Below are 57,671 nucleotides of genomic sequence, written 5' to 3'. Positions count from 1 at the left end.
GTCCATACGTGATGTTGTTTGACTTGTCTGCGGTAGATGAACGTTTACGTACACACCGCGACGGTTTGCCTGCGTCTGACTTTACTGTGTTCTATCACTTATTATCGCTTGAGCGTAATAGTGATATTCGTATCAAAGTTGCATTGAGTGAAAATGATGTAAATCTTCCAACTGCAACCAACATTTGGCCAAATGCCAACTGGTACGAACGTGAAGCTTACGATATGTTCGGGATCAATTTCGAAGGGCATCCAATGCTCCGTCGTATTTTGTTGCCAACCTATTGGGAAGGTCACCCTCTTCGTAAAGAATACTCTGCACGTGCCACTGAATATACACCGTATATGCAGAACCAAGCGAAGCAGGATTACGAACAGGAACACCTACGTTTCGTACCTGAAGATTGGGGTATGAAGCGCGGAAATGACGACGAAGACTTCATGTTCTTGAACTTAGGTCCGAACCACCCATCTGCGCACGGTGCTTTCCGTATCATTTTGCAGTTGGACGGTGAAGAAGTGAAAGACTGTGTGCCTGATATCGGCTATCACCACCGTGGTGTGGAAAAGATGGCTGAGCGTCAAACTTGGCATTCATTCATTCCTTATACCGACCGTGTCGACTACTTAGGTGGTTGTGCGCAAAACATGCCTTATGTGATGGGTGTGGAGCAAATGGCGGGTATTACTGTACCTGACCGTGCACAATGTATCCGTGTCATGATGTCTGAATTGTTCCGTATCAATAACCACTTATTGTATATCGGTACTGCGATTCAAGATGCCGGCGGTATGACACCAGTCTTCTACATGTTTGCGGATCGTCAAAAAATCTATGACGCGATTGAAGCAATCACCGGTTACCGTATGCATCCAGCATGGTTCCGTATCGGTGGTACAGCGCATGACTTACCAAACAACTGGCAGCATCTGATTCGTGAAATCCTAGATTGGATGCCGAAGCGTATGAATGAATACTACACAGCAGCGCTTAAAAACTCTGTGTTTGTAGGTCGTACGCGTAACGTGGCTCAATATGATGCAAAATCTGCGTTGGCTTGGGGCGTGACTGGTACAGGTCTGCGTGCAACAGGTATTGATTTCGACGTTCGTAAATATCGCCCGTACAGTGGCTATGAAAACTACGACTTCGACATCCCACTTGAGTACGAAGGCGATGCATATGCACGTGTGATGGTTCACTTCCGTGAAATTGAAGAATCACTCAAAATCGTAAAGCAATGTTTAGACAACATGCCTTCAGGTGCGTACAAAGCAGATCACCCATTGGCTGTTCCACCACCAAAAGACAAGACTTTACAAGACATTGAAACCTTGATTACGCACTTCTTAAGCGTATCTTGGGGTCCAGTAATGCCTGCAGGTGAAGCATCTGTGATGGCGGAAGTGGTAAAAGGTGCGTCGAACTACTACTTGACTTCAGACAAGTCAACCATGAGTTACCGTACCCGTATTCGTACACCGACCTTCACGCATTTACAGCAAATGCCTTCTGTGATTAACGGCAGCTTAATGTCTGACTTGATCATTTATTTAGCGACTATTGATGTCGTTATGGCTGACGTGGATCGCTAAGGGGTAAACGCATTATGATGATTTTGACTGATAAAAAGCCACGCGTGAATGTTGAAGGGATTTTGACTGCGGACGAAATCCACGAAATTGAACATCACATTGGTCACTATCCGTACCCACGTGCAGCATCTTTGGATGCTTTGAAGTGTGTACAACGCCGTAATGGCTGGGTAGATGACGCGCAGCTAAACGCCATTGCTCAGTTATTGACAATCAGTGTTGCTGATTTGGAAGGGGTTGCAACTTTCTACAACCGTATTTACCGTCAACCCGTGGGTCGTAACGTCATTTTACTTTGTGACTCGATCGCATGCTTCTTGATGGGTGCGGAAACTTTAGCAGAAGCTTTTCAGCGCGAGTTAGGCATTCAGTTTGGTCAAACGACTGCTGATGGTCGTTTTACTTTGCTGCCGATTTGCTGCTTAGGTAACTGTGACAAAGGCCCAACCTTAATGGTGAATGAAGACACTCACGGTTTGGTTGAAGTTTCTTCAGTGAAACAGTTATTGGAGAAGTATGTATGAATACCGAACCAAAACCAATTTATGGCGAAGGTAACCCAGAAACGCATCCATTAACTTGGCGTTTGAGTAAGCAAGAGCACGTTCGTAATGCAGATGATTATGAAGCGCTTGAAGGTTACGCGGGTCTAAAAAAAGCAATCACCATGCCGCCGAAAGATGTGCTTGAAGTGATTAAAGCTGCGACCGTAAAAGGTCGTGGTGGTGCAGGCTTCCCAGCAGGGATCAAATGGTCTTTGATGGCGCCAAATGACAACTCAGGTCCACGTTACCTGATTTGTAATGCCGATGAGATGGAACCAGGGACCTTTAAAGACCGGTTGTTGATGGAAAAACTTCCTCACCAATTGATCGAAGGGATGTTGATTGCAGCGTATACGCTAGAAGCAACGCATGGTTATATCTTTATTCGTGGCGAGTACATTGAAGCAGCTGCGTACTTAAATGAAGCGCTTGAGCAAGTTCGTGCCAAAGGTTACTTGGGTGATAACATCCTTGGAACTGGCTGGAACTTCGAGTTGCATGTGCACACGGGTGCGGGTCGTTATATCTGTGGTGAAGAAACTGCATTAATCAACTCGCTTGAAGGTCGCCGTGCAAATCCACGTACGAAACCACCATTCCCACAAGTTGCAGGTGCTTGGGGTCGTCCTACCATTGTTAACAACGTAGAGACCTACAATAACTTACCGGCAATCATGTTGCGTGGTCCTGAATGGTATATCGGCTTATCTGCGGGTAAGTCGAAAGATCCAGGCACAAAAATTTATGGTGCATCTGGCAAGGTGAAATTCCCTGGTCTTTGGGAGCTTCCATTTGGTACAACTGCGCGTGAAGTCATTGAAGACTATGCGGGCGGTATGCGTGATGGCTTAAAGCTTAAAGCATGGTTACCGGGTGGTGCGTCTACAGACTTCTTGGCTGCTGAACACATTGATCTACCGATGGATGCTGAGAGCATCATGAAAGCAGGTTCACGTTTAGGTACGTGTTTGCTGATGGTGGTGGATGAAACGCAATGTATGGTTTCAGCGACACGTAACTTAGAAGAATTCTTTGCACGTGAGTCATGTGGTTTCTGTACGCCTTGTCGTGATGGTTTACCGTGGGCGGTGAAAGCACTGAAAGCATTGGAAGATGGCACAGGTAAGAAAGAAGATATCGATCACTTACAAGAACTTACTCGTAAGCTTTGGATTGGTAAGACTTTCTGTGCGCATGCTCCAGGTGCAATGGAACCGTTGATGGGTGCACTCAAATATTTCCGTGGCGAGTTTGAAGCAAAAGTAGTGAATGCTGCTGCGCAAACTAGCAACGTAGAACAAGCTTAAGGAATTCGACTATGGCTACAATTCATGTCGATGGCAAATCGTACGAAGTCAATGGCTCAGAGAACTTGCTGCAAGCATGTTTGTCTTTGGGTATTGATATCCCGTACTTTTGTTGGCATCCATCCTTAGGTTCTGTCGGTTCTTGCCGTCAATGTGCCGTGACTCAATACGCGAATCCTGAAGATACGCGTGGCCGTTTAGTCATGTCATGTATGACGCCTGCATCTGACAATACCTACATCTCGATTGAAGACAAAGAAGCGAAAGACTTTCGTGCCTCTATTGTTGAGTTCTTGATGACTAACCACCCACACGACTGTCCAGTCTGTGAAGAAGGTGGTCACTGTCATTTACAAGATATGACTGTGATGACTCAACACGACCGTCGTCGTTACCGTTTCACTAAACGTACGCACTATAACCAAGAACTAGGTTCATTCATTTCACACGAAATGAACCGTTGTATTGCATGTTACCGTTGTGTTCGTTACTACAACGACTATGCGGGTGGTACAGACTTTGGTGTGTATGCAAGTGCGTCACGTGTTTACTTTGGTCGTCCTGAGTCAGGCACTTTAGAATCTGAATTCTCGGGTAACTTGACTGAAGTCTGTCCTACAGGTGTATTCACTGACAAAACTCACTCAGAACGCTATAACCGTAAGTGGGACATGCAGTATGCGCCAAGCGTATGCCAAGGCTGTTCTTCGGGTTGTAACATTTCTCCGGGTGAGCGTTATGGCGAACTTCGTCGTGTCGAAAACCGTTTCAACGGTGAAGTGAACCAATACTTCTTGTGTGACAAAGGTCGTTTTGGTACAGGTTATGTGAACCGTGCAGATCGTCCACGTCAACCGCAGTTCCGTGATGGTGCTGAAGCAACTACAGTTTCTGTAGATCAGGCATTAGATACGGTGATCGCAAATATCCAAGGCAAAAAAGTTTTGGGTATTGGTTCTCCACGTGCATCACTTGAGTCGAACTTCGCGCTTCGCGAATTAGTTGGTCAAGAGAACTATTCAACAGGTATGTCTCAAAAAGAGCAAAACTTGGTTGAATTGGCTGCATCGATTATGCAAACCGAAGGTGTATATAACCCAGGTATGCGTGAAATCGAAAGCTACGATGCTGTGCTTATTTTGGGTGAAGACTTAACGCAAACAGCGCCACGTATGGCATTGTCTGTTCGTCAAGCGGCGAAAAATAAAGCCAAAGAAATGGCTGCGGAACGTCGTACTCAAGACTGGTTAGCAGAGCCGCTACAACGTATTGCTCAAGATGCGAAATCACCGATTTTCATCCTCGCTGCAACGCAAACACGTTTAGCGGATGTCGCGGCAGGTGAAGTGGTTGCTTCTCCAAACGATATCGCTCGTTTAGGTTTTGCCGTTGCTGCTGCTGTGAAGGGTGATGCAATTCTTGGTCTAGCAGATGATGCGAAAGCATTTGCTCAGAACATTGCAGATACATTGAAAGCGGCGAAGAAACCACTGATCATTTCAGGTACAAGTTTACAAGATGCATCCATCATGGAAGCAGCTGCACAAGTTGCGCAAAACCTTGGTGGAAATGCTGGCTTAACCTTGACGGTTCCTGAAGTGAACTCTATGGGCTTAGCAATCTTCGGTGGACAAAGCTTAGAACAAGCGTTTGCACAAGACTATGACACGGTTGTGATCGTTGAAAATGATCTATTCCGTCGTTTGCCAGCGGTACAAGTTGAAGCAGCACTTTCTGGTAAAGACGTGATTGTTTTAGATCACTCTGAAACTGAAACTGTGAAGAAAGCGGATATCGTACTTTCTGCTGCGTCATTTGCTGAAGGCGATGGTACGGTTGTCTCTCAAGAAGGCCGTGCACAACGTTTCTACCAAGTGTATGACCCAAGCTACTACAAACCTGAACTGGCGATCAAAGAATCTTGGCGCTGGTTACATGCCATTGAAACCGGTGTGAAGGGTAAAGCGATTTCTTGGACCTTGCTTGACGATGTCATCGAGTCAGTTGCGAAAAACGTACCTGCACTTGCTGCGATTCAAGATGTGGCTCCAGATGCGGGCTTCCGTGTCCATGGTTTGAAAGTTGCGCGTGAACCGCGTCGTTACTCTGGTCGTACCTCTATGCGTGCACCATTGAACGTGCATGAACCGAAACAACCGACAGATATCGACTCTGCATTAACATTCTCTATGGAAGGTTATGTTGGGAACCAGACTCCGTCTCCACTGGTACCATTTGCATGGTCAGCAGGTTGGAACTCACCGCAAGCTTGGAATAAATTCCAAGATAACGTGGGTGGTCACTTAAAAGGTGGTGATTCGGGTGTGCGTTTATTCGATCGTTTAGCGAAGCGTCCAGCACGTACTTTCGTTGCTCCAGCGGTTGTTGTTGCAAACCCTGAAAGCTTCCGTTTAGTGCCGATGCATCACATTTTTGCTTCTGGTGAATTTACTGTGAAAACACCTGCGATGGAATCGCGTATTCCTGAAGCAGTCTTTGCAGTGGGTGAGCAAGATGCAACTCGTTTGAATGTTCAAGATGGTCAAAAAATCACTGTGAAAGCAGGCGAGACTTCGATCGTACTTCCAGTTCAAGTGATTGATTATTTACCTACAGGTTATATTGGTTATCCAGTTGGTCTTGCACCTACGGTTTCACTTGCTGAGCCTGTATCAGTCGCGGTAGGAGCGTAATTCATGCAACAAGAATTAATCCGTCAAACGCCGCTTTGGGCTGAGAACTGGCCAATTGCCTACTCAGTCATTCAAGCGATTGTGATTTTACTCGTTGTAGTACTCATCGCTGCGTTGATGTCTTTTATTGAGCGTCGTTTACTGGGCTTATGGCAAGACCGTTATGGTCCGAACCGTGTAGGTCCTGGGGGGATGTTCCAGATCGTTGCCGACATGTTGAAAATCATGTTCAAAGAAGACTGGACACCAAAGTTTGCTGACAAATTGACTTTCCGTTTAGCTCCTGCTGTTGCCATGGCAACAGCGGTGATGTCGTTCATGGTTATTCCTGTATCACCATACTTAGGTGTTGCAGACATGAGCATCGGTCTATTGTTCTTTATGGCAATGGCAGGTATTGCCGTCTATGCCGTATTGTTTGGTGGTTGGTCATCAAACAATAAATATGCATTGCTTGGCGGTCTACGTTCTGCAGCTCAAACCATTTCGTATGAAGTGTTCTTGGGTATTTCATTGATGGGGGTGGTTGCGATTGCAGGCTCATTCAACATGCGTGAAATTGTAGAAGCACAAAAAGATGTATGGTTTGTAATTCCACAGTTCTTAGGTTTCTTAATCTTCGTGGTTGCAGGTGTTGCGGTAACTCACCGTCACCCATTTGACCAACCAGAAGCAGAACAAGAATTGGCGGAAGGTTACCACGTCGAGTACGGCGGTATGAAATGGGGGATGTTCTTCGTTGCGGAATATGTCAACGTAGTTCTAATCTCTGCATTGATCGTAACGCTATTCTTCGGTGGTTGGTTAGCGCCATTTAACATCGATATTCCGTTCATTCCACCAGTATTCTGGTTCATTATCAAAACAGCATTCTTTGTGATGATGTTTGTCTTGGCTCGTGGTTCACTTATGCGTCCGCGTTATGACCAAGTGATGAACTTTGGTTGGAAGATTTGCTTACCATTAGCGTTAGTTAACTTATTAGTTACTGGCGCAGTGATTCTGTGGTAAGGGCAGGGAGAATAAAATGTATAAAATTCTAGCTGGGTTTGGGTCAATCGTACGTTCACTGTGGATGGTTTTCTCACACGTGACACGTAAACGTGACACCATTCTTTACCCAGAAGTGCCAGCCGAACAAATTGTTCCACCACGTTTCCGTGGTCGTATCGTGTTAACACGTGACCCAGATGGTGAAGAACGTTGTGTTGCGTGTAACTTATGTGCAGTTGCATGTCCTGTTGGCTGTATTTCACTACAAAAAGCAGAAAAAGAAGATGGTCGTTGGTATCCGGAGTTTTTCCGTATCAACTTCTCACGCTGTATTTTCTGCGGTATGTGTGAAGAAGCATGTCCGACGACTGCAATTCAAATGACTCCAGATTTCGAGTTGGGTGAATACGTTCGTCAAGACTTGGTATATGAGAAAGAAAACTTACTCATTTCAGGTCCTGGTAAATACCCAGACTACAACTTCTACCGTGTAACAGGTATGGCTGTAACTGGAAAAGACAAAGGTCAAGCGCAGCGTGAAAGCGCACCAGTTGATGTACGGAGCTTATTACCATGATGTGGCCATTTTATTTGATGGCACTTGTGGCCATCGTTTCTACGATTCGTGTTGTGACCAACGCGAATCCTGTACACGCTTTATTAAGCTTGATCGTGTCACTTCTTGCAGTTGCAGGCATGTTTATGATCGTGGGTGCGCCATTTGCTGGCGCGCTTGAGATCATCGTCTATGCAGGCGCGATCATGGTGTTATTCGTATTCGTAGTGATGATGTTAAACCTTGGTCAACACACCGTTGAACAAGAGCGTAAATGGTTAACATCGTCTGCTTGGGCCTATCCAGCACTCATGAGCTTCTTAATGGGCTTGGTGTTGGTGTGGATGCTCGGCTCTGACTACACAGCGGCTGGCCCTGTTATGGGTACTGAAGTTGTGGGTCCAAAAGTCGTTGGCCAAGCACTCTTTACTCACTATTTATTATTGGTTGAAGTTGCTGCCATGTTATTGCTTGCTGCGTTGGTTGCAGCATTCCATCTTGGCAAACGTGAACCAGGTGCAGAAGAGGACAAACAATAATGGGCAACATCCCTTTAGAACATGGTTTGATTGTTGCAACCATTCTTTTTGCACTGGGTTTTTACGGTGTGATGGTGCGACGCAATCTATTATTTATGTTAATGAGCCTTGAAATCATGATGAACGCAGCTGCGCTTGCGTTTGTTTTGGCTGGTAGTACATGGGTACAACCAGACGGACAAATCATGTTTATTCTGATCTTAACGCTTGCTGCGGCAGAGGCTTGTATTGGTCTTGCGATCGTCCTTCAGTTCTACCATCGCTTCCATCACTTGGATGTGGATGCTGCTAGTGAGATGCGCGGATGAGTTTTTTATATTTAACAGTATTATTCCCGCTCATTGGTTTTGTCCTTTTAGCGGCAGGTCGCAACAAGCTTCCTGAAAATGTCGCTGCCATTATTGGTGTGGGAGCGGTTGGCCTTTCTGCATTGGTTGCTTTGATCGCTGGTCTAGACTTTGTTAATAATGGCAAAGTGACTTATGTTCAACATCTTTGGACATGGTTCAATGTTGGCAACCTAAGCCCAGGCATTAGCTTACATCTTGACGGTTTATCACTGCTCATGATGGGTATGGTGACAGGTGTGGGTTTCCTTATTCACATCTTTGCATCATGGTATATGCGTGGTGAAGAAGACTTCGCGCGTTTCTTCTCTTATTTCAACTTGTTCGTTGCCAGCATGTTGCTGCTCGTATTAGGCGATAACTTAGCGTTATTGTTCTTAGGTTGGGAAGGCGTAGGTCTATGCTCTTACTTGCTGATTGGTTACTACTACCAAAATCCTGCAAATGGTTTTGCAGCAATTAAAGCATTCACCGTAACACGTGTCGGTGACGTTTTCTTACTGATCGCTTTGTTCTTAATTTACCAACAGTTCGGTACTTTAAACATTGCAGAAGTGGTTGCAGCTGCACCAACAGTGATGACACAAAGTTCATCTTTAACCATTTGGACAGCACTGATGTTGTTCTTGGGTGCTGCAGGTAAATCTGCACAGATCCCATTACAAACATGGTTGGCCGATGCAATGGCAGGTCCTACTCCTGTATCTGCATTGATCCACGCTGCAACGATGGTAACTGCAGGTGTTTACCTGTGCTGCCGTATGTACACCGTGTTTGAAATGGCCCCTGAAGTGATGATGTTTATCTCAATCACTGGTGCGGTAACGTTGTTGGTGGCTGGTTTTGCTGCATTGGTTCAAACCGATATCAAACGTATTTTGGCTTACTCAACGATGAGTCAGCTGGGTTATATGTTTATGGCTGTGGGTGCTGAAGCTTACCAAGCAGGCCTGTTCCACATGCTGACTCACGCATTCTTCAAGGCATTATTGTTCTTGTCTTCAGGTGCAGTGATTTTGGCTTACCACCACGAACAAAACATCTTCAAGATGGGCGGTTTGTTCTACAAGAACAAATTCCTATTTGCTTGTTTCGCCATTGGTGGCGGTGCATTGGCCGCGATTCCATACTTCACCGTGGGCTTCTTCTCGAAAGACGCGATCTTGGGCGCAGTTTGGGTACAAGGCGAATCAATCGCAGTGTATAACTCATTGTACTGGGTGGGTGTAGCTGGTGCTTTCTTAACGTCGATTTACACATTCCGCCTCATTTGGGTTGTGTTCTTTGGTAAAGAAAATACGCCGTATCATGCGATTAAAGGCATTACCTTCTGGGGGCCTTTGGCAATTCTTGCTGTACTTTCAACTTTCGTCGGTGCGGCACTTAAAGCACCTGTGGAAAGCATTTTAAATGCAGCAAAAATTCCAGCATTTGTGATTCCTGAAGCTTTAGAACATGGCATGCATAGCGCTGAATGGACTGCTGTGGGTATTGCGTCGGTTGGTTTAGTGATTGGTGTGGTCTTGTTTGCGTTTGCTTATAGCGCAGTGAAAGGCTTTGCAAAAACGTCATTGGGTGCAGGTCTTGCAAACATTTGTCGTAATGCACTGGGCTTCGATGCGCTTTATGAAATCGTTTTTGTGAAACCATATTTGCTTATTGCGAAGATTTTAGGTCGTGATCCAATTGATCGCTTGTGGTTAGTCTTGCCTGCACTTGTAAAAGGCGGTCACAGCTTCACAAGTTCACGTCAAACGGGTTCATTGCGTGATTACGCATCAAGCATGGCATTAGGTATCTTTGTATTACTAATGGTCTTGATCGTCACTCAGATCGTGGGGAAATAAGATGGAAATCACAAACAACTGGATTCTACCCGCGCTGATCTTAGTTCCGTTCATTGCTGGTTTTATTTGTTGGTTAGTCGACAAACTCGACGACAAACTGCCGCGTTATATCGCGTTAGTGGGTATGCTCATTACTTTGGGCTTAACTGTTGCCCTATGGCAGACAGGTACATTTAACTACGAACTTGGCGCGAAAGTGCCATCGTGGTCTGCTGAATTCATGTTGCCATGGATTCAGACTTTAGGCATTAACATCCACTTAGCTGTGGATGGTCTATCTCTATTAATGGTGGGCTTAACGGCACTTTTAGGTGTGTTGGCTGTCGGCTGTTCTTGGGGTGAAATTCAAAAGAATGTTGGTTTCTTCCACTTAAACCTTTTATGGTCTTTGGGTGGTGTGATCGGTGTATTCTTAGCGATTGACATGTTCTTGTTCTTCTTCTTCTGGGAGATGATGCTTGTACCTATCTACTTCTTGATCGCACTTTGGGGTCATAAAGGGGCAGAAGGTAAGTCACGTGTTTATGCTGCAACCAAATTCTTCCTCTACACGCAAGTAGCGGGTCTTATCATGCTCATCGGTATCCTAGGCCTTGTGGTTTACGGTTACATGATGACGGGTATGATCGGTTTTGATTACAACTATTTATTAGCTGTAGCCAATACTTTAGACAAAGAATTACCCGCTGTTGCTTTTGCATTCATGCTGTGTTTATTCGTCGGTTTTGCGGTAAAACTTCCAGTTTTCCCATTACATGGCTGGTTACCAGATGCGCATGCGCAAGCCCCTACAGCAGGTTCGGTTGACCTTGCAGGTATCTTAATTAAGACGGCTGCATATGGTTTACTACGTTTTGTGATTCCATTCTTCCCAGCGGCTTCTGCACAGTTTGCAGACATCGCGATCATTTTCGGTTTAATCGGTATCTTCTACGGTGCTTGGTGTGCTTTCCAGCAAACCGATATGAAACGTTTACTTGCGTATACGTCAATTTCACACATGGGCTTTGTTTTACTTGCGATTTACGCAGGTAACATCTTAACCTTCCAAGGTTTGATGATCATGATGTTGGCACATGGCTTGTCATCTGCTGCATTGTTCATTATGTGTGGTCAAGTGTACGAGCGTGTTCATACCCGTGATATGCGTTTGATGGGCGGTATGCGTGGTCAGTTCCCATATCTTGCATTCTTCCTCATGTTCTTCGTGGCGGCGCTTGTAGGTATTCCAGGTCTAGGTAACTTCATTGGTGAGTTCCTGATCTTGATGGGTTCTTATGCAAAATTCCCAGTGTTTACTATTCTTGCGGCAGTAAGCTTAGTATTTGCAGGTCTTTATGGCTTGATTCTGATCCACAAAGCGTTGTTTGGTACGCCAAACGAAGAACAACAGCAGCACTACAACAACCCATTGAAAGACTTAAATGCGCGTGAAGTAGTGATCTTGTTAATCTGTGCTTTCGGTCTGTTATGGCTTGGTTTGTACCCACAAAGCTTCCTTGATATTTCAAACTCAAGCATGGCGTGGTTAGCGAACAGCTACATTCCTGTACAAGAAGTAGTTGATGTTGCGAGTCAAGCAACTGTTCAACTCGAAAATGTGGAGATGCAATAAGTCATGAACTTCACAATGTCATTTTCTGAGCTTATGCCTTTAGCTCCTGTGATGATCGTTGCTTTAACAACGATCGTCGTGATGATTCTTACTGCAATTAAGCGTAACCATAACTTAATTGCGACAGCATCAGTGGTGGGCTTAAACCTTGCAGCAGCATATGTACTATTCACAATGTTCGGTGGTGCTTTTGCACCTGCGAACGTGATGGGTATGTTCATGGTGGATGCGTTCACCTTGCTGTACCAAGTGATTATTCTAATTGCGGCTTTGGCATGCTGTACTTTGTCGCATGCCTATATTGAAAGCTATAAAGATAACCGTGAAGAACTGTATATCTTAATGTTGTCATCAGTGACTGGTGCAATGTTAATGGTAGCAAGCTCTCACTATGCATCGTTCTTCATTAGCCTTGAGTTGATGTCGATTCCTGTATATGGCTTATTGGCCTATACACACCAGCGCTCTAAGTCTTTAGAAGCAGGGGTGAAGTACTTGGTGCTTTCAGCAACAGCTTCGGCAATGTTGTTGATGGGTATGGCGTATATTTACGCGTACACAGGTTCAATGTCGTTCTATGACAATGTTCAAGCGTTAATGCAAAACATCCAACAGCCAATGGTACTTTTAGGTTTAGGTCTGATTGTTTTTGCTGTGGCATTCAAACTGTCTTTAGCGCCATTCCATAAATGGACACCAGACGTTTATGCAGGTGCACCAACTCCGATTGCAACATTCCTTGCTACAGCTGCAAAAGTTGCGACAATTGGTCTGTTTGTACGTTACATTCTAACGTCAGGTGCGATCCTTGTTGACTCAATCGTGACGATCTTAACCGTGATTGCGGTATTATCGATCTTGGTGGGTAACTTCCTTGCAGTGAAACAAGTGAACTTGAAACGTATCTTGGCATACTCTTCAATTGCGCACTTTGGTTACTTGTTGATTGGTTTAATCAGCATGACTTATGCAAGCCTTGGCAACGTATCGGTCTATGTGATCACTTATGTGTTAACTACGATTGGTGCATTCGGTGCGGTTGCATTGATGTCTAGCCCATACAACAACGTAGACGAAGCAGAAAGCTTAGCGGACTACCGTGGTCTATTCTGGCGTCGTCCAGTGTTGACTGCCGTATTAACGGTGATGATGCTATCGCTTGCGGGTATTCCTTTGACAGCGGGCTTCATTGGTAAGTTCCTTGTGGTCATGGCTGCGGTAACGACTCAACATTGGTTCTTAGCTGCGATGATCATCGTTGGTTCTGGTATTGGTCTGTACTACTACCTCCGTGTGATGGTTGTTATGTACATGACACCACCAGATGCACCTCGTGTAGACGCTGTGGATCATTGGGGGCAAAAAGTGGGTGGTATTATGGTGCTTTTAGCTGCGGCAGCAGTGCTTGTGATTGGTATCTATCCAGATCCAATTATCAAGTTAGCACTTCAGTCAGAGATTCTATCTCCAATCCACTTTATGCTTTCTCAACAGCACTAATTTTTAAAAACGTTTCGTTTTAACAAAAAAGCCTCCATCAATTGGGGGCTTTTTTGTTTTTATCGCACGATAAAAAGCTTTATAATGTAAGGAATTTTATTTTACCTTTTAGGTGCTCTCCCGTGGCTATCCATGAAATTCGTCATCCACTGATTCGTCATAAGCTTGGTCTTCTTCGTCGTGCTGATATCAGCACCAAAAACTTCCGTGAGCTGGCTCAAGAAGTGACTATGCTGTTGACCTATGAAGCGACCAAAGATTTACCTGTTTGCGATCATGAAATTGATGGTTGGAATGGTAAAGTAACAGTAGACCGCATTGTGGGTAAAAAAATCACGGTTGTGCCAATTTTACGTGCGGGTATTGGCATGTTAGATGGTTTCTTAAACTTGATTCCAAGTGCTAAAGTGTCTGTACTAGGGTTAGAGCGTGATGAAGAAACGCTTGAAGCACGTACTTATTACAAAAAATTAGTTCCAGATGTACAGAACCGTTTAGCGATGATCATCGATCCGATGCTTGCCACAGGTTCTTCATTGGTTGCTGCGATTGATGTATTGAAAGCAAGTGGCTGTAAAGACATTCGTGTGATGGTGTTGGTTGCGGCGCCTGAAGGCATTAAACGTGTTTTGGATACGCACCCAGACGTCACTATTTTCACGGCTTCAATTGACCAAGGCTTAAATGCCAATGGTTATATCGTGCCGGGTCTAGGTGATGCGGGCGACAAAATCTTTGGTTCAGTTCAAAAAGATTAAGATTGAGCCCCAGCAAAAAGAGGCTTTTATAGCCTCTTTTTTATATACTACAACAAAGCGTGTACATATTAGGATCTGTTTATGAAGGCCGAGCAATATCAAGGAAAAGTTAAGCAATATAACGCTGACAAAGGTTTTGGCTTTATTTCCTCACCTGAAGGCGACGTATTTTTTCATATCTCGGATTTCCCTGCAGACTCAGGTGAGCCGAAACGCAATGAACGCGTGAAGTTTAATGTGGTTGAAAATGGCGATCGCAATAAAGCGATTAAAATTGAGCGAGTTGAAGACAACTCTGCTAAAGCCAAGAAGTCGAAAGTCTCAAGCCATAATAAATCGATTACTACAGATTTATTGTCTAATTTTCGACGCTAAGTCAGCGTTGATTCAGCGTTCAATCGTACAAAGATTAATCTTTGTATTTTGAAGCAAAGAGGCTTTTTAGCCTCTTTTTTATTGATTACAATACGAAAAATACAGTTAAATAGAGCAGATTATGTTTCTGAAAGGAAAAATCAAAAGCTTTAGTACCCCACGTGGTTTTGGTTTCATTGAAGTGGAAGGGGATATTGATGATGTGTTTTTTCATATCAAAGATTTGCCACAGCACAACATTGAACCCAAGATTGGCGAAGCACTTCAGTTTATGATTGTAGAAGACCAAGGCAAGTTTAAGGCTGGCAATATCCAGCGGCTCGGTCTGTCCTCAGAAAGCAAAGCAACGACACCATCAAATAAGAAAAAAGCACATACCCAAGCCTCACCACGTTACCATGAGGCAGGGCATAAAAGTACTATCATCACCGTGATTGGCATCATTATCGTCGCGGTATTGGGCTTTTTGACCTATGGGAAATATCAAAGTTATAGTGCAGAAAAGCAGCGTAAAGCTGAGCAGTTGATGCTCGAGCAGCAACAGATTGTAGAAGAACAGCGTAAAGCTTTAGGAAAGTTGCCCGATCAAATCTTATCTGAGCAAGGGAAGCGTAATTTAGATGCAGGTCTGCATCAGACCAATCAACCACGCTCTGAATGCGTGACGGAAAGTATTGATAAACAAAATGGTCGCTTACCTGTCAGCACAGGGCAGTTTAAATGCGATGGACGAACCCATTGCTCCCAAATGCGTTCTTATGAAGAAGCGGTTTATTTCTTAAGAAACTGTCCAAATACCCAAATGGATGGGAACAATGATGGTGAGCCTTGTGAGCGCCAATTTGGGAAATAAAAAAAGCACCCTCGGGTGCTTTTTGCTTACTTATTTTTCGCAGAATTTCATAAAGGCTTTGAGTCCTGGCCCTTGGTACTTCTGACGATGTACCAACATGAACAATGGACGGGTTAGAGACCAAAATGGAGTATCAAGCACCACCAGCTGACCTTTTTCACGCAAAGGTTCAGTGGCCAGCTTTGAAATACATGACATCCCTAAACCACCCGCCACGATTTTTAAAATCGCTTCATTATGACCCAAGGTCAGACGGATATTGGCATCAGGTAAGTCTTTTAAAATAGCGTTATCAAACACTTCGCGCGTACCTGAACCTTCTTCACGCAAGATCCACTCGACCGATTTAAAGTCTTCAGGCGTTAATGTACGATTTAACTGTGCCAAAGGATGTTCTGGTGCACAGCAGACCGCTAATTCATCGTCACGCCAGTGGATACATTGGAGCTGTGGCAAGTGACAAGAGCCTTCAATCAAGGCCAAATCTAGTTGGAACTGATTCACCGCCTCAATCATTTGACGGGTATTACCAACTTGCAGCTGTAAATGGGCTTGAGGTTGAATTTGTAAGAAGTCAGCCATCAGGTCAGGCATGAGGTAGTCACTGATGGTCAGGGTTGCACCCAAACGTAAATCAATGCTTTGTAACTCACCTTTAGCAGCTTGCTCGAAAGCATCACAGCGACCCAAAATTTCTAAAGCCTGTGGCAGCAGGAAACGACCCAAATCATTGAGTTGAAGACGCTTACCTAGACGGTCAAACAGTGGAGCCCCCAAACCATCTTCTAGATCTGCTAAAGCCATACTCGCAGCACTCTGGGTGAGTCGAACCGCATCACTGGCTTTGGTTACTGTGCCTTCTTGAGCAACTGCTACAAAAACCGCCAACTGGCGTAAAGTCATGCGCATGAATATAGCCTTAACATTTAAAAAATATTAACAAATTATGTGGTCATGCTAACATGAGCAACGTCTTTGATGCCACGCTGAAATCATGTCAATTGAAAAATTTAGCCTAGAAAAGGTTTTATCCGTACACCGTTGGACCAATACACTTTTTAGCTTCACCATGACGCGACCTGCACATTTTAAGTTTACCGCAGGACAATTTGCCCGTATTGGCATCAAAGTGGGCGATGAATTGGTGGTTCGAGCGTATTCGGTGGTGTCCTCTCCTTTTGATGAAACTTTAGAGTTTTTCTCGATTGTGGTGCCTGAAGGTGCATTTACCTCAAATTTACAGCACTTAAAAGTCGATGATGACATCTACCTCGAAAAGATCCCGTATGGCTTTTTGACTTTGGCGCGTTATCAGTTGCCGTTACCAAAAGACTTATGGTTACTGGGCACAGGGACAGGGCTGGCACCTTTTATTTCGATGTTACAAGACTTTGAGACGTGGTCGAAGTACGAGAGTATTACGCTGGTTTATAGCGTACGTACAGCCTCTGAACTGGCGTATGCAACACGTATTCAAGAAATTGCAGAGACTTTTGGTGAAGGGCATACAGGCTTTAAATTTGTGCCGATTATTACCCGTGATCCACATGCGCCACTGCATGACCGCTTACCTGTACTGATTGAAAATGGTGAGCTTGAAAAAGCAGTTGGTTTGAGTCTGAACCCTGAAACCAGCCATGTGATGCTGTGTGGTAACCCGCAAATGGTCGAAGACACCAAAGAAGCCCTGAAAGCACGCGGTTTGACTATGAATCGCCGTGGTGAAGGAAATATTGCGGTCGAAAACTATTGGTAAAGCTATTTCGCTAAATAAAAGGCTCATCGAATGATGGGCTTTTTTCACTCAAAATTTGAATCACTCAGATTCTAATATCAGCTTAAAGACACTAGCGCTGCTTGTGCGCTAAGATCGCACTATAATTTCTCTTTTGTACTGGGTTGGATGGGGTTATGTCTTCAGTGTTAAAAACGACGGCTCAGCCAGAGGCTCAACTCAGTCCGCAGCAGAAAAAATTAAATCGTTTGATTGAGCGTATTGAACAGCAAAAACAAGAACTGGCAGCATGGGAAAATGTGCAAGCTGACATTCAAAACTATACGCACAGTAAGCTTTTGTCTGTTTATACAGAGTTACATACGGTTCTATTTACACAGCTCGATACCCTGTGGAATCATTTGGCCAGCGATGCCTTTAGCAAAGCTAATTTAGTACAGATTGACACCAAAATAGCCGCTTTAGCCAAGATGCTAAAAAAATCACAGATCCTGACTTCTGCGCAGAAAGAGCAAGTAGAGAAAGTGGATACTTTCTATATGCAGCATGCAGAGCATGTACGCGTGAAGAAAACCAGATCAAACTCAATACAAAATCATGACCTCGCTGAAACGGTAGAACAAAACGTAGATGTAGACTGGGCAAATTATGAATATGATTCTGCCCAATATGAAGTAGAACGAGAACGTGCCAAGCAGTTAAAACAACAAGAAAAACGTGAGCAAGCAGCCAAAATGGCAGCACAGTCCTTGAAAACTGTATATTTAAAAATTACTGCGATGATTCACCCTGACCGTGAACCTGATAAAGCGAAGAAGTTAGAAAAAACTGAACTTTTGCAGCAGGTCAATGAATCTTATGCAGAGCAGGATTTATTTTATCTATTGAAACTTCAGTTACAGCTAGAGACCAATAAAGGCCTAAGCTCAAAAGCTTTAAGTTCGGAACAAGTGAAGTTTTATCAGTTGTCTTTGGAAGCACAGAGTCAGAATTTGCAAAGCCTATTAGAAGAGATCTTTGCGTCTTTTCACTTGAGCAGTCATATCAACACTAAAAAGCTCAAAATGAGTGATGTGTATAAGGTGATAGATAAGGATGCTGCTGAATTAAAACAGCAGTTGAAGTGGGAACAAGAGCGTTTAAAGCATATGAAAAAGGTGAGTGGGGTGGAGATGTTGTTGGGGCATGGAGTGCTTTAAGTACCTTCTCCCAATGGGAGAAGGTCAGGATGAGGGTTATGCAGATTGTTGAAGTTTTAATTGTTCAATTTCTTCGAGAGCAGTACGCCATTTTGTATCTTTTTCTAAATAACCACGAAGAATGGCTGAAAAGGCGTAATGAGATTTGAGTCGATGTTTAATATCATCTGCTTTTTTAATTTTATCTGCTTCTTGCCAGTTATCTAGTTCTTTAAAGAATTCTCTTCTTAAATCTAGAAATTCGTTATGCACTTCAATAATTTTTTCTCTTAAATCTTCTTTGCTAACCTCTTGGATGCCGCTATTGGCATTATTGAAGCATTTTGTAATTAACTCTTTAGACGTCTCAGCTTTCTCATGATATGGATGGTCATTAGAACAAGCATTAATTACTTCAATGTCTTCATCAGGCATTCTGTAATAGACTTTTATCCACTCTTCAACTAAATGAGCTTGATTACAGCAATCAAGCATATCATCGTAGTATTTATTTTTGATTGAATTGCATCTTGAACATGCGTAATAGAGATTGTTCCAATCAAGCTTAAGCGTTTCATCATCTAAATGTGGAATGAAATGTTCAACATTCAAATTCGGGAAATGCTTCTGTTCACAGATATAGCATTTACCATAGAAATCTTTCTTTAATTGCTTAACAACCACAGGATCCTTATAGTCCTTCGTAGTCCAATCCGTTGGTCTAGCAGATTTGGATACTTTAAACATCTAAATCCTCCAGTTGATTTTTATCTGCTAGGAGATTGATTGCTTGTAAATATAGGTTTTTTAAACTTTTATCTAATAGATCATTTTTTTCTAGTTCGATTAGGCTTTTGACAATTGATCTTATATTTTCATAATTGCTTGGATTTTCATTTAATAGGTTTTTTAATATTTCAATTGAATTCTTTGTGTCCGAACTAATAGGATTGACGTGGAATAGTCCTTTAATAACAGATTCATAAGAATAACGACTTAAATCTTCTTCAAATAATTCGCGACTAGAAATGTCATAGACCACAGTATCATTATCTGTTGAAGTAATAACAAATGGTGAGTGTGTAGTTACAATAAATTGAATTTGAGGAAATAATTTAGAGAAGAAAGGAAGAATTTTTTTCTGTAAAGAGATGTGTAAGTGAGCATCTGTTTCATCAATCAATACAATACCTTGCAGTTCATTGGGTGTGATTTCAAAGAATTCTGAGCGCACTAATAAATCAGCTAAAATTTCAAAAATTGCTAAATAACCTGATGAAAGTGTTTGAAAGTCAAATTCACGATTTTCTAATGAGATTTTAAATTTAAAGTTTTGACGATAAAAAACTAAATGGGCATTATCATCTTCAAATAAAAATTTGAGATGATTATCGAAGTTATCAAACCATTCTTGAAATTGATTAGCTTGTTCTTGATTTTTATCTTCAGTGAGAGCTAATGATTGATTTACTTTGATATTTACTAAATGTTGTTCAAGTTTATTACCAAAACTTTCACTATTTCTATTTTTTAGGTTTTGAATGGCTATATTTTTTTCATCTTCAATAGATGAGGTATGTTTTGTTTCAGTAATAGAAGCTATGCGCATAGCTTTAAAATAAACAAAAATAGCTTTTAACTCATCATGTAAAGCTAAAAAGTCTAGTTCATTTTCAAGTTTTAGTATAAGGCCCTCTTCGATATTCTTACGATTTTGATATAAATAATTCAGTTGATACTCTGCTTGGGAGTATTCAATACTTCCTTTATGATGGCTGTTTATAATATCTTCATAATGTCTTATTGAGCTTATTTGTCCATCAGTTAAATAGGCTTTCTTGTCTAAATGTAATAAAATTTTTTGTTCTAATAACTTTAAAAAACTAGTTTTTCCACTACCATTCTTACCTGTAATAATTAAATTACGCCCTTCCAGTGGGATTTTTATGTTTTCAATTTTTGCATGTGGAATATTACCACTGATATTAAATAAATATTTCATATTAAAAAATAAAGGGCTGAATAATCAGCCCTTTATAATACAGATTAGATTTTAAACTTCAATAACTTAAAGCGCCGCAATCTGCTCCATATTCGCTTTAATCTTCGCTAACTGGTCAGCAAACTCAGCCAGTTTCACTTTCTCACCTTCAACCACAGCCGCAGGTGCTTTTGCCACAAAACCTTCATTCGAAAGTTTGCCTGCAATGACGTCATGCTGCTTTTGAACCTTATCTAAGTCTTTCTGTAAACGACCTAATTCCGCTTTCGGGTCAATTAAACCTTTCATCGGAACAAAGACAGACACATGTCCAACAACAGAAGAAGAAGACAATGGCGGTTGTTCAGCATCTGCCAAGAACGTAATGCTTTCTACTTTCGCCAAGGCTTTAAACAACGCTTCAATACGGGTGATCTGTGCTTTCTCAGCTTCCGTTGTGTTTTGTAGAAGCACTGGTAATAAACGTGCATTACCTAAGCCCATTTCACCACGGATGTTACGCACCGCACCAATCAAACCTTGAAGCCATTGCATATCTGCTTCAGCCTGTTCGTTTACACGCTCAGGGTTGGCAACAGGGTATTGCGCCAACATGATGGTTTCGCCAGAAATACCAAGTTTTGGTGCAAGTGTTTGCCAAATTTCTTCAGTCAAATACGGCATAAGCGGATGTGCAAGACGTAAAGAAGCTTCCATTACCGCAAGGAGTACACGACGAACTTCAGCTTTACGCTCAACCGATACATTTTCATCGTTCAGAACAGGTTTGGTCAGCTCGACATACCAGTCACAGTATTCATTCCAAATGAACTCATAAATCGCTTGTGCAGCCAAGTCTAAACGGTAAGTTGCAAAGGCTTGTTGTACCGCAGCTTCAGCTTTTTGTAAGCGGCTCACGATCCACTGTTCAGGCAATTCCCAAAGGTCTTGACGAACTTCAGTACCAATCACTTGCTCTTCACAGTTCATCATCACGAAACGGGTTGCGTTCCAGATTTTGTTGGCAAAGTTACGGTAACCTTCAACACGCTTCATGTCGAACTTAATGTCACGACCTGTATTGGCAAGCGCACAGAAGGTGAAACGCACTGCGTCCGTACCATAGGCTTGAATGCCTTCAGGGAACTCTTTACGGGTTGATTTTTCAATCTTCGCTGCTTGTTTCGGGTTCATTAGACCTGTAGTACGTTTTTGTACCAAGGTCTCAAGGTCAACACCGTCAATCAAATCTAATGGGTCAAGCACGTTGCCCTTAGACTTCGACATTTTTTGACCTTCGCCATCACGAACTAGACCGTGAACGTATACCGTTTTAAACGGGACTTGTGGCGTACCATCTTCATTCTTCATGAAGTGCATCGTAAACATAATCATACGAGCAACCCAGAAGAAGATGATGTCAAAACCAGTCACCAATACATCCGTTGGATGGAAAGTATTGAGGAAATAGTTTTCCGCATCTTTCTTGGCATCGCCAGTCCAACCAAGGGTTGAGAAGGTCCACAGCGCAGAAGAGAACCATGTGTCGAGTACGTCTTCGTCTTGGCTAAGCGCAACATCAGCAGGGATGTTGTTTTTCGCACGGACTTCCGCTTCGTCACGACCCACATAGATGTTGCCTTCAGCATCGTACCAAGCAGGGATACGGTGACCCCACCAAAGTTGACGAGAGATACACCAGTCTTGGATGTTGTTCATCCACGCCATGTACATGTTGCTGTACTGTTCAGGAACAAACTTAATACGACCGTCTTGAACCGCTTCAATGGCAGGTTGCGCCAATGGTGCAATTTTTACATACCATTGATCCGTCAATAATGGCTCAACGATTACGCCTGAACGGTCACCGCGAGGTGGTTTCAAGGTATAGGGTTGAATTTGGTCTAACCAACCTTCTGCTTCCGCTTGTTCAACCAGTTTTTTACGTGCTTCAAAACGCTCTAAACCAATGTAGTCCGCAGGAGCAGGGATGGTTTTAGAAATTTGCTCGCCCGCTTTCGCGATGTATTCAAACTCAGCCAACACTTCTGCATTTTTATTGAAGATGTTGATGATTGGGAGTTCACAACGCTTACCGACTTCATAGTCGTTAAAGTCGTGCGCAGGGGTGATTTTCACACAGCCTGTACCGAATTCTTTATCAACATATTCATCTTTCACGATTGGAACAGCACGACCTGTAATTGGCAAAATGATGTTCTGGCCAACAAGGTGCGTATAGCGTTCATCATCAAGTGCCACAGCAACTGCGGTATCACCTAACAAGGTTTCAGGACGTGTGGTCGCTACAACAATATGGTCTTTGCCATCATGGGTACGGAGGTTTTTATCTTCAAAGAAATATTTGAAGTGCCACAGTGAACCTGCTTCTTCTTTATCCGACTCAACTTCAAGGTCAGAAAGGGCAGTTTGTAATTTTGGATCCCAGTTTACTAAACGTTTGCCACGGTAAATCAAACCGTCTTCGTGCAGTTTAACGAACACTTCTTTGACTGCATTGGATAGACCTTCATCCATGGTGAAGCGTTCACGCGACCAGTCGACTGAAGAACCTAAACGACGGATCTGACGGGTGATAGTGTCGCCTGATTGCTCTTTCCATTCCCAAATTTTTTCGATGAATTTTTCACGACCAAGGTCATGACGACTCACACCTTGAGCACCCAACTGACGCTCAACCACCATTTGCGTGGCAATACCCGCATGGTCTGTACCCGGTTGCCATAAGGTATTTTTACCTGACATACGGTTGTAGCGGGTTAACGCATCCATAATGGCATTGTTAAAACCATGACCCATGTGCAAGCTACCGGTGACGTTTGGCGGCGGAATCATGATACAAAATGACTCACCTTTTTCAGAGGGCTTGAAATAGCCACGTTCTTCCCAAGTTTGGTACCATTTTTTCTCGATCTCGGTCGGATCGTAAGTTGTAGCGATATTTTGCGCTGAATCAGTCATAGTTCAAACAGTTCAAAAGTAGATAAAAAATTGCATCTATTGTAGCAAAGAAATCGCAAATGGGGGCATGTAAAGCAAATGCGTTGATCTAGCAATTGCGACATGATGCAGAGCACTTTATGATGTGTCTAAGCCTAGAGTGCGCTTTGTTCGCAGTAAAAATCAAAAAAAAGGGGGGATCACTATGACTTATCAAATATCATTAAAATTAAAACCTGAAACTCACCAACGTTTTGCACACATTCATCAACAGCTTAATGCCGGCGAAAGCCAAAGCCTTGCCAAACCTTTGGGTGAGGTTTTAGCGGATATTTCATGTGAAGTGATTGATCAAGTCTTTGGCGATCTTGCGCGTTTGTCTACCTCAGGTGATGGGGAGTCTGAGAAAATTATTCAGCACATTGTAGACACTATGCGTAAGTACATGCCGTGGTCCGTGTCGTTTTTTTCAAATGACCGTCTAATTCCAATGGTGAATTATCTAGAGCAAATGATGTATGACACCGAGAGCATGCATTTTTTAAGCTACCCAGTCGAAAAAACCTTAGTTACCGAACTTTTGGGTTGTGCGGAACAGATGGAAAAGGGCAATAACAGTTATGTTGCTCCAGCTTTGAAGGTGTTTACACAAATTGTCGATCAAGGGGTGACCAGTTTGGTTCGTGAACCCAAAAAAATGCTTAAATTTAATCTGGTGGTCGATAAAACACTGAATGGGGTGATTAACTTGACGACCCAGTTGGGCTATAAACGTTTTGATAAGTTAGGGCGTATCTATGATGCGCAGATGATGAGTCAATATTTTGATCATTTCCTGACTTTTTTAAATGATCAATCTGCAAATAAAACTTCGGTATGAGGCAATAAGGACATGGCACAGTTAAAGAGTTTAGACGCTAAAGTGGTATGGATCACGGGGGCATCTTCAGGGTTAGGTGAAGCACTAGCCAAAGAATGTGCTTTACAGGGTGCTGAGGTCGTACTCACGGCAAGACGTTTTGACGAACTCGAGAAAGTTCGTGTCGGACTGCTGAATCCAGATCAACACATTTCCATTTGTGCGGACATTACCGACGAAGCTCAAGTTCGCCATGCCTATGAGCAAGTGCTACAGAAAAAAGGTCGAATTGATTGGTTGATTAATAATGCGGGTTTAAGCCAGAGAGCCTTGATTGCTGACACCAGCATGCAGACTGAACGTGCAATTATGGAAGTGGATTATTTCTCACAAGTGTTTTTAACCAAAACTGTTCTACCGACTTTTTTAGCGCAAAAATCTGGCCGTATTGCTTTTGTTTCGAGTGTTGCAGGGCTATTGGGGACACAGTACCGTGCCAGTTATTCAGCAGCCAAAGCGGCCATTCATATGTGGGCAAATAGCCTGCGTGCTGAAGTGGCCAATGAGGGGGTGGACGTATCGGTGATTTTCCCAGGCTTTGTTAAAACCAATGTTTCGTTTAATGCTTTAAATGGCGAAGGTAAACCGCAGGGTCATCAAGATGAAGCAATTGAAAATGGTTTAGAACCCGATATTTTTGCGCAAACGGTGGTGAGTGCATTGCTTAAAGGTGAAGAATACATCGTAGTCGGCGGTCGCAAAGAGAAAATGGGGGTTATGGTGTCTCGTTTATCGCCTACCACGTTGTATAAAATGATTCGTAAGATGAAAGTGAAGTAAATTGAAAAAGGCAGGAGGAACGTCTCTTCCACCTGCCTTTTAGGATCATGATGTTCACATATCCCATCCCCCCATGTTTTGATAGGGGGGAACACCGCTGCACTACTTACTGATTTTATTTAAATAATTTAAGAACAATTCCGCATTTTTTCCACGCACTTGCCAAGACATACAACGCACACCGCCGCCCATATGACAGACATTAGAAGACTGTACTGGAACAACAGTACGTTTGGTTACGCTACGAATTTGCTGTAACGCGACAGCATCTTCTTTAATCCCAAATTGCGGGAAGTAAATCCGTTCAGGCGTGACCAACATATTGGTGTATAGGCCACATGCAGAACCAAATTTTTCATCGTAAATTTCTCTGCCATCATAAGGGGTGATGATTTCACGAATTTTAACATTGGGAATACCGCGCTTTAAATCTGCTTTGAGTTGCTTGGCATAGTCGGGATCTTCAGGGTAGGAGTTAATCACCAAGGTATTTTGGTCGACAAAGCTGACTACGCCATCGGCATGTTCCAAGCCCCCTTGTTCATCGGCTTCAATGAACGCAATCTGCTTTGCACCCGTCAATGCCATGAGTTTCTTACGGGCTTCGCTTTCGGTGAGCTTGTTATCCGCTAGGAATTTGGTGCTGAGGACGACATTGCCATAACCATCTTCCACCCAGTTTCCGCCATCATTCAACAGTTTGCTTTGCGTAAACTGTAAGCCAGCCTTTTGGCTGTAGTATTTAAATTCGTCTTGCACTTCATCTGAAATGGCCTGACCTTTTTTAGCGCCACCTTGTCCTGCCGCCGTGTAGCGGAACATGACGGGTTGAGCTGGGTTGGCACTGGTGAAGTCGCGCATCCAAATGTCATGCATCGGTGCGATTGCCACATGCTTTTTGCCCAAGGCTTTGACATAGTCGGGGTAGAGGTGTTTGTCCGTTAGTACAACGACATTGTCTCCATTTTTAATAATTTTTTTTGCATAATCGACGTGAAAATCAAAAATATCATCAATCATTTTTGCATAGTAAGCATCATTACTTTGAGGCGATGCCAGTACAATTAATTCAGCTTTGGCTACAAGTGGAAGCATAGTGAGCACAGCCATACTTATTTTCAGTGCTAAGGATTTCATTATCTGTGACCTATTTACAGTGTAGGTGATGTCCATTTTTATTGTGTTCAGTGTAGAGAATTATGCTCTAGCGAGCAATCTAGCATCCGAATGTACACTAGAAAGCATGAGCTATTTTGAACGCTCATGCTGTTTGAGTTTAGTGAATAAATGATTGATAAATAGTAGAGTTGTTTAAGGACTTTGAATGGCGGTTCCATAAGCAAAGACTTCGACCATGCCACCTTGCATGCCCATTTCTGTGGTCGCCAGTCTCATGCAGGCGATATGCGTTGCGCCGTGTTTTTCCGCTTCAAGCTTAAGTCTTACAATGGCTTCACGACGAGCACGATCGACAACACTTTCATAGCTGGTGAGTCTACCCCCAAAAAAGTTCTGCACGGTGGCCAATACATATTTGAAATAATCATGAGAAATCACAACATTGCTGCTGATCATGTGCCCAGACTGCTCGAAGCTTACTTTGCGTAAATTACCCAAGGTAATGTAGGCAAGACGCTTCTCATTCTGTTCAAGCTCAGCCAAATGTTTGCGTTCATTATAGCGACCAAAGCCAAAACCGATGCTAAAGAGCACCGTAAAGATCAGCAGTTGGAAAACTAAACTTTCCATTGCTTAGGCCTGTGTTGGAAATGGATCGGGGAGATGGTTGTCTAACGGTGTGACATGGACCGCAGTGCCATAAACAAATAACTCAGAGGCACCTTGGGCAATATTAGAAGTTGAAAAACGAATACCTACAATGGCATTGGCCCCTAAGCCTTGTGCTTTTGCAATCATACGATTCATAGCTTCTTGGCGTGATTCTTCTAAAAGCTCGGTATAGGCAGTGAGCTCACCACCGACAATATTTTTTAACCCTGCCAAAAAGTCACGCCCGACATGTTTACTCCGAACCGTACTGCCGTAGACTACATCCAGTTGTTGGGAAATGTGATGTCCAGGAACAGACTCAAGGTTACTTAAAAGCATAATGTTCAATATTCAAATGATTTGATTATCTTTGAAGATAGGAAATTGCTCAGCAAAAAGCAATAAAAAAGCCCACCGAAGTGAGCTTTTGATGTTGTAAACCTTAGTTTGCTGTTTTGTTGTATTTCACATCTGAAGAAGAAGGCTGTTTCACCACTTGATCAGCAGTGTTGGCTTTAACGCCGCCACCGAGGGTTTTATACACTTCAACTTGGTTGTTTAAGTTTGCTTGTTCAAGCAATAACAACCCTTGTTCCGCTGAGTACGATGTACGCTGTGCATCAAGTACAGTCAGGTAGTTATCGATACCTGCACGGAAGCGGGCCGTTGAAAGCTTATAGGTGGTGTTGGTTGCATCTACCAGACGACGTTGCGCTGCTAGACGGTCACCAATATTTTCACGTACTGCCAAGGCATCATTCACTTCACGGAAAGCGGTTTGAATGGTTTTTTCATAATCTGACAACGCAATTTTTTGGTCAGTTTCTGAAATCTTCACATTGGCACGACGTGTGCCCCAGTCAAAGATTGGAATATCTAAGCTTGGGCCGAGTGACCATACAAAGGCACCTGATTTAAACAAGTCGCTTAAATCTGTCGATGCATAACCCGCTGTGCCTGTTAAGCTGATGGTTGGGTACAACTGTGCTTTTGCCGCACCTATGTTGGCACCCGCAGCAGACAATTGATATTCCGCAGCGCGGACATCAGGACGGTTATTTAACAAGTCGCTTGGCAAGCCCGCTGTCAACGCCGTACTTTGGGTAATGCGTTTCACAGGTTGAGGAGACAATAAGTTTGCAGGAACAGGCTGACCCACCAACAGGTTGAGTAAGTTCTGTGCTTGTGCAACTTGAGTCTTGTAGTTCGCAACGTCATTACGCGCAGTTTCAACCGAAATTTGCGCTTGACGTACAGGGACTTCGCTGTCTATACCCACATCAAAACGTTTTTTGTTCAGGTTGTATGATTCAAGCTGTGCTTTTAAGGTTTGGTCTGCCAGTTTTAAGTTGGCATTTGCAAACGAATAGCTCAGCCATGCTTGTGCAACCTGACCAATCAACGAAATTTGTGTTGCATCACGTGCACTTTGAGTCGCTAAATAGCTGTCTAAAGCATTGTCTTTTAAGCTACGAACACGACCCCAAAAGTCTAACTCATACGCGGTTACGCCAAGGCCAACATTATAGGTTGTCATGGGTTTGCTGCTGCTGAGTGTATCTTGGCGAAGCACACTACCACTTGCACCAATGGTTGGCAGTTGGTTGTTTTCGCTAATTTGATACGCTTGCTGAGCACGTTGAATATTTAAAGTCGCCGTACGGAGGTCACGGTTATTGGCTAGTGCTAACTCGATGACTTGGACTAAACGCTGATCAGCAAAAAAGTCTTTATAGCCTTGTTCTGCAACAGATGGACCTGTCGTTGAACCAATATATCCTGTTGGGATATCCGCTTGAGCGACGGGTTCTGGACCACGCATGCTTTGACATGCAGTCAAAGCAAGCGCAAGTGCAGATACCGCAATGCTACGACCTGAAATAGACCATACTTTTTGCATCACGATGTTTGCTCCTGATTATTTTGTTTCTTAGGTTTGTATTTGAAAATACTACGAATCCAAACAAAGAATACTGGAATGAAGAAAATACCCAACAGTGTAGAACTAATTACACCACCAAGGACACCAAAGCCTACCGAGTGTTGACTACCTGCACCAGCGCCTGTTGAAAGGGCAAGCGGAAGGACACCAAAACCGAAAGCAAGGGTGGTCATGATAATTGGGCGTAAACGCATTTTTGCAGCATGAAGGGTTGCATCAAACAAGTCTTCACCTTGTTCTTGCAACTCTTTTGCAAACTCTACGATCAAGATCGCATTTTTCGCAGAAAGACCAATCACGGCAACAATCGCAACTTGGAAGTAGATGTTAAACGATAAGTTTGGATCGCCCTTAATGATCATACCTAACCATGTCAATGCAAATGCACCAAGAATACCGAGTGGTACAACTAGCAATACTGAAACAGGGATAGACCAACTTTCATACAATGCGGCAAGACATAAGAAGACGATAAGCATCGAAAGAACAAGGAGCGGAGCTGTTTGATTGCCCGAATCACGTTCTTCTAAAGATAAGCCTGTCCATTCATAGTCGAAACCTTGTAAGCCCATAGACGGTAACTTGCCAATAATTTCTTCCATCGCGAGCATCGCATCACCCGAACTTACGCCCGGTGCTGGAGTACCTTGGATGTTTACAGAAGATACACCGTTATAACGCTCTAGACGTGGTGAACCATAAGTCCATTCGCCTGTTGCAAATGCTGAGAAAGGAACCATCGTGCCACTGCTATTACGCACATACCACTTGTTCAAGTCTTCAGGCATCATACGTGTATTTGCTTCACCTTGGACATATACCTTTTTCACACGACCACGATCAACGAAGTCATTGATATAAGTACCACCCCAAGCCATGCTCATGGTTGTATTTATATCCGCAATACTCACACCCATTGCACCCGCTTGCGCTTGATCAATGTTGATTTGGTATTGAGGCGTATCTTCTTGACCATTAGGACGGACGCCTGCAAGACGTTTGTCTTGTGCAGCCATACCTAAAATAGCATTACGTGCAGCAATCAATTTCTCATGACCTTGACCACTTGCATCTTTCAACTGGATGTCAAAACCAGCCGACACACCTAACTCAGGCATTGCAGGTAACTGTAATGGCATGATGTAAGATGCATCTTTAATCATGTTCAATGACATGCCGCGCTGAATGATGGCACCAATTTGCGACTCAGGTGTCGTACGCTCACTCCAGTCCTTCAGCTTGATAAAGGCAAGACCTGCGTTTTGACCAACACCTGTGAATGAGAAACCAGAAACAGTAAAGATAGACTCTACATGTTCTTTTTCTTTATTCATGAAATAGTCTGTCATTGTGGTGATGACTTTATCGGTACGTTCAAGGCTTGCACTTGGTGGAAGCTGAACTAAAGTCATGACGACGCCTTGGTCTTCGTCAGGCAAGAATGAGGATGGTAAAGCTTTATATAGGCCAACTAAGCCTGCAATCACCAGTAAATAAACCACACCAGAAAATACTTTATGATGGGTCATACGGTTGACACCACCTTGGTATTTTACGGATAGCTTTTCAAAGCTGCTGTTAAACCAACGGAAGAAACGCGCAAAAATATTATTACTTTCTGGCTTGTTTGCATCATGTTGTTTTAACAAGGTTGCACACAGGGCAGGGGTGAAGGTTAATGCCACGATCAGTGACAAAATCATTGCGGTAACTAGCGTAATCGAGAACTGACGGTAAATAACACCGGTTGTACCTGCAAAGAATGCCATCGGTACGAATACCGCAGTTAATACACTGGTAATACCGACCAAGGCACCAGAAATCTGTTGCATTGATTTTTCGGTCGCAGCTACAGGGTCGAGGTGTTCTTCTTGCATTACCCGTTCGACGTTTTCCACCACAACAATCGCATCATCGACCAGAAGACCAATCGCTAAGACCATCGCAAACATAGTGAGCGTGTTGATTGAGAAACCGAAGATGTTAATGACAGCAAATGTGCCCAATACAACCACTGGAACAGCCAATGTTGGGATAATCGTGGCACGCCAGTTCTGTAAGAATAAGAACATGACAATGAACACCAACACGACAGCTTCAATCAACGTGTGTACAACACTTTCAATCGACAGCTTAATAAACGGTGTAGTGTCATAAGCCAGTTGATCTTTTAAACCATTTGGGTAGTTTTTACGAAGTTCACTGAGGCGCTTTTCTACAGCCGCTGCTGTATCTAGTGCATTTGCACCAGTTGCAAGTTTAATCGCAACACCGCCAGCAGCCTTACCATTAAATTTAGAGTCGAACTGATAGTTATCTGACCCGAGTTCAACACGCGCAACATCACCCAAGCGAACCTGAGCACCTGAAGCTGTATTTTTTAGAAAAATATTTCTAAATTGTTCAGGGGTTTGCAACATGCTTTGAGCATTCACTGTTGCGTTCAGCACTTGACCTTGCACAGATGGTGCACCGCCTAACTGACCTACCGCCACTTGTGAGTTTTGCGCATTAATGGCAGTTGCAACATCACTTGGAGTAATTTGTAAACTGGTCATTTTCGCTGGATCAAGCCAAATACGCATCGCGTATGAACCACCAAAAACTTGGACTTCACCCACACCTGCAACACGGCTCAGCGGTTCAGAAATGTTTGAGTTTACATAGTCTTTAATGTCGGCAGCAGACAAGCTTCCATCTGGAGAGTAAAATGCAAGAACTTGCATAAAGCTCGCACCAGACTTGGTGACTTTTAGACCTTGACGTTGTACATCTTCAGGTAAAAGCGCCGTTGCCGATTGTAGTTTATTCTGTACTTGAACTTGAGCAATATCAGGATCGATGCCTTGTTCAAAGTTTAAGTTAATAGATGCTTGACCGTTACCCGCACTGTTTGAAGAGATATAACGTAGACCATCCAGACCATTCATTTGTTGTTCAATGATCTGAGTGACTGTGTTTTCAACAGTCTGTGCAGAAGCACCCGGATAAGTTGCAGAGATTGTCACCGAGGGCGGTGAAATCGTCGGATATTGGGCAACCGGCATTTTTGTCAGCGTGATAATACCCGCCAACATAATCACCAGTGCAATCACCCACGCAAAAATGGGGCGATGAATAAAAAATTGAGCCATTCAGTCTACCCCTTATGCGTTTGAAGTAGCTTTTTGTTCAGTTTTTGCACCAGCTTCTGTCTTTTTAGCATCCGTTGTTGGAGCTTGAGGTGCTGCTGCTTTAGGTTGATACGGTTTCGCAACAACTTTCTGTTCAGCTTTAACTTTCGCTATTCCGTCAACAATAACTTTTTCACCTGTTTTAAGGCCTTCAGTCACAATCCAGTCTTGGCCTTGAATGCCAACTGTGGTGATTTGACGAGGCTCTACTACGCCTTTGTCATTCACAATCATTGCCATCGCTTGACCTGTTGGTGTGCGAGTCACCGCAATTTGCGGCACTAACATCGCATTTGGGATTACGCCTTGAACGATTTGTGCATTGGCAAACATACCAGGAAGCAACAAGTGATTCGGGTTCGGGAACACCGCACGAATCGTCACAGTCCCTGTATCTGGATTGACACTAGCATCAGAGAAAGCTAAACGGCCTTCGACTGGATAGTCACTGCCATCTTCAAGTTTCAGCTTCACACGCGTGTTGTTACTGCTGTCTAAGCTACCTTTACTCAATTGTTGACGTAAACGAAGAAGTTCAGAACTAGATTGGTTGATATCAACATAGATTGGGTCTAAACGTTGAATTGTCACCAATGGCTCTGTTTGGTTTGCAGTCACCAAAGCACCCGCAGTAACTGTAGAGCGGTTGGTTTGACCTGAAATTGGTGAGCGGATGGTTGAATAACCTAAGTCCACTTCAGCATTTTTAACTTGAGCACGTGCTGCTGCCACTTGTGCCTCAGCAACATTTACTTGACCCACTAAATCGTCATAGTCTTGTTTCGCAACAGCGTTGCTTGAAACCAGTTGCTGATAACGATTTAGTTTGGTTCTGAGTGTGCTTAAATTCGCTTCTTGTTGTAATAATGCTGCTTTGGCATTATCAAATGTTGCGCGGTTGGTACGAGCATCAAGTTCATAAAGTGCTTGACCTTCACGTACATAACTGCCTTCCGCAAACAAACGTTTTAGAATGATTCCACTCGTTTGTGGGCGAACTTCAGAGATTTCAAATGCCGTGGTTCTGCCAGATAACTCTACAGATTGTTCTACATTTTGTGGTTGTGCAACAATGACACCGACTTCAGTAGGTGGCGTTTGTTGAGAAGCGCCAGCTTGCTGCGCATCTTTTGGGTCTTTGCTACAACCAACAAGTGCAATACTCGTTGCTAATGCGCAAGCGGTAAGGGCTGGGGCCCAAAGCTTTGCCGACATCATTGTTCCACCTCGATTAGATTCTTATCTAAAAATAATGTGTATTTAATTGGGTATATCTGCCGCACAAGATGTAAAGCAGTGAAATCCAGATAATACTAATGCTCCAACCTGCGAGAACGTCGGATGGGAAATGTACTCCAAGATAGACTCTTGAAATTCCCATCATCAGCATCCATAAAAGAGCAATGCATACAACATAACGATGTGCAGGAAATGGTCGACTTAAGAAAATGGCAAGACACGCCAAAGTGGCAGCATACATACTGTGCGCACTCGGAAAGGAAGCACCATAGCTCGTCACTAGGTGAAACATTTCTGGTGGACGTGGTCTTGAAATTAGAAATTTAAGTAGCCAAGCAGAAGCAATACTTCCAACAACGCCTAAACCAATAAAAACAACATCTCTATACTTTTTATACCATGCATGATGGAAACACCATAGAGTGGTTAGAAATAATACAAACGGCATGCCACCGAGTGCCGATAAAAGTATTGCAAGTTTATCTATAGGCTCAGTTCTTAATATGCTGAAATATTCGACCATCGCCAGATCTAAAGCTGTGAGTGGTTGAATGCTTAGAGCTAATGCACTGATTATAAATAAAATAATACCGATAAAAAGCAACAAGTAAGGCATGCTGGAACTCGTGTCATTTCAACCGATTTAAGCGCGGTTATTTACTGGGTTAAAGTGTACTCATCAGTACACTTTAATTCAAGTGTTGATTAATCATGTATAAAATTTTGTTCACAGTGTAACAAGAGCTCAAAATGGGTACAAAATCATTTTGTATGGTGTTTTGTATTGTTCGAACTTTCATCAACTTCAAGAGGTACTTTCGGTGGCCAAAAGAAGTCACTTGGTCGCGTTAGAAAATGGGTTAAAACCAATTTTGCTAACGGTTTCCACTGTTCAAAACGTACCCGACGTGCGCGTAAAGCCACAATAATCGTGAGGGTAAAACTGACAAATAAGTTCGTCAGGCCAATAGCGAGTACCCCGAGGAAAGATACAATAATCAAGCCAATCTCAGGACTACCATTAATATTCATCAGGCCTTGAATGAAGTTTGCTGAAGCAAAGGCAATATGGCGAATATCTAGGGGTAAACCCAAAATATAACCAATGGTTCCCATACTTCCTAACATAATTCCGAACAGAAAATTACCCGCCAACGCACCTAAGTTGCGTTCTATATAGCCTGCAAATTTATCGAGTCGTTCTTGCCCCATGATTGTTTTGAGACGAGGGTGTGCTTTTAAACGAGGCCCAACTTTGCGATAAACCGCCATATTGTCAAAATAACCCGCCAAAAGTCCTGATAAAAACAAACAGACACCCGCAATCGCGGCATGCGGAATGGCCAAAGAAGTAAAAGGGTTTAAGTCATGTAAGACTTTCGCCGCTTTTGCATGATTGAGTAGCGGTTCATGCATGCCAGTTGCCCATGCCCATGTAATAAAAGCGGCAACAGGGATGGCAATTGAGATATTGCCCAAAATAGCAATAAATTGGGTGCGAATAATGTTAATAATCAGCGCTGCTAATTCAGCAATTTGCGCTGTTTTTGAACCTTTGCGCTGTTGTACGGTTGCCGCGAGTGCCGCCGCTGTCATCGCTGGTTGTTTGGTTGCTACGGTAAAGTGCAACACATGAATCAACATAAACCCCAATGAGTAGTTCATGCTGTAAACAAAGGCTTGCATGAGCGGCGCCATGATCATCCGTGCCGACAATATTTTCAGGGTGGCCATGGTTGCAATGATGACACCTGCACCCGCTGCGGACTTATACATGGCTAAAAAGCCTTGTTTGTCTGTACTTACATAGTGTTCGCCCGTTTTACTGGCATTTTCAGTCACCTGTAAAGCAATTAATTCACTATTGGTCGTCAGTAAAGAGCGTACACTCCGTTCACTATAAATTGCAGCGGTAATATCAACCAAGAGCAGACTCACCGCTTCATAGTGTGCTTCGCCTTCTTCTACAATTAAATTGAGCAACAGTTCGACACGGTCTAAGCATTGCTCAAGTAAGGAAATCAGATAGGTTAAACTGACACTGACCCCAATGCGTTTGGTCGCACGGCGAATTTTTAATACTACATCACGACACTGCTCAATCATGACCAGTGCTTGAGAGGCGTCGGGTGGGGCAACCACACTCGAGGTTTCAGCTTCTTGATGTGCCTTTTTATACTGTTGAATGAATTCGACAATTTCGCGGTTCTGCACTAAAAAAGGCGATTCATATTCGGTCAGCTCAGGATGCGCATTAATAAACTCTGGATATAAACCAATACCACTAATCCGATAAGACAGCACCGTAATGGCTTTAATCACTTCACTGCGAATTTTGACTTTTTCTTTTTGATTGGCATGCCCGTGATTGAGCAGGTTCAGCAGTTGTAGCCAGTCACTGTCTCGGATGTTATCGAGCCAATATTTATCACTTCGGTTGGGGAAAACGCGACGGACTAAATCTTGCAATTGAGTTTCGTCATTAATCAGCGGGAGAAAATGTGCCCCTAAACGCTGCGACAATTGATTCCAAAATCCATCTAAAGACAAGATGCCTGTGTCGGCATAAAGACTGGTTTGTTTATATTGGGAAATAAGCCGCAGCACAAAGCTTTGTAAGGTCGATGCGGCATCGGGTGTGATGAGTAATGCTTGAATGAGCGCTTGAAATTTGTGATGGATTTCATCGGTTTGATACGCATCTATTGGACGAATACGCTCCACCAACTCAATTAAAAGTTGATCATTTAAAACAGCTTGAGGTTGCTCAAGCTGTTGCTGCATTTGAGAAAACAGATCATTAAATTTTATATGCATAGGCAAGTTAAAAACATTTTAAAGCATCATTTGTTATTGAATTCGATGTAAAGCCAGTTGGGTTAGATTGACCAGTGCTTGACGATATTGGCTGTCAGGTAAAGCCTGTAATGCTTGAAGTGCGGCTTCGGTTTCTTCATGCGCCCGTTGTCGACAGTAATCTAGTGCGCCAGAACTGTTTACGATAGCAATGACTTGATCAAGATCTGCCGTTCCGCCTGTCGCAATACTTCGACGAACAATGTCATGTTCTTCACCCGTTGTATTTTTCAATGCTGAGATTAACGGCAAAGTCGGTTTACCTTCCATTAAATCATCGCCAATATTTTTACCTAATGTTTCAGCATCTGAGGTGTAATCTAAAATATCATCAATTATTTGAAAGGCATTGCCAAAGTGGCCAGCAAATAAACGCAGCGGTTCACGGTACTGCGGTGTCCCAGAAAGAATGGCAGCCCCTTCAGTTGCCAGTTCAAATAAACGTGACGTTTTACCGTGAATAATATCTAAATACGTTTGTTCTGTGGTTTCAGGTTGGTGCTGTGCTTGAAGTTGTAACACTTCACCTTCGGCAATTTCACAAGTCCCTGTAGAAAAATCTTTGAGTAAGGTCATGTCACCGAGATCGACCAACAAATCAAAGGCACGTGAAATTAGAAAGTCACCCACCAGTACAGCGGTCTGATTGTTCCAAGTCGCGTTGGCCGTTGGGCGACCACGACGTAAGCCAGATTCATCGACCACATCATCATGGACTAAGGTTGCGGTATGCAGCATTTCAATGATTGCAGCAAGTTTACGTTGGCGTTCAAGGTCTTCTGCACCACAGGCTTTGGCGGCCAATAAACACATAATGGGACGCATGCGTTTACCACCTGCTTCAACCACATGTTTACTCACCGCCATGACTAATGCCACTTTAGAGGTAATGCCTTCATTAATAAATGTGTCCATCGTGGCAAAGTCTTGAGCTACAGGGGCGAGAATATCTTGCTTAAAATCGATGGTCATTTGAAGAGCGGCCTCATCTATATAAAGTGATAAAAATCAGCATTACCAGTATTGTGTAAATAGGGATACCTGTCTAAATGATTCATTTCAATCATAAATAAGACTCGCTAGTGTGCGAGGCTGTATTTTACGAAAGACAGTTCCTTATTTCCCCAATGTATAAGCGTACTGCATTTGTAGGCTTATTTACATTTTAAAAATCAATTCATCCATACTATAGCGGATTGATTTTAAAAATCTATTTCATTGTAAGCAAAGTCAAGCCAGAGTTGAACTGTAATTTGTTGATTGAGTTTTTCTCGATTATTAAATAATCGTTAATTTAGTCTAATAAGTTCGGCAAATCTCTTGTTGTTTGAGTCAATATCACTTAAAATCCTTGCCCTTGATTAACCCCAGTGGCGTTCGTATTAAGATCGATATATTCCTTTATCGGCACGACGACACGGGCATGTTTGGAGTACATTATGTACGCAGTAATCCAAAGCGGTGGTAAACAGCACCGTGTTGTAGAGGGTGAAACCCTTAAAGTTGAATTGTTGAAAGCTGAAACTGGCGCAACTATTACGTTTGATGACGTATTAATGCTAGTAAATGGCGACAGCATTCAAATCGGTGCTCCAGTTGTTGCTGGTGCTACTGTAACTGCTGAAGTAGTTAGCCATGGTCGTCACGACAAAATCCGTATTGTAAAAATGCGTCGTCGTAAACACTACCGTAAACAACAAGGTCACCGTCAATGGTTCACTGAGTTGAAAATTACAGCTATTTCAGGCTAATCACGAGGAGTAATGAGACATGGCAACTAAAAAAGCCGGTGGTTCGACTAAGAACGGTCGTGATTCGAACCCTAAAATGCTTGGTGTTAAAATTTACGGTGGTCAATCTGTGACTGCTGGTAACATCATCGTTCGTCAACGTGGTACAGAATTCCACGCAGGTCAAAACGTTGGTATGGGCCGTGACCATACTTTGTTTGCAACCGCTGACGGCGTAGTAAAATTCGAAGTGAAAGGTCAGTTTGGCCGTCGCTACGTAACTGTTGAAGCGTAAGTTTTAATAGTAAGAAAAACCCACATTTTGTGGGTTTTTTTTCGTCTATTCATATGGTTAGCTTATTTTTCTTGTGTTTTTATATTTTGAGATAAAGCACTAAATACCAATAAATAATGATGTGCATCACAAAAAATAGGAGTGTAATAGAAAAACAAAACTAAAAGAAAGGCAGACGGATATGAATAAAATAGATACAAATGTCTTGGGCAATCCAGACAGCCAGATAACGAAAGTCTCTGGTCAGAACTTAAAACAAGAACATACTCATATTAGTACTGCAGTATCTGCTGCAATGAATCTACAAACACTTAAGCCAAACCATTGTCTACAAAGGTTTGCTATGAACGTGCTTGTTTTAAGTGCGATTTTAATGACAGCGAATACAAATGTTTTTGCAGGTTCGTGTAACTCTAATCAAGACACAGGTAGTTGTCCCGAAAGTGGAATCCCAGGACCCGCAGGACCTGCAGGGGCTGATGGTGATAGTGCTTATCAGGTAGCTGTGAACAATGGTTTTATAGGTACAGAGGAGGCCTGGTTAGAGAGTTTGCAAGGAACAGATGGTATAGATGGCACTAACGGAACCAATGGTATTGATGGTGTAGATGGTCTTAACGGACTTGATGGTAAAGATGGCGTAGATGGTCTTAACGGTCTTGATGGTAAGGATGGCGTAGATGGTCTTAACGGCATTGATGGTGTAGATGGCGTAGATGGCATTAATGGAACCAATGGTATTGATGGTGTAGATGGTCTTAACGGCATTGATGGTAAAGATGGCGTAGATGGCATTAATGGAACCAATGGTATTGATGGTAAAGATGGTGTAGATGGTCTTAACGGACTTGATGGTAAAGATGGCGTAGATGGTCTTAACGGACTTGATGGTAAAGATGGCGTAGATGGTCTTAACGGTCTTGATGGTAAAGATGGCGTAGATGGCATTAACGGAACCAATGGTATTGATGGCGTAGATGGTCTTAACGGACTTGATGGTAAGGATGGTGTAGATGGTCTTAACGGACTTGATGGTAAAGATGGCGTAGATGGTCTTAACGGAACCAATGGTCTTGATGGTAAGGATGGCGTAGATGGTCTTAACGGTCTTGATGGTAAAGATGGCGTAGATGGCATTAACGGAACCAATGGTATTGATGGTGCTAAAGGTGACACTGGTGCAACAGGTGCAACAGGTGCAACAGGTGCACAAGGTCTCCAAGGTGAAACGGGAGCACAAGGTGAACAAGGTCTCCAAGGTTTACAGGGTGTGAAAGGTGATACTGGGGCAACAGGTACAACTGGAGCGCAAGGTGAACAAGGTCTCCAAGGTGTGCAAGGTGAAACGGGAGCGACAGGATATAATGCTTATCAAGTTGCGCAAGTAAATGGTTTTGACGGTAGCATCACTGAATGGCTCGCGAGCTTAAAAGGCGATATGGGTAATACAGGGATGACAGGTGCAACAGGTTTTAGTGCTTATGATGTTGCAGTTGGTAATGGCTTTGAGGGTAGCATTACTCAATGGTTGGCCAGCCTTAAAGGTACAAATGGCACCAATGGGATCTCTAAAGAAGTGATGGATGCTGCTGATACCTACATCTTGAATGAAGCAAAAACCTATGTGAACCAAGTTGGGCAACAAACCCTCAATCAAGCAAATGCTTATACCGATAGTCGTGTAAATGCCTTGAACCGAGACATGCGAAAACTCGAAGATCGAACCTATGCAGCAGTTGCATCAAGTATTGCGATAGCATCTTTACCGCAACCGACAGATGCTGGCTACAATATGTTTAGTGCCGGTGTGGGTACATGGGAAGGTGAGCAAGGTTATGCTTTTGGTCTCAGCGGTGTGACTGAAAGTAACAAATATGTATACAAAGTAGCTGTGACAACCAATAGTGAAGGTGATTTCGGTGCAGGTGCAGCAATTGGTTGGCAATGGAAATGACAGTCATAATTCTTAACCTTAGTTAGAAAAGCCTCTGCACATTCAGAGGCTTTTCTATATGTAAAGAGCACATCTTATCTTCATCATGATGGATATTTCACAACATTAAGCACCAATAAATATACAAATCTTCTTATATTCTAAATTATTAGCCATAAAATTTGATTTAAGATAGCTCATCTAACAAATTGCGACTGCGCAAATTATAAAAGGTGAGATTATGAAAATGCTTCGTAAGACTTTATATGCAATGACAGTGGGTGTAGTAACACTTGGCCCTGTTATGAGCAGTACAGTATTTGCAGCTCCGGTTGCAGCATCGGAGCAACAAGCGACGACGAGTTTAGTGAAACAGTTGAGTGGTATTCAAAGTATCAGTTCTAACTTTGAGCAAACCACCAAAGTTACAAATTCATCTAAAGCACCGAAGAAACAAGGTTTATCTGCTCAGCATATGAATCAGACCTTTAAAGGGGTGATGAAAGTTGAGCGTCCAGGGAAATTCTATTGGGAAACAACAAGCCCTGCGAAACAAACCATTGTGACTTCGGGCAAAACGGTTTGGATTTATGATCCAGACTTACAGCAAGCAGTTCGTCAGACTTTAGATGAACAGGTGGCGAATACACCTGCACTATTATTGTCAGGGAATACGGAACAGATTCGTAAGTCATACCGTATTACGCAACCAAATCAGAGCAAAACTTACTATACCCTGTACCCAAAAAGCGATGATGGTGCGTTTCAAAGTTTAACGATCAGTTTTGGTGCGAAAAATGCGCCAACGCTAATGATCTTAGAGGATTCTTTGGGACAAACAACCTATGTACGTTTTAATAACACTAAGGTAAATACCAATATTCCAGCTTCAACCTTTAATTTTACTCCGCCTAAAGGCACAGACATTATTGACCAATAATATGAGCCTGTTGTTTAAAACCACCTTCGGGTGGTTTTTTATTGGATCACGTTCAGTTACATAACGTGGTGGGAAGTTATGGCTGTGCTTTGTATAGTCTGTGCTATTGAATACTTAACTGCGGGTAAATCATGATATTACTTCATAACAATAAAATTGGATCTGTCTTCGCAATGATGTTGTGCGCGGGATTGCTCAGCGCATGTCAGCCACGAAATGACAGTAATGCTGCAAAAAGTGAAGAGACAACTAAACCAGCTCAAGTCACACAGACTTTACCACTGATTGAGGCAAAAGTTCGACCATTACAATTGGCGCGTTCTATTGCATGTGATGAGGAAGGATGTACCCAATACAAGCTGTACAGCTTGGACACCAATGTCCCATGGATCAGTCAATATTTTGATGAACGGATGAAAAAAGCCAATCCTGTGGCATTTGAAAGCTCGAAGCAAGCAAAGCCACAGATCGATGAAAACATGCTCAGTGAAACTTTGTCTGATGTCCGTTATGTGGCGCAGCGTGGAAAATATGCTGATTTTGTCTTGATGTATTATCACTACCCAGCGCGTGCCGCGCATGGCATGTATCACAACGAATACATCACCTTAGATTTGGCAACGAAAAAACGGGTTGCGCTGAGTGACATTGTGGTGGACAAGACTGAATCGCAATTATTAGATGCATTGTATAGTGCCAATAGCATGTGGCTGTCCGATCATAATATTTCACGCGAGCAATTGAAGCTGACAGATAATTATTATATGAGTGCCAAAGGTGTGGTGTTCGTCTATCCCTTATACGAATTAGCGTCTTATGCAGAAGGGATGTCTGAATTGGTTTTACCGTATCAACAAGCCAGCGGCTTAATTAAGGCGGAATATTTGCCGAGTTTTGTCGATTATGCAGCTGAACGAGAAAAAGCGAGCAAAGAAAAGCCATGAAAATTGCTGTAATAAGCCACAGCTAGTGATCGCGTGACTGTATTTTTCGGCCTGAAGCGCTTACACTATAGCCAGTTTTTTTCTTTGCAAAAGATTGGCTATGATCGACCCGAAATTACTCAGAAATAATATTGAGGCTGTAAATTTAGCCTTAGCAAAACGTGGTGTACAACTGAATGTTGAAGAATGGGCATCACTAGAAGCTCGCCGTAAAGAGATTCAATCCAAAACTGAATCTCTTCAGGCTGAACGTAATTCGGGTGCAAAACAAGTTGGCCAAATTAAAAAAGCTGGTGGTGATGCATCTGAAATTATGACGCGCATGTCAGCGATTGGTGATGAAATCAAAGCCGCAGAAGTCGCTTTGTCTGAATTACAAGCTGAACTTGAAGCAAAATCACTTAGCATTCCAAACTTGCCAGATGAGTCTGTTCCTGAAGGAAAAGACGAAAGCGATAACGTGGAAATCCTCACATGGGGTACGCCGCGTACGTTTGACTTCGAAATTAAAGATCACACTGACTTAGGTGAGTGGATGGGCGGTCTTGAGTTTGAAACTGCGACCAAATTGACAGGTTCTCGTTTCAGTGTGCTCAAAGGGCCACTTGCTCGTCTACAACGTGCGATTACCCAGTTCATGTTGAATACGCATACTTTGGAAAATGGTTATACCGAAGCTTATGTGCCGTATTTAGTCAATGCTGACTCACTCCGTGGTACAGGCCAATTGCCTAAATTTGAAGAAGATTTATTCAAATTACAAGGTGAAAAAGAGTATTACCTCATTCCAACTGCGGAAGTGCCTGTAACCAACTTCGTGCGTGATGAAATCATTGATGCAGACCGTTTACCACTGAAATATGCAGCACATACGCCATGTTTCCGTAGTGAAGCAGGTTCATACGGTCGTGATACGCGTGGCTTGATTCGTCAACACCAATTCGACAAAGTTGAAATGGTGCAAATTGTTAAACCTGAAGACTCAATGCAAGCACTTGAAGAGCTTACAGGTCATGCTGAAGGGATCTTGAAAGCACTTGGTTTACCGTACCGTAAGATCATTCTTTGTGGTGGTGATATGGGCTTCGGTGCAACTAAAACTTATGATCTTGAAGTTTGGGTACCAAGTCAAAACACGTACCGCGAAATTTCTTCATGTTCAAACATGGGTGACTTCCAAGCGCGTCGTATGAAAGCACGCTACCGTGCAGACCAAAAGAAAACTGAATTTGTGCATACGCTGAATGGTTCTGGTTTGGCTGTGGGCCGTACTTTACTTGCGGTCATGGAAAACTACCAACGTGCTGATGGTTCGATTGAAATTCCGACCGTGCTTCGTCCTTATATGGGCGGCGCTGAGTACATTGACTAATAAAGTCGATGTACTGCACAGTTTTGTGCACAATAATTGCTTTAAGACAGTCAGATAAAACTCATTGAGGTCGTGTGTGGATATTTTTCCAATCTCTTTAAAGTTGCAACAGCAACCTTGTCTGATTGTCGGTGGTGGGCATATTGCTTACCGTAAGGCAGTGTTGTTACATAAAGCAGGAGCGGTGATTCATATCATTGCTCCTGATATTGATGCAAATTTATTGCAACTGGTTGAAGAAAGCCAAGGGCAATATATCCAAGCGCTATATCCTGCGCAGATTCAACTCAATGACTATCGTTTAGTGATTGCTGCAACAGATGATTATGCGGTGAATACTCAAGTCTTTGAGGACTGTGAAGCGCTGAAAATACTGGTCAACAGTGTTGATGATCCACCGCATTGCCGTTTCATGGTTCCTGCTATTGTCGATCGTTCGCCTTTGGTGATTTCAGTGGCCAGCAATGGTACATCCCCCGTCTTATCTCGCCAAATTCGAACCCAGCTTGAAACCAGCATTCCACATGGGATGGGTAAGCTGGCTGAGTTTTCAGGAAAATGGCGTGCAGCGGTGAAGGCAAAGATTTCCAATCCTGATGAGCGCCGTGTTTTTTGGGAAGACTTATATGCAAGTCCCCTGAAAGAACAAGTTTTTCATGACAATCTTACAGAAGCGGATCGTTTAATCGAGCAAGCACTAGCAGAGTGGAAAACCCCGAAAGGTGAGGTATATTTGGTTGGTGCAGGTCCAGGTGATCCTGAGTTGTTGACCCTCAAAGCATTGCGTTTGATGCAACAAGCCGATGTGGTGATTTATGATCGTTTGGTTTCTCCTGCGATTATGGAACTCTGCCGTCGCGATGCAACAAAAATTTATGTAGGTAAAGCCCGTTCTAACCATGCTGTACCGCAAGAAGGCATCAATGCCTTACTGGTGGAATACGCCTCAAAAGGTCAACGTGTTTGCCGTTTAAAAGGTGGTGATCCTTTCATCTTTGGTCGTGGTGGTGAAGAAATTCAAGAGCTTTTTGCAGCAGGTGTACCATTTCAAGTAGTGCCAGGGATTACAGCAGCTTCGGGTTGTTCGGCTTATGCAGGCATTCCGTTGACACATCGCGATTATGCACAAAGCGTGCGTTTCCTTACGGGACATTTAAAAGAAGGTTCGCCTGAGTTACCGTGGGGTGAGTTGGTCTATCAGAATCAAACGCTTGTGCTGTACATGGGCTTGGTCGGTTTAGAAAAAATTTGTGAAAAGTTAATTGAGCATGGCCAGCGCCCAGACATGCCTGTTGCTTTGATTTCGAAAGGTACCACGCCAGAACAAAAAGTGGTGGTCGGAACCTTAGCGGATATCGCATCAAAAGTTGAAGAAAATCATATTCAAGCGCCTACATTGACCATCATTGGTGATGTAGTAAGCTTGCGTGAACAATTACAGTGGCAAGATTAATTATTGCTATATTGAAAGAGTAGAGAAAAGCTGTGATCCATGTTGTTTTATACGAGCCCGAAATTCCTGCAAACACAGGCAATATCATTCGTTTATGTGCTAATACTGGAGCGCAGCTGCATTTGGTTAAGCCTCTCGGCTTTGAGCTGGATGATAAAAAACTTAAACGTGCAGGTTTGGACTACCATGAGTGGGCGCGCATGCAAATTTGGGAAACATTCGATGAGTGTTTAGCAAATTTAGCCCTAAAAGGTGTCGATATAAACGCGATTTATCCTCTAACCACCAAAGGAACGGAAACGCCGCATACTTCGGATTTGAATCGCCCCGTGGCTTTACTCATGGGACCTGAGACGCGTGGTCTGCCTGAGCAGATTCGTATGTTGTTTCCAAAAGAGCATTGGATTCGTCTACCTATGGCTGAAAACTCGCGCAGTTTGAATTTATCCAATGCGACCGCCGTGATTGTGTATGAAGCATGGCGTCAGCAGGGTTTTAAGCCTTTAGCCTAATCAAATTGCTGTAACAGAGCCCGCTTAAGCGGGCTCTGTTTTTTCTAGCTTTTGATCGAATCCAGCTCTGGATTTTAAAACTTTAAGCATATTGGCTTCGACCCAATCTTTCATTTGATAGGTATTTTGAGCAAAGTCTTTGCCAATCTCGGTTAACGCATATTCCACGCGAATCACATTGTCTTCATGAATGGTTCGCGTCAAAAAACCATCGCGCTCTAAGATCTTTAATTTTTGTGACAGCACTTTAGGGGAAATACCTAAAACATTTTTCTTGAGCTCATTAAAATGTTGCGACTCTTGATCCAGCGTATACACAATCAATAAAATCCACTTGTCTGCAAATTTTTCAAAAAAAAGACGAGCAGGACAATCTGGATGAAAAATATTAAATTTCATTGGCTTATTCATTTTTAACCATGCTCCTTTTACGTTCTATCTTCATTTGAAACAATCAATCAGACCAGTTACCAGGTGGTAACTAATTGATACTAGGTTTCATAAGTGTATCATGAATACAGACTTAATGCAGCGCTGTCATCAGACTACGCTTTCGCAAGATATTGGCAATTGGATGGATCACATGATGAAAGTTTCAGAGGCTGTTGTTTTTATTACGGGTGCAAATCGTGGTTTAGGACTTGCCATCGCTCGGGAGGCACGTCGTCAGGGTGCTAGGAAGATCTATGTGGGTATGCGCCAGATCGGTAACTTTCAGGAAGAAGGGCTTACCCCGATTCAACTCGATGTAAATGATGAAGCATCTATTCAGCAGGCAGCAGAACAGTGCGCAGATACCACGATTCTTGTGAATAATGCGGGCATTGCGCTTTTGAATGAGCATCCTATCGATGCCAGTATTATCACGACTACGCAAAAGATTTTGGAAACCAATTTGTTGGGCTTGATGCGAGTGACGCAAATTTTTGCTCCGATCTTGCAAAAGAACCAACAGGCTTATGTGGTCAACATTCTATCGGATGTGTCATGGGAGCCAAGCACTGTTTTGACCAGTTATGCCATTTCCAAGGCAGCAGCATGGTCCTATACCAACTCAAGTCGTCAGTGGTTGTCTCAATTTAATATTCAGGTCATGGGAGTGCATGTGGGTTTTATTGACACCGATCTGACTCGTTCATTACCCATTCCGAAGATTGCGCCAGAAACAGTAGCTCAAGAAATCTTTCAAGGCATCGAGCAAAATGCGTATGAAGTTTTGGTCGGTGAAAAGACCCAGCAGTTGAAGCAGGGCCTAAGCGATGAAGTTGCAAGTTATTTGAAACTTAAGCCCGATCAGGCAAGTGTTTAAGATATTTCATACTGTTTATTTTTAATGGTTTACGTGGCACAGCATCATGATTGACGCAGCGATGCCAATCAACTAATTCAAAAGAGGAAACTAAAATGTCGAATATTTCAGTGGTTTTTTATTCAGGTTATGGTCATACCAAAGTGATTGCACAAACTTTTGCGCAAGAAATTGGTGCAAATCTGGTGGAGATTGACCCAAATGGAGACATTCCAGAACAAGATTGGCAGACATTGGATCAATCTGATGCAATTGTATTTGGTGCACCAACTTATATGGGCACTGCGCCGTGGCAATTTAAAAAGTTTGCCGATGCATCTTCAAAAAAATGGTTTACTCGCGCATGGCAAGATAAAATTTTCGGTGGCTTTACCAATAGCGCAAGCTTAAATGGTGATAAGCAAGTGACCTTAATTCAACTACAAACACTAGCATCACAGCATGGCGGTATTTGGGTAAGCTTGGGCTTATTGCCTGCCAATAGTAAAGCGGCAACCCGTCAAGATGTAAATAATTTGGGTGGTTCTGTAGGTTTGTTGGTTCAATCACCATCGGATGCAAGTACGGATGAAATCCCAGCCGGGGATCTCGAAACCACAAAAGCCTATGCACAACGTATTGCTAAAATGACTAAACAATTTAAGGGCTAGTTTTTTAGCTCTAGTTTAAAAAAGAAAAAGACGCACTTGGCGTCTTTTTCTTTTTGAATGAAAGATTAGAGCGGATCGTCAAATTCATTATGTTGTGGTGCAGGTTGCTTAAAGCCTTTGGTTTTATAACCTAAGTATAAAATACCAAACATTGCCCACCATAAACCGAATTTCAACGCTGTTTCTTCAATCTCTAGCCACATGGCAAAGATGCTGAGGAATCCACACATTGGAATTATCACAAAGCTAAAGATATCTTTAATATTCTTTGTGCGGCCATCACGCAGTGCATATCTTGAAATCACCGATAAGTTTACAAAGGTAAATGCAGTTAATGCACCGAAGCTGATCATCGAAATAACGATGTCTAAGTCCATGAAGCCAGCGGTTAATGCTACAGCACCTACAATGAGAATGTTATAAGACGGTGTAAAGCTTTTCGGACTAATATGGCCAAAAATCTTCTTGTTAATTACGCCATCGCGGCCCATCACATACATTAAGCGTGAAACGCCTGCATGTGCCGAAATACCCGATGCCATAACAGTCACAATTGCGAAGTACAACACCACCGTTTTAAACGCAACGCCACCGACGGCTTGTAAAATGTCAGGCTGTGTTGCAGCAACATCTTCAAAGTAAGTCTTTGGATCGTTCGGGAAGTAAATCTGCATGAAGTAGGTGCTGATAATAAAGATCACACCGGCCAAGAGTGCCGTTAAGAAAATCGCTTTAGGTAGTGTTTTCTCGGTATCTTTTGTTTCTTCTGCCAGCGAGCTGAGTGAGTCAAAACCTGTGAATGAGAAGCACAGCAAAGTTGCACCTGTAATCAGGGCGCCCAGTGAGGTAAGCTCATTCCAGAATGGCTCTAAACTCCATAACTGATATTTTGCATTGACCAAAGTACCATCTGCGTTGACGCCACCAGCAAGTAAGCTGTAAACCAGCCACGTGAAGTAAGCAATCACACCTAACTGTACAAAAACGATCAAACCATTAAAGTTTGCAACGAAGCGTGCACCACGTAAGTTGACCGCGGTCATAAATGCAGTTAAACCTACCACCCAGACCCAATGGTTTACATCAGGGAATAAGGCTTCAAGGTAAATCACGGCAAGAATGATGTTGACCATTGGAGACAATAAATAGTCTAACCATGATGACCAACCGACCATAAATCCGACATTCGGATGGATGGATTTTTGCGCATAGGTATAGGCTGAACCCGAGGAAGGGTAGCGACGAATCATGTGACCATAACTGATCGATGTGAATAAAATTGCAATTAAAGCAATAATATATGACGTTGGAACATGATAATGACTTTCTTCTGATACTAAACCAAAAGTATCAAATAATGTCATCGGTTGAATATAAGCTAAACCAATAATAATGATGTGCCAGAGACCTAGCGTTTTTTGCAGTTTAGCTGCCGATTGAGTCCCAGAAATATTAGTCAACGGCGTTATCCTCTTAATCGTTGATCAAGGATCAGTCATGTTTAATAAGGATCGTTTGAGACGAACGATCCCCCCTGTGTTTAATTTCAAAAGTGCGCCAATCTACATTAATTTGGCCGCTTTTGTCAGTAACTTTTTCAGATTTTTTAGCAGTTTTTATGCCAATAGTTATAAGGAAAGCATTATTCCTTATGGCAAATAAAAGCCCGATGTTTAAAAAAGCATCAGGCTAAGATTGTCGCTATATTGGCTGATTTTTTATGAATTACCAAGCTTTTTCTAAAATTGCTTTTAAATCTTTTAAGCTGGCTTCTTTCGGGTTGTAAATGATTGAACCATCGTTGAGGGCCTTTTCTGCCACCTCATCGAGTTGTTCTAAGGTCACTTTTCCTGTTTCACTCAAGGTACGGGGTAACTTGGTTAGGGTAAATAAGCGATCACGCATGGTGAGTAATGTGCTGATGGCTTTGTCTGCACGTAAGTGGGCAGGAGTCTGCGCATAAATGTCTGGCCCTGCAAGTGGTAACAGGAGCTCTGCAATCTTGTCTCCATTCACTTCCTTGTTAAATTCAAGCACATAAGGGAGGAACAGGTTCATGCATAGTCCATGCGGCAAGTGTGCCACTGCACCTAAGGCATGTCCAAGTGAGTGTACAAGGCCCACCATCGAGTTTGAAAATGCAATGCCAGCCATGGTCGAAGCTTGAGCCAATTCTAAGCGGCCGTTGGCATCGCTTGGATTATCCAGCACATTAAACAAGTGATTGCTGACTTTCTTAATTGCAGCTGTAGCATAGGCATCTGAAATCGGATTGTGTGCCATGCATGTATAGGCTTCGACGGCATGGGTCATGGCATCCATTGCGGTCATCGCGGTTAAGTGCGGTGGCAGGGTTTGGGTCATGCGTGGATCGAGAATCGCAGCATGCGGCATTAAATAGTACGATGCGAAAGGCAGTTTGACATTTTTCTCTGGATCAGACACCACGGCAACCATGGTAACTTCAGAACCTGTACCTGATGTGGTTGGAATCACAAAAAAGGGTTTGAGTGGTTTAGGTAGGTTGTGTGCCCCAGAGTATTTCAGTAAGTCATCACCACCTTCAGATACCAAAATATTGGTGGCTTTCGAGGTGTCAATCACCGATCCGCCACCGACAGCAATAATTGCATCGCACTGATGTTCACGATATAAATTGGCCGCTTTACGCACCGTCTCTAAGCTTGAATCGGGTGGAACATCATCAAAAATTGCACCAATCACTGCATCGGTAGACTCAAAAGCCGCTTCAATGGGTGCAAGTAAATTGTTGGCACGAACACCTTTGTCGGTAATGATTAAAGGTCGGGTTGCCCCTAATGTTGCCAGTTCAAATGGAATGTGTTCTAAAGCAGCATGACCAGCGATCACTTTTACAGGACAGAAAAATTCGTAATAAGGCTTCGCCATGTTATGCACTCCGTTTTAAATATGATTGGGCTACTTTGAGATAAATATTTGCAGCGCCTGTGAGTTTTTCTTTTAAACCCAATTCAGTTGGGTATTCTTTGACGGCAAGTTCAGCGACCATTTTCGGTAAAATCAACGATTCCATTTTATTCAGACAGCGGACGAGGCGAATTGCATAGGAGATATCTCCATCTGCAATCATACGGTCATGCGCAAAAGCTTGTGCTGTACTTTCTTGAAATGAAAACACCAAAAAGGCGTGGCTTAGATGTTTAAAGGTGATGGTTAAATCTGCCTTTAAACTTCCCGGAGTGAGTAGTTCGAGTTGATGGTTTTCGGTCACTTTGGCTAAAAAAGCTGGGCCGTTTGGAAAGACATTCATCGATAAGGTGAAATTGGCTGGAAATTTGGCAACTTCTTGTTGAATTTCACTATCGACTTGGCTGGCCATGACCAATCCTCGGCCAATCACATCCATCATAAGTTTGACATAGGTCAATTGCAGAGCGGGTTTCACTGAATTTACGTTAATCACTCGCTGTTGTCCTTTCTAAAAATAATTATTAGTTTAGAGTAAATACTCTAATTTATTTTTCCATGAAAAGCAAAGTCTTTATATATGCTGTACTTGAATTTCTTTAAAGTAACCGCTGTGCTGTAAAGTTTCAATAATGTCGGCACATAAGTTTTCAAAACGCGGGTAGTCTGATTTGAGGTCTGAGATACGTACCATTTCTAAGCCCGCATAGCCGCACGGGTTGATGGTGTGAAACCCAAATAAGTCACAGTCAATATTTAAGGATAAACCATGATAACTGCGGCCTTTACGAATTTTAAAACCCAATGAGCCAATCTTGCGTCCATCGACATACACGCCGGGTGCATCAGGTTTGGCATAGGCTTCAATCTCATATTTTTTGAGTAACTCAATCATTAGGTTTTCAGCATAAGACACCAAGGTGCGGACGTTCCAACCAAGTCGGTTGAGGTCAAACATAAAATAGGCCACCAACTGACCAGGACCATGCCAAGTGACTTGCCCCCCGCGATCCGTTTGTACCACGGGAATGTTGCTGCTCATGAGGATGTGTTCAGGTTTTCCAGCTTGACCTTGGGTGAGCACGTCGTGATGTTGTAAAATCCAAAGTTCATCTGGTGTGTCTGCATCTCGTTGTTCAGTCAGTGCTTTCATTTCTACAAAACGGTCAGCATATGAAGTTAAGCTATCAAACTGGCGAATAATGAGTTGTGGTTTGAGAACGGCATCTGACACGGCACTTGCGTCCTTATAAAACAAAAAGTATGTCTGAAATTATAAAGAAAAGATCTAGAGCGTAGGGGGATTTCTTCAGTGAATAAGCTGAATTCAATAGATCAAAAATTTAGGCACAAAAAAACACGCTCGTAAGCGTGTCTCATTGATACATCATTTGCATTACAGCGCCGTTTTAATTAACGGACAAGCCGCAAGGTCTGCATACAGTTGATGAACTTGTTCTAATTCTTCAAAACGCAATTGGGCAGTTAAAGAATGGTATTTACCTGTGCGTGATGGCTGGACTTGGATCGATTCACCATCAAACTCTGGAAAATGTTTGACTAAAATTTCAACCACTGCAACATGTAACTCAGTGCTCGCAAAGCCAATGAGTTTGATCGGGTAGTCCATAGGGAATACCCAAAGATGTTCTTGTAATTCACGTGATGGTGTACGGTCTAACATAGTCATGAGCGTCAGTCCCCCTTATTTCAAACGCCTGCGAAACTGCAGGCGTTAGGTGTTGCTCTTAAATACTTAATGGAGACTCGTGATTAAATTTCAAGTCTCCAGTGTATCGGTATTAATTAGTCGTTTTCTAGGAATGAACGTAAGTGTTCAGAACGAGAAGGATGACGTAATTTACGCAGTGCTTTCGCTTCAATCTGACGAATACGTTCACGTGTCACGTCAAACTGTTTACCTACTTCTTCCAAAGTATGGTCCGTTGGCATGTCGATACCAAAACGCATTTTCAAGACTTTCGCTTCACGTTCAGTCAAGTTTTCAAGCACTTCACGAGTTGCTTCTTTTAAGCCTTCAGACGTTGCAGCATCGACAGGTGAAGTGATGTTGCTGTCTTCAATGAAGTCACCCAAATGCGAATCTTCATCATCGCCAATCGGTGTTTCCATCGAAATTGGTTCTTTGGCGATTTTCAGCACTTTACGCACTTTGACTTCGTCCATTTCCAAACGTTCACCGAGTTCTTCAGGTGTTGGTTCACGGCCCATTTCTTGCAGAAGTTGGCGTGATACACGGTTGATCTTGTTAATGGTTTCGATCATGTGTACTGGAATACGAATGGTACGTGCTTGGTCGGCAATTGAACGAGTAATGGCCTGACGAATCCACCATGTTGCATAAGTCGAGAACTTATAACCACGACGGTATTCAAACTTGTCTACCGCTTTCATCAAACCAATGTTACCTTCTTGGATCAAGTCCAAGAATTGTAAGCCACGGTTGGTGTATTTTTTTGCAATCGAAATTACTAAGCGTAAGTTTGCTTCAACCATTTCTTTTTTCGCGCGGCGTGCTTTCGCTTCGCCTACAGCCATACGTTTTGAAATCTCTTTGATGCCTTTAACATCAAGGCCCAAATCTTTTTCAATGTCTGCAATTTTTTGTTGGAACGCTAAAACGTCAGGGCGTACTTTTTCAAGATAGCCTTTTTGGTCTGGCGAAGCTTTCGCAATTTGTTCATTTAACCAAGCAAAGTTTGACTCTTGACCTGGGAAAGAGGTGCGGAATTGAGTACGATCCATACGACCACGACGTACTGCATAGCGCATTACTTCACGTTCAGAGGTACGGATTTGTTCATGTGTACCACGAATCATTTCTGAAATGATGTCAAATAAACGTGGTGTAAATTTGAACATCATAAACACAGTTGCAAGTGACTCTAAAGCATCTTCTGCTTCTTTGCTTGAACGACCATGTTTCTCGATGATGGTTCGGGTGTTTTTCCAAGCCGCAGTCAGTTCGTCAAAACGCGCTTTGGCAATTTCAGGATCTGGGCCAGATTCACCTTCAGAATCATCATCACTTTCAGACTCTTCTTCTTCCTCGTCATCATCCAATTTTACATCTTTGGTTGATTTGGTTGAAGAATCATCTTCTTCATCAATTTCAGACTCTTCTTCGAGGACTTCTGGAATCGCTTCATCAGTTTCAGGGTCTAAATAACCTGAAAGGATGTCCGCAAGGCGACGTTCGCCCGCTTCATAATCTTTGTATTCTTGTAATACCACTTCAACCGCATTTGGCCAGTAAGCAATCGAGTGAAGAACGTCACGAATCCCTTCTTCAATACGTTTTGCAATACTAATTTCGCCTTCGCGCGTTAACAGTTCAACAGTACCCATTTCACGCATATACATGCGGACAGGGTCAGTGGTACGACCAGGCTCATTTTCTACAGAGGCAAGAACAGCAGCGGCTTCTTCTTCAGCAACTTCATCGGCAGCTTCATTGCCACCTTCAAACATTGCATCATCAGATTCAGGTGCACGTTCGTGCACAGGAATACCGACATCTTGAAGCATTTGAATAATGTCTTCAATCTGTTCGCTTTCAGTGATCGAGTCTGGGAGATGATCGTTAACCTCAGCGTAAGTTAGGTAACCTTGCTCTTTGCCTCGGCTAATCAGAGCCGCTACTTGTGAAGTAGGGGAAGTCATATCGCTCATCTTTGCTTACTCTTCGTTGAATCTGTGGCAGTGGAAAACTGTGCATCTGGGCACAATTCGCTTCATAAACTTATTTGTAAATAACTGCGTATTCCATCAGGGATAGTCAGCCAAAAGCTGCCTGATAAAATATTAAAAATATAAATTCAGTGATTTAGATGGGGGTGAATTTGTTGTTTTCAAGTTCATCCCGAGCGTGCTCAAGTTCAAAACCCAAATTTGAAATCTGAACAATTTGGATTTTATGTGACCATTTTAAAGTCGTAAACTACAAAGACGCAGGGTGGATTATATCATGCCATAAAAATTGGTTAGAAATAAAGACTAAAAATCAAATTAATTGCTCTAAATTCAAATAAAACTTGACAAGGTTCTGGAACCCATATAAATAGCGGCTAAGACCCTTCACATTTTTTCACTATGAGGTAGTTTTAGTGTCTTCTACAGATTTTGAACTAGATGATAACTACGCTGATGATGATGTTAATTTTGATGAGTCATCAAGTAAAATTAGTGCGAAAGAATCATTAGAAAAACGTCGCCTGATTGATGACCTTCTTGCACAGCGCCGTTTGGAACGTGAGCTTAAAGATTTTGATTACGACATCGACGATGACGACGATTTTGACGACGAAGAAGACTAAAATCAGATGTAGCATCGTGTCTGAAAATGCTATGCTAATGCCCTAATCAGTTTCTGAATTTGGATTTGAAATGAGTGCTTTAGATTTAGACTTATTGAGTGAATATCTAGATGGTGACCAAAATGAGTATGGTCTAGATTTTGCAGCGACTCATGGTTTCTTGTGTGCAATTGCAGTTGGTCCTACTTTTGCAAAATGGTTGGATGAACTTTTTGATAATAATCAAAAGAAAGTGCCTGCCGAGATCATCGCGCAAGTGAAAGCTTGGCTTGAGTCTATTCGTCAAAACCTTGCCAATGAAGAAGGGATTGAATTTCCTTTTGAAATTGAAGAGGCAGATGTTGAGTCAAGCCTAGGGGATTGGAGCGTTGGTTTTGTCGATGCAATGTTCCTCAATGAAGATGCATGGTTCACGCCTGAGTTTGAAGAGCAACTGGTCGATCTTACTTTACCAATTATGGTATTTAGTGGGATTGATGAAGAAGATCCGCAAATGGAAACTTTCCGTCGTAACGGTCAGTTAATGGATGAGCTTGCAGAAGAAATTCCAGAGAACTTAAACGAACTTTATCTCATGTATCATACGCCAGCATAATTGTTCTTGTGTCGTGACATCAGCGACGTAGGCATTAGTAAGCAAATAAAAAAACGTCCTTAGAGGACGTTTTTTTATGCCCAAATTTTAGGGTTTAAAATGCAGGTACCACTCATGCTTAGTTTGTGAGAAATAAGCAAAGTCCTAAAGTTGCGAGTACGGTACCGATGACACGGTTTATACTCACTTGTTTGCGTAAAATTTTATTTTGGATCACTGGGGTTGAACAGAATAGTGAAATGAGTAAAAACCACAGCAGATGACTGACCGAGATAAACATGCCATAACCAATTAAATGCATTAGACCATGATTGCCTCGCAGTAACTGTGCAAAGATGCTCATCACAAATAGCGTAGTTTTGGGATTCAAACTGTTGCCAAGAAAACCTTGTATAAATGCTTGATGTGGATCCAGTAAAGTATGAGTGGCATGGTCACTAATTTGCTGATGGGTAAATGTTTTGTACCCAATATACATCAGATACAGTGCGCCAATATATTGAATGATATGCAATAGGTTTGGAATGTAGTGCTTTAAGAAGCTGAGCCCCAGTACGCTATAGCTAATGTGGATCCATACAGCACAAGCAATACCATATGCGGTATAGATCCCTTGTTTACGCCCATATAGATAACTATTTCGGCTGACCAAAGCGAAGTCAGCACCGGGACTGATGACTGCAAGTAGGGTGATGATGGCAATTGCTATAATTTCATTCACTCATTGATCCTTGTTCGGGTTGAATTAAAGGATTTATATATTTTTCATATATTTGCTATAGTGAAAATCGATTTTAATTCTTTCCTATCGATGAGTTTTTGGAATGATTGAGCGCTTATCACTGAATTCTCTTAAGTTTTTTTATTATGTCGCTCGCTATGACAGTGTCACCATCGCTGCTGAAAAACTTTTTGTCACTCAAGGTGCGGTCAGTAAACAGTTAAAAAATTTGGAAGAGGCACTGGGGCATCGTTTATTTATTCGTGACGGCAAAAAGTTACAGCTGACGGAAGATGGCCTCGCACTGTTTGATTGTTGTGAGCAGGTCTTTCCTCAGATTGACCAATGTCTTGTACAGATGGCAAAAGAAAAGAAGAATGAGAAGAAGAGCTTAATCTTATCCTGTGACCCGACCATCGCCATGAAATGGCTGATTCCGCGCTTAGTTCAATTTAAGCTGCGTTACCCTGAGATTGACATCAGTTTGTTAACAGGTGGTGGAGAAGCGGATTTTAAAGCGCAAAACATCGACTTGGCCTTAAGGCGTAATGATTTTGAGTGGGGCAAGGCCATTTATAGTGAAAAAATGGCAGATGAGCATATGGTTTGTGTGTCGCGTCGCAATCATTTAGCCCCGACCTCACAGCTGTTTATTTCCAGTTCGCGACCTAAAATTTGGACACAATTTAAGGATGCATATAAAGCGCAGTTTACGCATTTTCAAAAAGTAGCATTGGAACATTTTTATTTGTGTATAGAGGCTTCTTTAGCAGGGTTGGGGGCAACAGTGGTTTCAGCTTATATGGTTGAAAAAGAGCTCGATTTTCAAATGTTAGATATGCTTAGCCCGATTGTGCAAGACGGCTCTGCTTATTATTTACTTTCCGCATCTCCTTTTGAGGATGATCCGCATAAAGTCATTTTTAAAGATTGGTTGATTGAAGAAATGAGAGCCAGCCAGACAAAGTTAATGGCACTTTCCACTCAAAAGAACTAATCACGTGCGGCATTTGATCGTTATGTATTAAGCATAAAAAAACACCTCAAACGAGGTGCTTTTTTTATGGCAACTTTTTAAAACAATAGTCTGCGTACCAACCATAGGCAATATGAAAAATAGCGCCATGAATCGCGACCATACACAGCATAATGACAGCAGTGAGTCCAATGCCGGCATTATCGACGGATTTCATAATCGCTTCAGCATTGGGGTTCATTAGCACTAAAAATAGTACAAAGAAACTACCGATGATAATTGCGACAGCACTTGAACCCCAAACCAGTTGAATTTTTTCATGATTGTTTGGAACACGGTGTTCTTTTTTTACGAAGTGTCCGACACTAATCAGTGCACAAGCCACTAAGGTCGGAATTAAGGTTAAACCGCCAAGGTTTAAACCAAAGACCAGTACGGTGATTAACAGCACCAAAGCAATGCTATATACCGCAGCAAAATGCAGTAAATAGTGTTTCATGTATTTCCCCCAAATAAATAAATTAGCTGCGTGTTTTACGCAAATGCCTGCGATAAAAAAACCAAAGGATAATCACAGCGACAATGGCAATAATGACATAACCGACTTTGCTAAAAATTTGATGCATCAGTGCTTGGTTTTCACCAAAGTAATAGCCGACTGTTGCTAAAAATGTTGTCCAGATAATTGTACCGAGTCCACTATAAAACATGAACTGCCAAAAGGGCATACGGCTCATCCCCGCAGGGATACTAATCAGTGAACGCACTGCAGGAATCATGCGACCAAAAAATACAATACGGTGACCATACTGCTCAAACCAATCTAAGGATTTTTTCACATCGGCGGATTTGATAAATAGATATTTACCATAGCGGTCGACCCATCTGAAAATGTACT

At 42.7% G+C, this 57,671-nt stretch carries 54 protein-coding genes (2 of these 54 running past the window's edge); 31 read left to right on the top strand and 23 right to left on the bottom strand.

Annotation, left to right across the window (positions count from 1 at the left end; all coding sequences use genetic code 11):
* From nuoC to F946_RS12705, 14 genes are all read left to right on the top strand, one after another.
* Positions 1–1,595 carry the 3' portion of an NADH-quinone oxidoreductase subunit C/D gene (gene nuoC, locus F946_RS12770; protein WP_004982913.1) on the top strand. Its footprint begins 193 nt before the window's first position, so only the last 1,595 of its 1,788 coding nucleotides appear in the window; its start codon lies off the left edge, out of view; the stop codon is at positions 1,593–1,595.
* Positions 1,596–1,609: 14 nt separating this feature from the next.
* The gene (nuoE, locus tag F946_RS12765) at positions 1,610–2,119 is read left to right on the top strand and encodes an NADH-quinone oxidoreductase subunit NuoE (RefSeq protein ID WP_004982912.1); all 510 of its coding nucleotides are present in this window, start codon (positions 1,610–1,612) and stop codon (positions 2,117–2,119) included.
* Entirely contained in the window at positions 2,116–3,447 is a 1,332-nt protein-coding gene (nuoF, locus tag F946_RS12760; protein ID WP_004695387.1) for an NADH-quinone oxidoreductase subunit NuoF, read from the top strand. Before nuoE ends, nuoF begins: the two co-directional genes overlap by 4 nt.
* Before the next feature lie 11 nt (positions 3,448–3,458).
* Positions 3,459–6,140: an NADH-quinone oxidoreductase subunit NuoG gene (nuoG, locus tag F946_RS12755; RefSeq protein WP_004982911.1), complete on the top strand. Its 2,682-nt coding sequence runs from the start codon at positions 3,459–3,461 to the stop codon at positions 6,138–6,140.
* Between the two features lie 3 nt (positions 6,141–6,143).
* On the top strand, positions 6,144–7,151 hold the full coding sequence (gene nuoH / locus F946_RS12750; protein WP_004695391.1) for an NADH-quinone oxidoreductase subunit NuoH: 1,008 nt from the start codon (positions 6,144–6,146) through the stop codon (positions 7,149–7,151).
* Between the two features lie 16 nt (positions 7,152–7,167).
* Positions 7,168–7,710 (top strand): NADH-quinone oxidoreductase subunit NuoI, encoded by a 543-nt coding sequence (gene nuoI, locus F946_RS12745; protein ID WP_004651038.1) that lies wholly within the window; start codon positions 7,168–7,170, stop codon positions 7,708–7,710.
* Positions 7,710–8,228 (top strand): NADH-quinone oxidoreductase subunit J, encoded by a 519-nt coding sequence (gene nuoJ, locus F946_RS12740; protein WP_171056751.1) that lies wholly within the window; start codon positions 7,710–7,712, stop codon positions 8,226–8,228. The genes nuoI and nuoJ overlap by 1 nt, the downstream gene beginning before the upstream one ends.
* Positions 8,228–8,536, top strand: a complete 309-nt coding sequence (gene nuoK / locus F946_RS12735) for an NADH-quinone oxidoreductase subunit NuoK (RefSeq protein WP_004982909.1) — start codon at positions 8,228–8,230, stop codon at positions 8,534–8,536. Before nuoJ ends, nuoK begins: the two co-directional genes overlap by 1 nt.
* Positions 8,533–10,422, top strand: coding sequence for an NADH-quinone oxidoreductase subunit L (gene nuoL / locus F946_RS12730; RefSeq protein WP_004982908.1), 1,890 nt, complete (start codon positions 8,533–8,535; stop codon positions 10,420–10,422). The genes nuoK and nuoL overlap by 4 nt, the downstream gene beginning before the upstream one ends.
* A gap of 7 nt (positions 10,423–10,429) precedes the next feature.
* A complete protein-coding gene (gene nuoM, locus F946_RS12725; protein ID WP_171065421.1) occupies positions 10,430–12,037 on the top strand; it encodes an NADH-quinone oxidoreductase subunit M in 1,608 nt (535 codons plus the stop codon).
* 3 nt (positions 12,038–12,040) lie between these two features.
* Positions 12,041–13,537, top strand: a complete 1,497-nt coding sequence (nuoN, locus tag F946_RS12720; protein WP_004982902.1) for an NADH-quinone oxidoreductase subunit NuoN — start codon at positions 12,041–12,043, stop codon at positions 13,535–13,537.
* A gap of 122 nt (positions 13,538–13,659) precedes the next feature.
* The gene (upp, locus tag F946_RS12715) at positions 13,660–14,295 is read left to right on the top strand and encodes a uracil phosphoribosyltransferase (protein ID WP_004982901.1); all 636 of its coding nucleotides are present in this window, start codon (positions 13,660–13,662) and stop codon (positions 14,293–14,295) included.
* Positions 14,296–14,376: 81 nt separating this feature from the next.
* On the top strand, positions 14,377–14,670 hold the full coding sequence (locus tag F946_RS12710) for a cold shock domain-containing protein (protein ID WP_004982899.1): 294 nt from the start codon (positions 14,377–14,379) through the stop codon (positions 14,668–14,670).
* A 121-nt stretch (positions 14,671–14,791) separates the two neighbouring features.
* Entirely contained in the window at positions 14,792–15,523 is a 732-nt protein-coding gene (locus tag F946_RS12705; RefSeq protein ID WP_004982897.1) for a cold shock domain-containing protein, read from the top strand.
* Positions 15,524–15,553: 30 nt separating this feature from the next.
* Here the strand turns inward: F946_RS12705 and gigC are convergent, their stop codons facing one another.
* The gene (gigC, locus tag F946_RS12700) at positions 15,554–16,432 is read right to left on the bottom strand and encodes a LysR family transcriptional regulator GigC (protein ID WP_004695408.1); all 879 of its coding nucleotides are present in this window, start codon (positions 16,430–16,432) and stop codon (positions 15,554–15,556) included.
* An 85-nt stretch (positions 16,433–16,517) separates the two neighbouring features.
* Here gigC and F946_RS12695 point away from each other — a divergent pair, with 85 nt between their 5' ends.
* Both F946_RS12695 and F946_RS12690 read left to right on the top strand, forming a co-directional pair.
* Positions 16,518–17,279: a ferredoxin--NADP reductase gene (locus tag F946_RS12695; protein WP_004982896.1), complete on the top strand. Its 762-nt coding sequence runs from the start codon at positions 16,518–16,520 to the stop codon at positions 17,277–17,279.
* A 155-nt stretch (positions 17,280–17,434) separates the two neighbouring features.
* Positions 17,435–18,457: a V-type ATP synthase subunit I domain-containing protein gene (locus F946_RS12690; RefSeq protein ID WP_004982893.1), complete on the top strand. Its 1,023-nt coding sequence runs from the start codon at positions 17,435–17,437 to the stop codon at positions 18,455–18,457.
* Between the two features lie 36 nt (positions 18,458–18,493).
* On the opposite strand, the gene F946_RS12685 is transcribed toward F946_RS12690, so the two are convergent.
* From F946_RS12685 to F946_RS12675, 3 genes are all read right to left on the bottom strand, one after another.
* Positions 18,494–19,183 (bottom strand): HNH endonuclease, encoded by a 690-nt coding sequence (locus F946_RS12685; protein WP_004982890.1) that lies wholly within the window; start codon positions 19,181–19,183, stop codon positions 18,494–18,496.
* Positions 19,176–20,438, bottom strand: coding sequence for an AAA family ATPase (locus F946_RS12680; protein ID WP_004982889.1), 1,263 nt, complete (start codon positions 20,436–20,438; stop codon positions 19,176–19,178). Before F946_RS12680 ends, F946_RS12685 begins: the two co-directional genes overlap by 8 nt.
* A gap of 66 nt (positions 20,439–20,504) precedes the next feature.
* On the bottom strand, positions 20,505–23,399 hold the full coding sequence (locus F946_RS12675) for a valine--tRNA ligase (RefSeq protein ID WP_004982888.1): 2,895 nt from the start codon (positions 23,397–23,399) through the stop codon (positions 20,505–20,507).
* A 184-nt stretch (positions 23,400–23,583) separates the two neighbouring features.
* Here F946_RS12675 and F946_RS12670 point away from each other — a divergent pair, with 184 nt between their 5' ends.
* Together F946_RS12670 and F946_RS12665 are read left to right on the top strand one after the other, a co-directional pair.
* Entirely contained in the window at positions 23,584–24,258 is a 675-nt protein-coding gene (locus tag F946_RS12670) for a hypothetical protein (RefSeq protein ID WP_004982886.1), read from the top strand.
* Between the two features lie 12 nt (positions 24,259–24,270).
* Complete coding sequence (locus F946_RS12665; protein WP_004982883.1) at positions 24,271–25,077, top strand: SDR family NAD(P)-dependent oxidoreductase; 807 nt, start codon at positions 24,271–24,273, stop codon at positions 25,075–25,077.
* A 102-nt stretch (positions 25,078–25,179) separates the two neighbouring features.
* Here the strand turns inward: F946_RS12665 and F946_RS12660 are convergent, their stop codons facing one another.
* From F946_RS12660 to sdsA, 9 genes are all read right to left on the bottom strand, one after another.
* Positions 25,180–26,214, bottom strand: coding sequence for an agmatine deiminase family protein (locus tag F946_RS12660; protein ID WP_004982877.1), 1,035 nt, complete (start codon positions 26,212–26,214; stop codon positions 25,180–25,182).
* A gap of 174 nt (positions 26,215–26,388) precedes the next feature.
* A complete protein-coding gene (locus tag F946_RS12655) occupies positions 26,389–26,826 on the bottom strand; it encodes a YbjQ family protein (RefSeq protein WP_004982874.1) in 438 nt (145 codons plus the stop codon).
* A 3-nt stretch (positions 26,827–26,829) separates the two neighbouring features.
* Positions 26,830–27,186, bottom strand: a complete 357-nt coding sequence (locus F946_RS12650; protein ID WP_004982872.1) for a YbjQ family protein — start codon at positions 27,184–27,186, stop codon at positions 26,830–26,832.
* 103 nt (positions 27,187–27,289) lie between these two features.
* On the bottom strand, positions 27,290–28,747 hold the full coding sequence (adeK, locus tag F946_RS12645) for a multidrug efflux RND transporter AdeIJK outer membrane channel subunit AdeK (RefSeq protein WP_004982869.1): 1,458 nt from the start codon (positions 28,745–28,747) through the stop codon (positions 27,290–27,292).
* The gene (gene adeJ, locus F946_RS12640; protein ID WP_004982865.1) at positions 28,747–31,923 is read right to left on the bottom strand and encodes a multidrug efflux RND transporter permease subunit AdeJ; all 3,177 of its coding nucleotides are present in this window, start codon (positions 31,921–31,923) and stop codon (positions 28,747–28,749) included. Before adeJ ends, adeK begins: the two co-directional genes overlap by 1 nt.
* Positions 31,924–31,935: 12 nt before the next feature.
* Entirely contained in the window at positions 31,936–33,180 is a 1,245-nt protein-coding gene (locus F946_RS12635; protein ID WP_004982862.1) for an efflux RND transporter periplasmic adaptor subunit, read from the bottom strand.
* 25 nt (positions 33,181–33,205) lie between these two features.
* Complete coding sequence (locus tag F946_RS12630; protein ID WP_004982860.1) at positions 33,206–33,817, bottom strand: phosphatase PAP2 family protein; 612 nt, start codon at positions 33,815–33,817, stop codon at positions 33,206–33,208.
* A 146-nt stretch (positions 33,818–33,963) separates the two neighbouring features.
* Complete coding sequence (locus F946_RS12625; protein ID WP_004982857.1) at positions 33,964–36,018, bottom strand: site-specific recombinase; 2,055 nt, start codon at positions 36,016–36,018, stop codon at positions 33,964–33,966.
* A 33-nt stretch (positions 36,019–36,051) separates the two neighbouring features.
* Entirely contained in the window at positions 36,052–37,029 is a 978-nt protein-coding gene (sdsA, locus tag F946_RS12620; protein ID WP_004982856.1) for an All-trans-nonaprenyl-diphosphate synthase, read from the bottom strand.
* A 467-nt stretch (positions 37,030–37,496) separates the two neighbouring features.
* Here sdsA and rplU point away from each other — a divergent pair, with 467 nt between their 5' ends.
* From rplU to F946_RS12570, 8 genes are all read left to right on the top strand, one after another.
* Positions 37,497–37,808, top strand: coding sequence for a 50S ribosomal protein L21 (rplU, locus tag F946_RS12615; RefSeq protein WP_004695441.1), 312 nt, complete (start codon positions 37,497–37,499; stop codon positions 37,806–37,808).
* 19 nt (positions 37,809–37,827) lie between these two features.
* Positions 37,828–38,082 carry a 50S ribosomal protein L27 gene (gene rpmA / locus F946_RS12610; RefSeq protein ID WP_004695443.1) on the top strand — a complete coding sequence of 85 codons (255 nt, stop codon included), beginning with the start codon at positions 37,828–37,830 and terminating at the stop codon, positions 38,080–38,082.
* 181 nt (positions 38,083–38,263) lie between these two features.
* Positions 38,264–40,036 (top strand): YadA-like family protein, encoded by a 1,773-nt coding sequence (locus F946_RS17500; protein ID WP_004982853.1) that lies wholly within the window; start codon positions 38,264–38,266, stop codon positions 40,034–40,036.
* 220 nt (positions 40,037–40,256) lie between these two features.
* Positions 40,257–40,955, top strand: a complete 699-nt coding sequence (gene lolA, locus F946_RS12590) for an outer membrane lipoprotein periplasmic chaperone LolA (protein ID WP_004695452.1) — start codon at positions 40,257–40,259, stop codon at positions 40,953–40,955.
* Between the two features lie 173 nt (positions 40,956–41,128).
* Positions 41,129–41,899: an RsiV family protein gene (locus F946_RS12585; protein ID WP_004982850.1), complete on the top strand. Its 771-nt coding sequence runs from the start codon at positions 41,129–41,131 to the stop codon at positions 41,897–41,899.
* 100 nt (positions 41,900–41,999) lie between these two features.
* Positions 42,000–43,271, top strand: coding sequence for a serine--tRNA ligase (serS, locus tag F946_RS12580; protein WP_004695457.1), 1,272 nt, complete (start codon positions 42,000–42,002; stop codon positions 43,269–43,271).
* A 76-nt stretch (positions 43,272–43,347) separates the two neighbouring features.
* On the top strand, positions 43,348–44,724 hold the full coding sequence (gene cysG / locus F946_RS12575; protein ID WP_004982848.1) for a siroheme synthase CysG: 1,377 nt from the start codon (positions 43,348–43,350) through the stop codon (positions 44,722–44,724).
* Positions 44,725–44,756: 32 nt separating this feature from the next.
* Complete coding sequence (locus F946_RS12570) at positions 44,757–45,236, top strand: tRNA (cytidine(34)-2'-O)-methyltransferase (protein ID WP_004982845.1); 480 nt, start codon at positions 44,757–44,759, stop codon at positions 45,234–45,236.
* Between the two features lie 24 nt (positions 45,237–45,260).
* Here F946_RS12570 and F946_RS12565 read toward each other — a convergent pair whose 3' ends face one another.
* On the bottom strand, positions 45,261–45,647 hold the full coding sequence (locus tag F946_RS12565; RefSeq protein ID WP_004982843.1) for a winged helix-turn-helix transcriptional regulator: 387 nt from the start codon (positions 45,645–45,647) through the stop codon (positions 45,261–45,263).
* A gap of 115 nt (positions 45,648–45,762) precedes the next feature.
* On the opposite strand from F946_RS12565, the gene F946_RS12560 reads away from it, so the two are divergent.
* Together F946_RS12560 and F946_RS12555 are read left to right on the top strand one after the other, a co-directional pair.
* The gene (locus tag F946_RS12560) at positions 45,763–46,545 is read left to right on the top strand and encodes an SDR family NAD(P)-dependent oxidoreductase (RefSeq protein ID WP_051064962.1); all 783 of its coding nucleotides are present in this window, start codon (positions 45,763–45,765) and stop codon (positions 46,543–46,545) included.
* Positions 46,546–46,640: 95 nt separating this feature from the next.
* Complete coding sequence (locus F946_RS12555) at positions 46,641–47,195, top strand: flavodoxin family protein (RefSeq protein ID WP_004982838.1); 555 nt, start codon at positions 46,641–46,643, stop codon at positions 47,193–47,195.
* 65 nt (positions 47,196–47,260) lie between these two features.
* On the opposite strand, the gene F946_RS12550 is transcribed toward F946_RS12555, so the two are convergent.
* The 6 genes from F946_RS12550 to rpoD form a co-directional block, all read right to left on the bottom strand.
* Complete coding sequence (locus tag F946_RS12550) at positions 47,261–48,655, bottom strand: APC family permease (RefSeq protein ID WP_004982835.1); 1,395 nt, start codon at positions 48,653–48,655, stop codon at positions 47,261–47,263.
* Between the two features lie 265 nt (positions 48,656–48,920).
* Positions 48,921–50,105 carry an iron-containing alcohol dehydrogenase gene (locus F946_RS12545; RefSeq protein WP_004982825.1) on the bottom strand — a complete coding sequence of 395 codons (1,185 nt, stop codon included), beginning with the start codon at positions 50,103–50,105 and terminating at the stop codon, positions 48,921–48,923.
* A 1-nt stretch (position 50,106) separates the two neighbouring features.
* Positions 50,107–50,586, bottom strand: coding sequence for a hypothetical protein (locus tag F946_RS12540; RefSeq protein ID WP_216076700.1), 480 nt, complete (start codon positions 50,584–50,586; stop codon positions 50,107–50,109).
* A gap of 132 nt (positions 50,587–50,718) precedes the next feature.
* Positions 50,719–51,378: a lipoyl(octanoyl) transferase LipB gene (gene lipB, locus F946_RS12535; protein WP_004982821.1), complete on the bottom strand. Its 660-nt coding sequence runs from the start codon at positions 51,376–51,378 to the stop codon at positions 50,719–50,721.
* Between the two features lie 162 nt (positions 51,379–51,540).
* Positions 51,541–51,828 (bottom strand): YbeD family protein, encoded by a 288-nt coding sequence (locus F946_RS12530; RefSeq protein ID WP_010327321.1) that lies wholly within the window; start codon positions 51,826–51,828, stop codon positions 51,541–51,543.
* Positions 51,829–51,950: 122 nt separating this feature from the next.
* On the bottom strand, positions 51,951–53,837 hold the full coding sequence (gene rpoD / locus F946_RS12525; protein ID WP_004982818.1) for an RNA polymerase sigma factor RpoD: 1,887 nt from the start codon (positions 53,835–53,837) through the stop codon (positions 51,951–51,953).
* 434 nt (positions 53,838–54,271) lie between these two features.
* On the opposite strand from rpoD, the gene F946_RS12520 reads away from it, so the two are divergent.
* Positions 54,272–54,481, top strand: coding sequence for a PA3496 family putative envelope integrity protein (locus F946_RS12520; RefSeq protein ID WP_004982817.1), 210 nt, complete (start codon positions 54,272–54,274; stop codon positions 54,479–54,481).
* Between the two features lie 70 nt (positions 54,482–54,551).
* On the top strand, positions 54,552–55,076 hold the full coding sequence (locus F946_RS12515) for a YecA/YgfB family protein (protein WP_004695482.1): 525 nt from the start codon (positions 54,552–54,554) through the stop codon (positions 55,074–55,076).
* A 118-nt stretch (positions 55,077–55,194) separates the two neighbouring features.
* Here the strand turns inward: F946_RS12515 and F946_RS12510 are convergent, their stop codons facing one another.
* Positions 55,195–55,797, bottom strand: coding sequence for a LysE family translocator (locus F946_RS12510; RefSeq protein WP_004982813.1), 603 nt, complete (start codon positions 55,795–55,797; stop codon positions 55,195–55,197).
* 103 nt (positions 55,798–55,900) lie between these two features.
* Between F946_RS12510 and F946_RS12505 the strand changes: the two genes are divergently transcribed.
* Positions 55,901–56,794, top strand: a complete 894-nt coding sequence (locus tag F946_RS12505) for a LysR family transcriptional regulator (RefSeq protein WP_004982812.1) — start codon at positions 55,901–55,903, stop codon at positions 56,792–56,794.
* A 64-nt stretch (positions 56,795–56,858) separates the two neighbouring features.
* Here the strand turns inward: F946_RS12505 and F946_RS12500 are convergent, their stop codons facing one another.
* Together F946_RS12500 and F946_RS12495 are read right to left on the bottom strand one after the other, a co-directional pair.
* Positions 56,859–57,272: an ABZJ_00895 family protein gene (locus F946_RS12500; protein WP_004982811.1), complete on the bottom strand. Its 414-nt coding sequence runs from the start codon at positions 57,270–57,272 to the stop codon at positions 56,859–56,861.
* Between the two features lie 22 nt (positions 57,273–57,294).
* A protein-coding gene (locus tag F946_RS12495; RefSeq protein ID WP_035326997.1) for a DedA family protein crosses the window boundary here: on the bottom strand, positions 57,295–57,671 show its 3' portion. The gene runs 238 nt beyond the window's last position; the window shows 377 of its 615 coding nt (coding positions 239–615); its start codon lies beyond the right edge, outside the window; the stop codon is at positions 57,295–57,297.

The sequence above is a fragment of the Acinetobacter johnsonii ANC 3681 genome (assembly GCF_000368805.1).
Classification (GTDB): Bacteria; Pseudomonadota; Gammaproteobacteria; order Pseudomonadales; family Moraxellaceae; genus Acinetobacter; species Acinetobacter johnsonii.
Note: the sequence above shows the minus strand (reverse complement) of the source record. Positions and strands in the feature narration are given on the sequence as shown.

Coding starts and splice junctions, on each gene's coding strand:
- nuoE (WP_004982912.1), top strand. CDS start 1,610: ATGATGATTTTGACTGATAAAAAGCCACGCGTGAATGTTGAAGGGATT.
- nuoF (WP_004695387.1), top strand. CDS start 2,116: ATGAATACCGAACCAAAACCAATTTATGGCGAAGGTAACCCAGAAACG.
- nuoG (WP_004982911.1), top strand. CDS start 3,459: ATGGCTACAATTCATGTCGATGGCAAATCGTACGAAGTCAATGGCTCA.
- nuoH (WP_004695391.1), top strand. CDS start 6,144: ATGCAACAAGAATTAATCCGTCAAACGCCGCTTTGGGCTGAGAACTGG.
- nuoI (WP_004651038.1), top strand. CDS start 7,168: ATGTATAAAATTCTAGCTGGGTTTGGGTCAATCGTACGTTCACTGTGG.
- nuoJ (WP_171056751.1), top strand. CDS start 7,710: ATGTGGCCATTTTATTTGATGGCACTTGTGGCCATCGTTTCTACGATT.
- nuoK (WP_004982909.1), top strand. CDS start 8,228: ATGGGCAACATCCCTTTAGAACATGGTTTGATTGTTGCAACCATTCTT.
- nuoL (WP_004982908.1), top strand. CDS start 8,533: ATGAGTTTTTTATATTTAACAGTATTATTCCCGCTCATTGGTTTTGTC.
- nuoN (WP_004982902.1), top strand. CDS start 12,041: ATGAACTTCACAATGTCATTTTCTGAGCTTATGCCTTTAGCTCCTGTG.
- F946_RS12710 (WP_004982899.1), top strand. CDS start 14,377: ATGAAGGCCGAGCAATATCAAGGAAAAGTTAAGCAATATAACGCTGAC.
- F946_RS12705 (WP_004982897.1), top strand. CDS start 14,792: ATGTTTCTGAAAGGAAAAATCAAAAGCTTTAGTACCCCACGTGGTTTT.
- gigC (WP_004695408.1), bottom strand. CDS start 16,432: ATGCGCATGACTTTACGCCAGTTGGCGGTTTTTGTAGCAGTTGCTCAA.
- F946_RS12695 (WP_004982896.1), top strand. CDS start 16,518: ATGTCAATTGAAAAATTTAGCCTAGAAAAGGTTTTATCCGTACACCGT.
- F946_RS12690 (WP_004982893.1), top strand. CDS start 17,435: ATGTCTTCAGTGTTAAAAACGACGGCTCAGCCAGAGGCTCAACTCAGT.
- F946_RS12685 (WP_004982890.1), bottom strand. CDS start 19,183: ATGTTTAAAGTATCCAAATCTGCTAGACCAACGGATTGGACTACGAAG.
- F946_RS12680 (WP_004982889.1), bottom strand. CDS start 20,438: ATGAAATATTTATTTAATATCAGTGGTAATATTCCACATGCAAAAATT.
- F946_RS12675 (WP_004982888.1), bottom strand. CDS start 23,399: ATGACTGATTCAGCGCAAAATATCGCTACAACTTACGATCCGACCGAG.
- F946_RS12670 (WP_004982886.1), top strand. CDS start 23,584: ATGACTTATCAAATATCATTAAAATTAAAACCTGAAACTCACCAACGT.
- F946_RS12665 (WP_004982883.1), top strand. CDS start 24,271: ATGGCACAGTTAAAGAGTTTAGACGCTAAAGTGGTATGGATCACGGGG.
- F946_RS12660 (WP_004982877.1), bottom strand. CDS start 26,214: ATGAAATCCTTAGCACTGAAAATAAGTATGGCTGTGCTCACTATGCTT.
- F946_RS12655 (WP_004982874.1), bottom strand. CDS start 26,826: ATGGAAAGTTTAGTTTTCCAACTGCTGATCTTTACGGTGCTCTTTAGC.
- F946_RS12650 (WP_004982872.1), bottom strand. CDS start 27,186: ATGCTTTTAAGTAACCTTGAGTCTGTTCCTGGACATCACATTTCCCAA.
- adeK (WP_004982869.1), bottom strand. CDS start 28,747: ATGCAAAAAGTATGGTCTATTTCAGGTCGTAGCATTGCGGTATCTGCA.
- adeJ (WP_004982865.1), bottom strand. CDS start 31,923: ATGGCTCAATTTTTTATTCATCGCCCCATTTTTGCGTGGGTGATTGCA.
- F946_RS12635 (WP_004982862.1), bottom strand. CDS start 33,180: ATGATGTCGGCAAAGCTTTGGGCCCCAGCCCTTACCGCTTGCGCATTA.
- F946_RS12630 (WP_004982860.1), bottom strand. CDS start 33,817: ATGCCTTACTTGTTGCTTTTTATCGGTATTATTTTATTTATAATCAGT.
- F946_RS12625 (WP_004982857.1), bottom strand. CDS start 36,018: ATGCATATAAAATTTAATGATCTGTTTTCTCAAATGCAGCAACAGCTT.
- sdsA (WP_004982856.1), bottom strand. CDS start 37,029: ATGACCATCGATTTTAAGCAAGATATTCTCGCCCCTGTAGCTCAAGAC.
- rplU (WP_004695441.1), top strand. CDS start 37,497: ATGTACGCAGTAATCCAAAGCGGTGGTAAACAGCACCGTGTTGTAGAG.
- rpmA (WP_004695443.1), top strand. CDS start 37,828: ATGGCAACTAAAAAAGCCGGTGGTTCGACTAAGAACGGTCGTGATTCG.
- F946_RS17500 (WP_004982853.1), top strand. CDS start 38,264: ATGAATAAAATAGATACAAATGTCTTGGGCAATCCAGACAGCCAGATA.
- lolA (WP_004695452.1), top strand. CDS start 40,257: ATGAAAATGCTTCGTAAGACTTTATATGCAATGACAGTGGGTGTAGTA.
- F946_RS12585 (WP_004982850.1), top strand. CDS start 41,129: ATGATGTTGTGCGCGGGATTGCTCAGCGCATGTCAGCCACGAAATGAC.
- serS (WP_004695457.1), top strand. CDS start 42,000: ATGATCGACCCGAAATTACTCAGAAATAATATTGAGGCTGTAAATTTA.
- F946_RS12565 (WP_004982843.1), bottom strand. CDS start 45,647: ATGAATAAGCCAATGAAATTTAATATTTTTCATCCAGATTGTCCTGCT.
- F946_RS12560 (WP_051064962.1), top strand. CDS start 45,763: ATGCAGCGCTGTCATCAGACTACGCTTTCGCAAGATATTGGCAATTGG.
- F946_RS12555 (WP_004982838.1), top strand. CDS start 46,641: ATGTCGAATATTTCAGTGGTTTTTTATTCAGGTTATGGTCATACCAAA.
- F946_RS12545 (WP_004982825.1), bottom strand. CDS start 50,105: ATGGCGAAGCCTTATTACGAATTTTTCTGTCCTGTAAAAGTGATCGCT.
- F946_RS12540 (WP_216076700.1), bottom strand. CDS start 50,586: ATGATGGATGTGATTGGCCGAGGATTGGTCATGGCCAGCCAAGTCGAT.
- F946_RS12530 (WP_010327321.1), bottom strand. CDS start 51,828: ATGTTAGACCGTACACCATCACGTGAATTACAAGAACATCTTTGGGTA.
- rpoD (WP_004982818.1), bottom strand. CDS start 53,837: ATGAGCGATATGACTTCCCCTACTTCACAAGTAGCGGCTCTGATTAGC.
- F946_RS12515 (WP_004695482.1), top strand. CDS start 54,552: ATGAGTGCTTTAGATTTAGACTTATTGAGTGAATATCTAGATGGTGAC.
- F946_RS12505 (WP_004982812.1), top strand. CDS start 55,901: ATGATTGAGCGCTTATCACTGAATTCTCTTAAGTTTTTTTATTATGTC.
- F946_RS12500 (WP_004982811.1), bottom strand. CDS start 57,272: ATGAAACACTATTTACTGCATTTTGCTGCGGTATATAGCATTGCTTTG.